The 57181-nt window shown below is 62.7% G+C and carries 51 protein-coding genes (1 of these 51 cut by a window edge); 28 read left to right on the plus strand and 23 right to left on the minus strand.

Annotation, left to right across the window (positions count from 1 at the left end):
- On the minus strand, positions 1 to 226 hold a 226-nt coding region (locus tag V6M87_RS16205; RefSeq protein WP_332877686.1), incomplete at its 3' end, for a hypothetical protein.
- A gap of 348 nt (positions 227 to 574) precedes the next feature.
- On the opposite strand from V6M87_RS16205, the gene V6M87_RS16210 reads away from it, so the two are divergent.
- Entirely contained in the window at positions 575 to 2419 is a 1845-nt protein-coding gene (locus tag V6M87_RS16210; RefSeq protein ID WP_332877687.1) for a M1 family metallopeptidase, read from the plus strand.
- A 10-nt stretch (positions 2420 to 2429) separates the two neighbouring features.
- On the plus strand, positions 2430 to 4055 hold the full coding sequence (locus V6M87_RS16215; RefSeq protein ID WP_332877688.1) for a serine hydrolase: 1626 nt from the start codon (positions 2430 to 2432) through the stop codon (positions 4053 to 4055).
- Between the two features lie 3 nt (positions 4056 to 4058).
- Here V6M87_RS16215 and V6M87_RS16220 read toward each other — a convergent pair whose 3' ends face one another.
- Positions 4059 to 4859 (minus strand): class I SAM-dependent methyltransferase, encoded by an 801-nt coding sequence (locus V6M87_RS16220; protein WP_332877689.1) that lies wholly within the window; start codon positions 4857 to 4859, stop codon positions 4059 to 4061.
- A gap of 253 nt (positions 4860 to 5112) precedes the next feature.
- On the opposite strand from V6M87_RS16220, the gene V6M87_RS16225 reads away from it, so the two are divergent.
- The 10 genes from V6M87_RS16225 to V6M87_RS16270 all read left to right on the plus strand — a co-directional run bounded on the left by V6M87_RS16225 (position 5113) and on the right by V6M87_RS16270 (position 17944).
- Positions 5113 to 6750 carry a TldD/PmbA family protein gene (locus tag V6M87_RS16225; RefSeq protein WP_332877690.1) on the plus strand — a complete coding sequence of 546 codons (1638 nt, stop codon included), beginning with the start codon at positions 5113 to 5115 and terminating at the stop codon, positions 6748 to 6750.
- 3 nt (positions 6751 to 6753) lie between these two features.
- Positions 6754 to 8091: a TldD/PmbA family protein gene (locus V6M87_RS16230; protein WP_332877691.1), complete on the plus strand. Its 1338-nt coding sequence runs from the start codon at positions 6754 to 6756 to the stop codon at positions 8089 to 8091.
- Positions 8092 to 8100: 9 nt separating this feature from the next.
- The gene (locus tag V6M87_RS16235; protein WP_332877692.1) at positions 8101 to 9750 is read left to right on the plus strand and encodes a TldD/PmbA family protein; all 1650 of its coding nucleotides are present in this window, start codon (positions 8101 to 8103) and stop codon (positions 9748 to 9750) included.
- A gap of 9 nt (positions 9751 to 9759) precedes the next feature.
- Complete coding sequence (locus tag V6M87_RS16240) at positions 9760 to 11097, plus strand: TldD/PmbA family protein (RefSeq protein WP_332877693.1); 1338 nt, start codon at positions 9760 to 9762, stop codon at positions 11095 to 11097.
- A gap of 110 nt (positions 11098 to 11207) precedes the next feature.
- Complete coding sequence (locus tag V6M87_RS16245; RefSeq protein ID WP_332877694.1) at positions 11208 to 11828, plus strand: DUF4159 domain-containing protein; 621 nt, start codon at positions 11208 to 11210, stop codon at positions 11826 to 11828.
- Between the two features lie 3 nt (positions 11829 to 11831).
- Positions 11832 to 12824 carry an AAA family ATPase gene (locus tag V6M87_RS16250; RefSeq protein WP_332877695.1) on the plus strand — a complete coding sequence of 331 codons (993 nt, stop codon included), beginning with the start codon at positions 11832 to 11834 and terminating at the stop codon, positions 12822 to 12824.
- A 3-nt stretch (positions 12825 to 12827) separates the two neighbouring features.
- On the plus strand, positions 12828 to 13703 hold the full coding sequence (locus tag V6M87_RS16255) for a DUF58 domain-containing protein (RefSeq protein ID WP_332877696.1): 876 nt from the start codon (positions 12828 to 12830) through the stop codon (positions 13701 to 13703).
- Positions 13700 to 14548 carry a BatA domain-containing protein gene (locus V6M87_RS16260; RefSeq protein WP_332877697.1) on the plus strand — a complete coding sequence of 283 codons (849 nt, stop codon included), beginning with the start codon at positions 13700 to 13702 and terminating at the stop codon, positions 14546 to 14548. Before V6M87_RS16255 ends, V6M87_RS16260 begins: the two co-directional genes overlap by 4 nt.
- On the plus strand, positions 14532 to 16487 hold the full coding sequence (locus tag V6M87_RS16265; protein WP_332877698.1) for a hypothetical protein: 1956 nt from the start codon (positions 14532 to 14534) through the stop codon (positions 16485 to 16487). The genes V6M87_RS16260 and V6M87_RS16265 overlap by 17 nt, the downstream gene beginning before the upstream one ends.
- The gene (locus V6M87_RS16270) at positions 16484 to 17944 is read left to right on the plus strand and encodes a hypothetical protein (RefSeq protein WP_332877699.1); all 1461 of its coding nucleotides are present in this window, start codon (positions 16484 to 16486) and stop codon (positions 17942 to 17944) included. The genes V6M87_RS16265 and V6M87_RS16270 overlap by 4 nt, the downstream gene beginning before the upstream one ends.
- On the opposite strand, the gene V6M87_RS16275 is transcribed toward V6M87_RS16270, so the two are convergent.
- Entirely contained in the window at positions 17921 to 18835 is a 915-nt protein-coding gene (locus V6M87_RS16275) for a LysR family transcriptional regulator (protein WP_332877700.1), read from the minus strand. The genes V6M87_RS16270 and V6M87_RS16275 overlap by 24 nt on opposite strands.
- A gap of 189 nt (positions 18836 to 19024) precedes the next feature.
- Between V6M87_RS16275 and V6M87_RS16280 the strand changes: the two genes are divergently transcribed.
- Entirely contained in the window at positions 19025 to 19960 is a 936-nt protein-coding gene (locus V6M87_RS16280; RefSeq protein WP_332877701.1) for an aromatic alcohol reductase, read from the plus strand.
- 9 nt (positions 19961 to 19969) lie between these two features.
- On the opposite strand, the gene V6M87_RS16285 is transcribed toward V6M87_RS16280, so the two are convergent.
- The 4 genes from V6M87_RS16285 to V6M87_RS16300 all read right to left on the minus strand — a co-directional run bounded on the left by V6M87_RS16285 (position 19970) and on the right by V6M87_RS16300 (position 25060).
- On the minus strand, positions 19970 to 22405 hold the full coding sequence (locus V6M87_RS16285) for a TonB-dependent receptor plug domain-containing protein (RefSeq protein WP_332877702.1): 2436 nt from the start codon (positions 22403 to 22405) through the stop codon (positions 19970 to 19972).
- Positions 22406 to 22569: 164 nt separating this feature from the next.
- The gene (locus V6M87_RS16290) at positions 22570 to 23346 is read right to left on the minus strand and encodes a spermidine synthase (protein ID WP_332877703.1); all 777 of its coding nucleotides are present in this window, start codon (positions 23344 to 23346) and stop codon (positions 22570 to 22572) included.
- Positions 23347 to 23399: 53 nt separating this feature from the next.
- Entirely contained in the window at positions 23400 to 23861 is a 462-nt protein-coding gene (locus V6M87_RS16295; RefSeq protein WP_332877704.1) for a hypothetical protein, read from the minus strand.
- Between the two features lie 44 nt (positions 23862 to 23905).
- Entirely contained in the window at positions 23906 to 25060 is a 1155-nt protein-coding gene (locus tag V6M87_RS16300) for an epoxide hydrolase family protein (RefSeq protein ID WP_332877705.1), read from the minus strand.
- A 142-nt stretch (positions 25061 to 25202) separates the two neighbouring features.
- On the opposite strand from V6M87_RS16300, the gene V6M87_RS16305 reads away from it, so the two are divergent.
- On the plus strand, positions 25203 to 25826 hold the full coding sequence (locus tag V6M87_RS16305) for a TetR/AcrR family transcriptional regulator (protein WP_332877706.1): 624 nt from the start codon (positions 25203 to 25205) through the stop codon (positions 25824 to 25826).
- Here the strand turns inward: V6M87_RS16305 and yghU are convergent, their stop codons facing one another.
- From yghU to V6M87_RS16340, 7 genes are all read right to left on the minus strand, one after another.
- Positions 25827 to 26672 (minus strand): glutathione-dependent disulfide-bond oxidoreductase, encoded by an 846-nt coding sequence (yghU, locus tag V6M87_RS16310; RefSeq protein WP_332877707.1) that lies wholly within the window; start codon positions 26670 to 26672, stop codon positions 25827 to 25829.
- Between the two features lie 375 nt (positions 26673 to 27047).
- Positions 27048 to 28370 (minus strand): sensor histidine kinase, encoded by a 1323-nt coding sequence (locus tag V6M87_RS16315; protein WP_332877708.1) that lies wholly within the window; start codon positions 28368 to 28370, stop codon positions 27048 to 27050.
- The gene (locus V6M87_RS16320) at positions 28367 to 29719 is read right to left on the minus strand and encodes a sigma-54-dependent transcriptional regulator (RefSeq protein ID WP_332877709.1); all 1353 of its coding nucleotides are present in this window, start codon (positions 29717 to 29719) and stop codon (positions 28367 to 28369) included. Before V6M87_RS16320 ends, V6M87_RS16315 begins: the two co-directional genes overlap by 4 nt.
- A 22-nt stretch (positions 29720 to 29741) precedes the next feature.
- On the minus strand, positions 29742 to 30986 hold the full coding sequence (locus V6M87_RS16325) for an ABC transporter permease (protein WP_332877710.1): 1245 nt from the start codon (positions 30984 to 30986) through the stop codon (positions 29742 to 29744).
- 9 nt (positions 30987 to 30995) lie between these two features.
- Positions 30996 to 32312 (minus strand): ABC transporter permease, encoded by a 1317-nt coding sequence (locus tag V6M87_RS16330; RefSeq protein ID WP_332877711.1) that lies wholly within the window; start codon positions 32310 to 32312, stop codon positions 30996 to 30998.
- A gap of 10 nt (positions 32313 to 32322) precedes the next feature.
- The gene (locus tag V6M87_RS16335) at positions 32323 to 33024 is read right to left on the minus strand and encodes an ABC transporter ATP-binding protein (RefSeq protein WP_332877712.1); all 702 of its coding nucleotides are present in this window, start codon (positions 33022 to 33024) and stop codon (positions 32323 to 32325) included.
- Positions 33025 to 33036: 12 nt separating this feature from the next.
- Complete coding sequence (locus tag V6M87_RS16340; protein ID WP_332877713.1) at positions 33037 to 34305, minus strand: efflux RND transporter periplasmic adaptor subunit; 1269 nt, start codon at positions 34303 to 34305, stop codon at positions 33037 to 33039.
- 123 nt (positions 34306 to 34428) lie between these two features.
- Here V6M87_RS16340 and V6M87_RS16345 point away from each other — a divergent pair, with 123 nt between their 5' ends.
- Together V6M87_RS16345 and V6M87_RS16350 are read left to right on the plus strand one after the other, a co-directional pair.
- The gene (locus V6M87_RS16345; protein WP_332877714.1) at positions 34429 to 35190 is read left to right on the plus strand and encodes a hypothetical protein; all 762 of its coding nucleotides are present in this window, start codon (positions 34429 to 34431) and stop codon (positions 35188 to 35190) included.
- Positions 35180 to 35821, plus strand: a complete 642-nt coding sequence (locus tag V6M87_RS16350) for a MutS-related protein (RefSeq protein ID WP_332877715.1) — start codon at positions 35180 to 35182, stop codon at positions 35819 to 35821. The genes V6M87_RS16345 and V6M87_RS16350 overlap by 11 nt, the downstream gene beginning before the upstream one ends.
- Positions 35822 to 35892: 71 nt before the next feature.
- Here the strand turns inward: V6M87_RS16350 and V6M87_RS16355 are convergent, their stop codons facing one another.
- Positions 35893 to 36543 (minus strand): DUF3800 domain-containing protein, encoded by a 651-nt coding sequence (locus V6M87_RS16355; protein WP_332877716.1) that lies wholly within the window; start codon positions 36541 to 36543, stop codon positions 35893 to 35895.
- Between the two features lie 227 nt (positions 36544 to 36770).
- Positions 36771 to 38468, minus strand: a complete 1698-nt coding sequence (locus V6M87_RS16360) for a phosphoethanolamine transferase (protein ID WP_442920606.1) — start codon at positions 38466 to 38468, stop codon at positions 36771 to 36773.
- A gap of 450 nt (positions 38469 to 38918) precedes the next feature.
- Here V6M87_RS16360 and rpsL point away from each other — a divergent pair, with 450 nt between their 5' ends.
- The 5 genes from rpsL (at position 38919) to rpsJ (ending at position 43843) form a co-directional block, all read left to right on the plus strand.
- Entirely contained in the window at positions 38919 to 39302 is a 384-nt protein-coding gene (gene rpsL, locus V6M87_RS16365; RefSeq protein ID WP_332877718.1) for a 30S ribosomal protein S12, read from the plus strand.
- A 123-nt stretch (positions 39303 to 39425) separates the two neighbouring features.
- A complete protein-coding gene (gene rpsG, locus V6M87_RS16370; RefSeq protein WP_332877719.1) occupies positions 39426 to 39896 on the plus strand; it encodes a 30S ribosomal protein S7 in 471 nt (156 codons plus the stop codon).
- Positions 39897 to 40011: 115 nt separating this feature from the next.
- Positions 40012 to 42117: an elongation factor G gene (gene fusA, locus V6M87_RS16375; RefSeq protein WP_332877720.1), complete on the plus strand. Its 2106-nt coding sequence runs from the start codon at positions 40012 to 40014 to the stop codon at positions 42115 to 42117.
- A gap of 62 nt (positions 42118 to 42179) precedes the next feature.
- Positions 42180 to 43379 (plus strand): elongation factor Tu, encoded by a 1200-nt coding sequence (tuf, locus tag V6M87_RS16380; RefSeq protein ID WP_332877721.1) that lies wholly within the window; start codon positions 42180 to 42182, stop codon positions 43377 to 43379.
- A gap of 152 nt (positions 43380 to 43531) precedes the next feature.
- Positions 43532 to 43843, plus strand: a complete 312-nt coding sequence (rpsJ, locus tag V6M87_RS16385) for a 30S ribosomal protein S10 (RefSeq protein WP_047826129.1) — start codon at positions 43532 to 43534, stop codon at positions 43841 to 43843.
- A 74-nt stretch (positions 43844 to 43917) separates the two neighbouring features.
- On the opposite strand, the gene V6M87_RS16390 is transcribed toward rpsJ, so the two are convergent.
- Positions 43918 to 45711 (minus strand): FAD-binding oxidoreductase, encoded by a 1794-nt coding sequence (locus V6M87_RS16390; RefSeq protein ID WP_332877722.1) that lies wholly within the window; start codon positions 45709 to 45711, stop codon positions 43918 to 43920.
- Between the two features lie 132 nt (positions 45712 to 45843).
- On the opposite strand from V6M87_RS16390, the gene V6M87_RS16395 reads away from it, so the two are divergent.
- From V6M87_RS16395 to rsgA, 3 genes are all read left to right on the plus strand, one after another.
- Positions 45844 to 46260 carry a DUF2784 domain-containing protein gene (locus tag V6M87_RS16395; protein ID WP_332877723.1) on the plus strand — a complete coding sequence of 139 codons (417 nt, stop codon included), beginning with the start codon at positions 45844 to 45846 and terminating at the stop codon, positions 46258 to 46260.
- A gap of 87 nt (positions 46261 to 46347) precedes the next feature.
- Positions 46348 to 47007, plus strand: a complete 660-nt coding sequence (locus V6M87_RS16400) for a DUF2987 domain-containing protein (protein ID WP_332877724.1) — start codon at positions 46348 to 46350, stop codon at positions 47005 to 47007.
- A 386-nt stretch (positions 47008 to 47393) separates the two neighbouring features.
- Entirely contained in the window at positions 47394 to 48461 is a 1068-nt protein-coding gene (gene rsgA, locus V6M87_RS16405; protein WP_332877725.1) for a ribosome small subunit-dependent GTPase A, read from the plus strand.
- 85 nt (positions 48462 to 48546) lie between these two features.
- Here rsgA and V6M87_RS16410 read toward each other — a convergent pair whose 3' ends face one another.
- Genes V6M87_RS16410 through V6M87_RS16435 form a run of 6 tightly spaced genes read right to left on the minus strand, consistent with a single transcriptional unit; the run spans position 48547 to position 54656 of the window.
- Positions 48547 to 49782: a TerD family protein gene (locus tag V6M87_RS16410; RefSeq protein WP_332877726.1), complete on the minus strand. Its 1236-nt coding sequence runs from the start codon at positions 49780 to 49782 to the stop codon at positions 48547 to 48549.
- Positions 49779 to 50699, minus strand: a complete 921-nt coding sequence (locus V6M87_RS16415) for an HpcH/HpaI aldolase/citrate lyase family protein (RefSeq protein ID WP_332877727.1) — start codon at positions 50697 to 50699, stop codon at positions 49779 to 49781. The genes V6M87_RS16410 and V6M87_RS16415 overlap by 4 nt, the downstream gene beginning before the upstream one ends.
- Positions 50692 to 51768 carry a cysteine protease StiP family protein gene (locus V6M87_RS16420; RefSeq protein WP_332877728.1) on the minus strand — a complete coding sequence of 359 codons (1077 nt, stop codon included), beginning with the start codon at positions 51766 to 51768 and terminating at the stop codon, positions 50692 to 50694. Before V6M87_RS16420 ends, V6M87_RS16415 begins: the two co-directional genes overlap by 8 nt.
- Positions 51765 to 52520 carry a hypothetical protein gene (locus V6M87_RS16425; protein ID WP_332877729.1) on the minus strand — a complete coding sequence of 252 codons (756 nt, stop codon included), beginning with the start codon at positions 52518 to 52520 and terminating at the stop codon, positions 51765 to 51767. Before V6M87_RS16425 ends, V6M87_RS16420 begins: the two co-directional genes overlap by 4 nt.
- A complete protein-coding gene (locus V6M87_RS16430) occupies positions 52495 to 53640 on the minus strand; it encodes a phosphoribosyltransferase domain-containing protein (protein ID WP_332877730.1) in 1146 nt (381 codons plus the stop codon). Before V6M87_RS16430 ends, V6M87_RS16425 begins: the two co-directional genes overlap by 26 nt.
- A complete protein-coding gene (locus V6M87_RS16435; RefSeq protein WP_332877731.1) occupies positions 53637 to 54656 on the minus strand; it encodes an ATP-grasp domain-containing protein in 1020 nt (339 codons plus the stop codon). The genes V6M87_RS16430 and V6M87_RS16435 overlap by 4 nt, the downstream gene beginning before the upstream one ends.
- 305 nt (positions 54657 to 54961) lie before the next feature.
- Here V6M87_RS16435 and rplC point away from each other — a divergent pair, with 305 nt between their 5' ends.
- The 4 genes in view from rplC to rplB are tightly spaced (at most 3 nt apart) and all read left to right on the plus strand, a layout consistent with a single transcriptional unit that may run on beyond the window.
- Positions 54962 to 55618 carry a 50S ribosomal protein L3 gene (gene rplC, locus V6M87_RS16440; protein ID WP_332877732.1) on the plus strand — a complete coding sequence of 219 codons (657 nt, stop codon included), beginning with the start codon at positions 54962 to 54964 and terminating at the stop codon, positions 55616 to 55618.
- Between the two features lie 3 nt (positions 55619 to 55621).
- On the plus strand, positions 55622 to 56242 hold the full coding sequence (gene rplD, locus V6M87_RS16445) for a 50S ribosomal protein L4 (protein ID WP_332877733.1): 621 nt from the start codon (positions 55622 to 55624) through the stop codon (positions 56240 to 56242).
- Positions 56239 to 56556 (plus strand): 50S ribosomal protein L23, encoded by a 318-nt coding sequence (gene rplW / locus V6M87_RS16450; protein ID WP_332877734.1) that lies wholly within the window; start codon positions 56239 to 56241, stop codon positions 56554 to 56556. The genes rplD and rplW overlap by 4 nt, the downstream gene beginning before the upstream one ends.
- A protein-coding gene (gene rplB, locus V6M87_RS16455) for a 50S ribosomal protein L2 (RefSeq protein ID WP_332877735.1) crosses the window boundary here: on the plus strand, positions 56556 to 57181 show its 5' portion. 202 nt of this gene lie beyond the right edge of the window; only the first 626 of its 828 coding nucleotides appear in the window; its start codon is at positions 56556 to 56558; the stop codon falls past the right edge of the window. Before rplW ends, rplB begins: the two co-directional genes overlap by 1 nt.

Raw genomic sequence — 57181 nt, forward strand, 5'->3', positions numbered from 1 at the left:
CCAGTCCAATAAAACTTTTCAGGGGCAGGTCGCTCGAGGCCGACACGCACAAGATCGTGTAGGCGATGCCGCCGCACTTAGCCTCGGCGCCGTGCACGCGCTGAGGCAGCAAGACGTGATCGGCAATACCGTCCGGGAAGGCGATCCGCAGGCGCAAGGCCCGGTGCAAGGTGTCAAACTGCTGGCCCGAGAACATCAGGTCGATCAGGTCGTTGACGTTTTCCATTCACACTCCACCGTAAATAACTAACTTGTGCGCAACTGGTAGCGCAAATGTCCTGGACCGAGAACGCTGTCGTTGCAAACTTCGAAGCGAAGCAGGCCACCACTGCGGAATCAAAACTCGAGTATTGAACTGTTGAGCCTGGGCAATTTGCGAATTCTCAATGATCCAACGTGATCTCCTGAAAACAACAGGTGCGTCATCGTGGTCGTTTTTAAAATTGAAAAGCTTCGGAAACTACCTGGTCGACGACATCGGCGCCACCATCAGCGCCAGCGCCAGCGACGTCCCGGAGCCTGTCAATACGGGGCCCCGTGCTATCCTGCGGCGCATCCGTTTTCGCGAGAGACCATGAAACCATCGATCCTGCTGTTCAGCCTTTTCGGCGCCCTCAGCACCAGCGCATACGCACTGGACCCCCTCAGTTACGCCCACTATGACCAGGTCAAAACCCGCGCCGTCCACCTCGACCTCGCGGCCGACTTCACCCATAAAACGCTGTCCGGCTATGCTGAACTGACGCTCGACTGGCTCGACCCTGCCGCGCGCACGCTCGACCTCGACACGCGCGGTCTGGCCATCGCGCGCGTGCAGGTGCAGGACGCACAGGGCAAGTGGACGCCGGCGCCGTTCACCCTCGGCAAGCTCGACCCGGAAAAGGGCCAGGCACTGCACATCGCGCTGACCAGCCAGCCGCCGAAGGTGCGCATCGATTACCGCACGGCGCCCGATGCCGCGGCGCTGCAATGGCTCACGCCCGCGCAGACCCTGTCGGGCAAGAGACCCTTCATGTTCAGCCAGTCCGAGACCATCAACGCGCGCTCATGGGTGCCGCTGCAGGACACCCCGGCCGTGCGCTTTACCTACACCGCGCGCATCGCCGCGCCGGCCGGCCTGCGCGTGGTGATGAGCGCCGACAACGACGCAAAAGCGACCGGCAAGGGCGGCTGGAAATTCACCATGCCGCAGCCAATTCCTTCCTACCTGCTGGCGATCGGCATCGGTGAACTGGAAGCGCGCTCGCTGGGTGGACGCACCGGCGTGTATGCCGAGCCGCTGCGCATCAAGGCGGCCGCATATGAACTGGCCGATACCGAGAAAATGGTCGCCGCCGCCGAGTCGCTGTATGGCCCGTATCGGTGGGGGCGTTACGACATGCTGGTGCTACCGCCGTCGTTTCCCATCGGCGGCATGGAAAACCCGCGCCTGACGTTTTTGACGCCGACCATGATCGCGGGCGACCGCAGCCTGGTCGACCTGATCGCGCATGAACTGGCACACAGCTGGTCCGGCAACCTGGTCACCAACGCCTCGTGGAAGCACTGGTGGCTCAACGAGGGTTTTACCACCTACGTTACGACCCGCATCCTGGAAAAACTCTACGGTGAAGAAGTGGCGACGATGAACCTGCAGCTGGAGCAGGAAGAAGCGCTCGAGCTGATTAAAACCATCGCGCCCGCAAAGCAGGCACTGTTGACCAAAGATGCGGATACCTCCTCCGCACAGTACACCGACGATTCGCTGGCTTACCCGAAAGGCGCCTGGTTCCTGCGCACCCTCGAGCAGCGTGCCGGCCGCGCCGTGTTCGACCCTTTCCTGCGCGGCTGGTTCGACCAGCACGCCTTCCAGAGCGTGACGACCGACCAGTTCGAGTCTTACCTGCGCAGCGCTTTGCTGAGCAAACACCCTGGCGTGATGAGCGACGCGGAGCTCGACGACTGGCTGCACGGCCCCGGCATTCCCGCCAGTGCGGTGCACGCCAGTTCGGCGCGCCTGGCCGCGCTCGACCTGAAACGGGTGCAGTGGCTGAAAGGCGATCTGCGCACAGAACAATTGGACAGCAAAGGCTGGAGCGCGCTCGAGTCGATGAAGTTCCTCAACGATATCGATGAACATGCCACCCTTGCCCAGTTGCGCGAGCTGGACGCCGCGGCCCATCTGACCGGTAGCCGCAACAATGAAATCGCCTTCCGTTTTTATCGTGCCTCCATCCACGCCGGCAACCGCGCAATACGCCCGCAACTGGAAGCCTTCCTGCTCAGCGTGGGACGCCAGAAATTCGTGATCCCGCTGTACACGGCATTGCGCAAGGACGCCGCCGACAAGGCCTGGGCCGAACAGGTCTACCAGCGCGCGCGAGCGCGCTACCACCCGGTCACGCAAGCGAGCGTCGACAAACTCATGAACACGAAATAAGGACCGTACTGTGCACGCTCTCACCCGCATCGCCGCCGCATTCATCATCGCATTTTCCGCCGTCGGCGCCAGCGCGCAAACGACGGTGCCGGTCGCCGCCAGCGCCGCCTATAACCTCGAGGCCGACGTCACCCGCGTCATGAAAGCGTTCGACGTGCCCGGCATCGCGATTGCCATCGTCAAGGACGGCAAAGTCGTCGCCACGCGCGGCTTCGGCGTGCGCAAGCTGGGCCAGCCGGCGCTGGTCGACGCAAACACGCTGTTCGAAGTCGCCTCGAACTCGAAAGCCTTTACGGCCGCCGCGCTGGCGATGCTGGTCGACGAGGGCAAGCTGGCCTGGGACGACCCGGTCACCAAACACCTGCCCGACTTCCAGATGTATGACGCGTATGTGACCCACGAAATGACGGTGCGTGATCTGCTGACCCACCGCAGTGGCCTGGGCCTGGGCGCCGGCGACTTGCTGTGGTGGCCGAAGACGACGTTCAGCACCGATGAAATCATCGAGAAGCTTCGCTACATCAAGCCGGCGACGAGCTTTCGCAGCGCGTACGCCTACGACAACCTGCTGTATATCGTGGCCGGCAAAATCATCGCCGCCAAATCCGGCAAGAGCTGGGGCGACACGGTGCGCGAAAAAATCCTGAACCCGGTCGGGATGACGGGCACGACCACCAGCCTGGCCGAAGGGGCGGCGATTGCCAACCAGTCCGGCCCGCACAGCAAAGTCAACGACCGTATCACGCTGGTCAAGCCATTCCCGGTACCGAATGCCGTCGGCGCGGTCGGCATCAACACCAATGCCGAAGATATCGCCAGGTGGATGCAGGTGCTGCTCGACGGCGGCAAGATTGCGGCCAAAGGGATGGATGCCAATGGCAAGCCGGTGCGCCTGTACAGCGACGCGCGGGCCAAGGATTTGTGGACGGCGCAGACGCCGATCATGATCGGCGAGCCGCCGGCGGCGTTGGCGGCAACCAGGCCTAATTTTTCGGCGTACGGCCTGGGCTTCAGACTGCGCGACTATCACGGCCAAAAGGTCGCCATGCATGGCGGCGCACTGATCGGATTCTATTCACGCCTGGTGCTCGTGCCGGAATCGAAACTGGGGATCGCGATTTTCACCAATGCGGAGAGCGACGAGGCGCTCGATGCGATGCAATACCGCTTGCTGGACCAGTATATGGGCATTGCGCCGACCGACTGGATCGGCATCATCGCCGACCAGGAAAAGAAGATACATGCGAAAGAGCTGGCGCGCGTAAAAGCGGCGGATACGAGCCGCGTGGCGGCATCAAAACCGTCGCTGGCGCTGGCCGACTACGACGGCGATTACCAGGATGCGTGGTACGGCAAGGCGACCATCGGCCACGTGGGCAAGAAGCAGATCCTGACGTTCACGCGCACGCCAGATCTGACGGGAGAGCTGGAGCACTTCCAGCACGATACCTTCATCGTGCGCTGGAAGCAGCGTAGTTTACATGCGGACGCGTACGTGACCTTCGCGCTCAACCCGGACGGCTCGATCGACCGCATGCGCATGGCGCCGGTGTCGACCGAGACGGATTTCAGTTATGACTTCCAGGATTTGAATTTTGTGCCGGTTGCGGCGGGGAACCAGGCCGCTTCACAATAGCGTTTACTTCGCCGGCTTCACAAACTTCAGCGTCATCCGATCACTCTCCCCAATCGCCTGGAGCGCGGCGCGGTCTTCATCCTTGTTCGCGTACGTCGGCGGCAGCGCCCACACGCCGTTTTTATGTTCGGCGTTGTCCTTCGGGTTGGCGTTGATCTCCGACTTCGCCACCAGCTTGAAGCCGGCTTTCTCGGCGATGCCAATCACATACGACTCCTTCACGTAGCCGGTCGACGCGGTCGCATCCTGCGTCGCGCTCGCCGGCAGGCGGTGGTCGACCACACCCAGCACGCCGCCTGGTTTGAGCACCGCGTACATCTGCTTGAACACATCGACCACGGCGGCGTCGCCACCCCCGACCCAGTTATGCACGTTGCGGAAGGTGAGCACCATGTCGACGCTGCCGGCCGGGGCGATGTTGTAGCTCGACGGTGGGTTGAACACGCTGACGACGGCCTTGTCGTAGATGGCCGGATTCGAATCGAGCTTCTTCTGGAACGCCATGCCGGTACGCTTGACCGGATCGGGCACGGAACCCGCGCCGATGTATTTGCCGTTCTCGCGCAGGTAAGGCGCCAGGATCTCCGCGTACCAGCCACCGCTCGGCACCAGTTCCACCACCGTCATGGTCGGCTTGATGCCGAAAAAGCTCAAGGTTTCGTAAGGGTGGCGATACACGTCGCGGGCGACGTTGGCAGGCGTGCGCGTGGTCGCGCCGACGGCGGCTTTCAGTGCATCGTCGGCGGCGTGGGCGGCGCTCATCGCGCTGGCGCCCAGCAGGGCGGCCATGATCAGTCGTTTCATTTTTTGTCGGTCTCCGGGTCATCGCGCGGACGGCGCCGCGCACGAAGGGATCATCGGGGATGGGTGTGAGCGAGTCAACAAGATTGTGCCCAATCGGCGTGCTGGCTGTACATACGCCGGTAACCAACACGTGGTAGATATGTATAAAGATTGCCTATTCAAAACCTTGTAGTGCTGTTATCGTTTATCCGATTTGTCGTCCGATCCCGGTGGCATATGGGTTCGGTCCTTGTGGGTGATATCAGGAGATCGCATGGAACGTCGCACTTTTCTCAACATCAGCGGACTGGCCCTCGGGACGATGATGCTGCCAATCGCCGGGAACGTCATTGCAGCCGAAGAGCTGCTCACACCCCTGGCCACGAAATTCAAGAAGACCCTCGCCGACACTGCGTTGACCGCCGCAACCCAGGCCGGCGCGAGCTACTGCGACGTGCGCATCGGGCGTTACCTGAACCAGTTCATCACCACGCGCGACCTGAACGTCGAGAACGTCGCCAATACCGAATCGGCCGGCGTCGGCGTGCGCGTCATCTGCAACGGCGCCTACGGCTTTGCCGCCACCAGCGACATGTCGCCGGACGCCGTGGCCAACGCCGCCCGCCAGGCGGTCGCCATTGCCAAGGCCAATTCGCGCCTGCAAACCGAGCCGGTGCAACTGGCCCCCGTCAAAGGCGTGGGCGAAGTGGCCTGGGCTACGCCGTTCAAGAAGGACTGGCGCGCGGTGCCGATCAAGGAAAAGGCTGAACTGCTGATCGCCGCGAACAAGGCCGGCATGGACGGTGGCGCCAGTTTCATGCAGTCGGTGCTGTTTCAGGTGAACCAGCAAAAGTACTTCGCGTCCACCGACGGCTCCTACATCGATCAGGACGTGCACCGCATCTGGGCCCCGGTGTTCGCGACTGCCGTCGACAAAGCCAGCGGCAAATTCCGCTCGCGCTCGGGTCTGTCCGCGCCGGTCGGCATGGGTTACGAATACCTCGACGCGCGCCCGCAGGACAAGATCCGTGCCGCCGGCGGCGTCGCCACCCTGTACAAGAATTCGTATGACCTGATCGAAGACGCGCGCGCCGCCGGGCGCGATGCGAAAGCCAAGCTGACCGCCAAATCGGTCACACCGGGCAAATACGACCTGGTTTTGTCGCCAGAACACCTGTGGCTGACGATTCACGAGTCGGTGGGGCACCCCACCGAACTTGATCGCGTGCTCGGTTATGAAGCCAATTACGCCGGCACCAGCTTTGCCACGCTCGACAAATGGGAATCGAAAAAATTCAAGTACGGTTCGCCGAACGTGAACATCGTCGCGGATAAAACCACGCCGGGTTCCCTGGGCTGCATCGGTTACGACGACGAAGGCGTGCGCGGCAAACGCTGGGACATCATCCGCGACGGCATCCTGGTCAACTACCAGGCCACGCGCGACCAGGCCCACATCATTGGCGAGAAGGAATCGCAGGGCTGCTCATACGCCGACAGCTGGAGCAGCGTGCAGTTCCAGCGCATGCCCAACGTGTCGCTGGAGGCGGGCAAGAAAAAGCTGACGCCGGACGAGATGGTCAAGGACATCAAAAAGGGCATTTATATCGTCGGTGACGGTTCGTTCTCGATCGACCAGCAGCGCTACAACTTCCAGTTCGGCGGCCAGCTGTACTACGAAATCAACAACGGCAAGATCGGCGCGATGCTCGAAGACGTGGCTTACCAGTCGAACACCCAGGAATTCTGGAACGCCTGCAGCGCCACCTGCGACGACCGCGACTGGCGCATGGGCGGCTCGTTTTTTGATGGCAAAGGCCAGCCGCCGCAGATCAGCATCGTCTCGCACGGCGCTTCGACGACGCGCTTCAACGGCATCAATGTGATCAACACCGCACGCAAGATTGGTTAATCCATGACTATCCTGACCGCAGAACAAACCAAAGCGCTGACCGAGCGCCTGATGAAGTTTTCCAAGGCGGACGAATGCATCGTCACCGTCAACGGCGCGCGTACCGGCAACATTCGCTTCGCCCGCAATACCGTCTCGACCGCCGGCCTGTCCGACGACACCAGCATCGCCGTGCAGGTTGCCTTCGGTAAACGCCAGGGCACTGCCACCATCAACGAGTTCGATGACAAGTCGCTGGAAAAAGTCGTGCGTCGCGCCGAAGACCTGGCACGCCTGGCGCCGGAAAACCCGGAGTTCATGCCAGCCGTGGCCAAGCAGGTTTTTAAGTCGACCGATACCTTCAGCGCCCGCACCGCCGCCATCGACCCGGAGTTTCGCGCCCAGGCCGCGGCCTACGCCCTTGAGGCCTGCCGCAAGCAGAACCTGGTGGCAGCGGGCTTTTTTACCGACCGCACGTCGTTTTCCACCATCGCCAATTCGAACGGCGTGTTCGGCCACCAGGCCGTGACTGGCCTCGACTTCACGTGCACCGTGCGCACGGCCGACGGCCGCGGCTCGGGCTGGGTCACGCGTTCGGCGCGCGATGCCGGCCGCTTCGACGCGCGTGAAGCGGTCGACGTGGCCATCGAAAAAGCCCTGCGCTCGGTCGAAGCCAAGGCCATCGAACCGGGCCGCTACACGGTCATCCTGGAGCCGGCCGCCACCTCGGACCTGCTCGGCTACATGCTGGGCGGCTTCGATGCACGCCAGGCCGACGAAGGCCGCAGCTTCCTGTCCAAGAAGGGCGGCGCCAGCCGCCTGGGCGACAAATTGTTCGACAGCCAGGTCAATATCTGGGCCGACCCGTGGGACAAAGACGTGCCTGTGCTGCCGTGGGATAACCAGAACATGCTGGCGCGCGAACGCACGGCGCTGATCAAGGATGGCCGCGTGAATGCGCTCGACTATTCGCTGTTCTGGGCCGCCAAGAAGGGCGTGCGCCCGACCGCCAGTGCCGGCAACATCATCATGGCGGGGACAAGCAAGTCGACCGCGGAACTGATCGCCAACACCAAGAAAGGTGTGCTGGTCACGCGTACCTGGTACATCCGCATGGTCGATCCGCAATCGGTGGCGCTGACGGGCCTGACGCGCGATGGCACCTTCTACATCGAGAACGGCAAGATCAAGCACCCGATCAAGAACTTCCGCTTCAACGAAAGCCCGGTCACGATGCTCAACAATATCGAGGAAATCGGCAAGCCGGTCATCATCTCCGGCGACGAATCGCAGTACGCGATGCTGATCCCGCCGATGAAAGTGCGCGACTTTAATTTCACGTCGCTGTCCGACGCGGTGTAAGGAACACAGATGGAACGTCGTACATTTCTGAAGATCGGCGGCGGCGCCGCTGGTTCGTACCTCAGCCCTATTTTCGTTCCGGTCTTCGGCAACGCGATTGCCGCCGAAGACCTGATGGCCCCCATGGCCGTGGCGGCGAAGAAGGCGCTGGCCGATGTGGCCATGAACGCGGCCACCAAAGCCGGCGCCAGCTACTGCGACGTGCGGATCGGGCGCTACTTAAATCAGTTCATCACCACGCGCGACCTGAACGTCGACAACGTCGTCAACACCGAGTCGAGCGGCATCGGCGTGCGCGTGATTGCCGGCGGCGCCTATGGTTTCGCGTCGACCAACAGCATGGCGCCGGACGCGGTGGCCACTGCCGCGCGCCAGGCCGTGGCAATTGCCCGCGCCAATGCCAGGCTGCAGACGGAGCCGGTGCAACTGGCGCCGGTGAAGGGCGTGGGCGAAGTGCGCTGGGCCACGCCGTTTACGCGCGACTGGAGAGCCGTGCCGGTCAAGGACAAGGCGGAGATGCTCATAGCCGCCAATATGGCCGGCCTGGACGCCGGCGCCAGCTTCATGACGGCGAACCTGTTCCAGGTGAACCAGCAAAAGTATTTTGCGTCCACCGATGGTTCCTACATCGACCAGGACATCCACCGCCTGTGGGCGCCGATCAATGCGACCGCGGTCGACAAGGCCAGCGGCAAATTCCGCTCGCGCGCCGGCCTCGCTTCGCCGGTCGGCATGGGCTATGAATATTTCGATGCCCGCGCCGCCGACAAGGTAAAAGCCGCCGGTGGCGTCGCGACGCTCTACACGCGTTCCTACGACATCGTGGAAGAAGCCCGCATCGCCGGGCGCCAGGCGCGCGAAAAGATCGGGGCAAAATCGGTCGAGCCGGGTAAATATGACCTGGTGCTCTCGCCCGAAAACCTGTTCCTGACGATCCACGAGTCGGTCGGCCACCCGACTGAGCTCGACCGCGTGCTGGGCTACGAAGCCAATTACGCCGGGACCAGCTTTTGCACGCTCGATAAATGGGAGTCGAAGAAATTCAAATTCGGTTCCGAACGCGTGAACATCATCGCCGACAAGACCACGCCGGGTTCGCTCGGCGCGGTGGGCTACGACGATGAAGGCGTGGCGTCGAAACGCTGGGACATCATCCGTGACGGCATCCTGGTCAACTACCAGGCCACGCGCGACCAGGCCCACATCATCGGCGAAAAAGAATCGCACGGCTGCTCGTATGCCGACAGCTGGAGCAGCGTGCAGTTTCAGCGCATGCCGAACGTGTCGCTCGCCGCCGGCAAAACCCCGCTCACGCCCGACGACATGGTGAAGGACGTCAAGAAGGGCATTTATGTGCTCGGACGCGGCTCGTACTCGATCGACCAGCAGCGCTACAACTTCCAGTTCGGCGGCCAGCTGTACTTTGAAATCAAGGATGGCAAGATCGGCCAGATGCTGGAAGACGTGGCCTATCAGTCGAACACGCAGGAATTCTGGAATGCCTGCAGCGCCATTTGCGACCAGCGCGACTGGCGCATGGGCGGCTCCTTCTTCGACGGCAAGGGCCAGCCGAGCCAGGTCAGCGCGGTGTCGCACGGTTCATCGACGACCCGTTTCAACGGTATCAATGTGATCAACACCGCCCGCAAGGTCGGCTAAGGAGCTGTCGTGAAACTACTCAATCAGGAAGAAGCGAAGCGCCTCACCGACCGCGTGATCGGTTTGTCGAAAGCCGATGAATGCAGCGTCTCTATCGACGGCGCGCGCAAGGGCAATATCCGCTTCGCGCGCAACAGCGTGTCGACCGCGGGCCTGAACGAAGACATCAGCCTGTCGATCACGGTCGCTTTCGGCAAGCGCGTCGGCACCGTGCAGATCAACCAGTTCGACGACAAGGCGCTGCAGGCGGCCGTCGCGCGCGCCGAGGAAGTGGCGCGACTGGCGCCGGAGAACCCGGAATTCGTGCCGGCGCCGGGCAAACAGGTATTCCGCCCGAGCGCCGAATTCGTCGCGGCCACCGCGGCCATCGACCCGGAATTTCGCGCCCAGGTGGCGGCGTACGCCATTGAAGCGGGCCGCAAGGACAAGATCGTCACCGCCGGCTTTTTCACCGACGTAACCGGCTTTGAAACCATCGCCAATTCGAACGGCCTGTTCGGTCACCGTGAATTTACCAATCTCGATTACACGTGTACTGCGCGCACCGAAGACGGGCGCGGTTCGGGCTGGGTGGCGCGTTCCGCCGTCGATGCGCGCCGTTTTGATGCGCGCGAAGCGTCCGCTATCGCCATCGAAAAAGCGCTGCGCTCGGTCGATGCCAAGGCCATGGAACCGGGCCGCTACACGGTGATCCTGGAGCCGGCGGCAACGTCGGAAGTCATCGGCCGCATGTTCGGCGCACTGGGTGCGAGGAATGCCGACGAAGGCCGCAGCTTCATGTCGAAGAAGGGCGGGGGCAACCGCCTCGGCGACAAACTGGTCGACGAGCAGATCCAGGTGTATTCGGACCCGTGGAACACGGACGTGCCGGTCAGCCCGTGGGACAGCCGCTCGCAGCTGGCGCGCCAGCGAACCGACATCATCAAGGATGGCCGCGTGGTCAACCTGGAATACTCGCGCTTCTGGGCGCAAAAGCAGGGCAAGGTGGCCAGCGGCCGCAGCGGCAATATGATCATGGCGGGCGGCACCAAGTCGCTGGAAGAGCTGATCGCGTCGACCAAAAAGGGTGTGGTCGTCACGCGCACCTGGTATATCCGCATGGTCGATCCGCAGTCGCTGGCGCTGACTGGCCTCACGCGCGACGGCACCTTCTACGTTGAAAACGGCAAGATCAAGCACCCGATCAAGAACTTCCGCTTTAATGAAAGCCCGGTGTCGATGCTCAATAACGTCGAAGAGCTGGGGAAACCGGTGATCATCGCCGGCGATGAAGTGCCGTACTCGATGCTGATTCCGCCGATGAAGGTGCGTGATTTTAATTTCACGTCCTTGTCGGACGCGGTGTAAAAAGGTCGCGATGCCCGCTTTCCCCTTCGCCCCCAAGACCGTCATTCCGGCCATTGGCCGAAATGACTCCCGGCCTGCGCGGGGATGACGTGTTCGCAGGTACCGATTAAATGGCCCGCAGCGATTTTTACTTCACCCGTCTGACCTACGAGTCGGGCGACTGGGACGTGGATATCCGCATGCCCAGCAATGTGCTCAACTCGCTCGTGGAGTACACCACCCTGCGCATCGACCCGGTTGAGCGCATGGTGGCGCTGTCCGATAAAAAAATGCTGGAAGCGCCGTTCTGCTACCTGGCCGGTCACAAGCTGGTGCAGTTCACACCCGCCGAGCGGCGCAACTTCGAACAATACGTGCGCGGCGGCGGGTTTGTGCTGGTCGACGACTGCAACCACGATATTGACGGGCTGTTCGCCAAATCGTTCGAAGCCGAGATGGCGAAAATCTTCGGGCCGAAGGCGCTCGCCAAAATCCCGAACAACCATCCGATCTACTCGAGCTTTTTTAAATTCGACGGCCCGCCGAACACGGGCGCCGAACTCAATGGCTGGGGCGACGACCTGGTGCACGATTATTTAAAAGCCATCGTGTTCAATGGCCGCATCCGGGTGCTGTATTCGAACAAGGATTACGGCTGCGAGTGGGATTACGACTTCCGTAACAAACGCTTCCTCGCCGTCGACAATACGAGATTTGCCGTGAATATCATTCAATATGCGTTGGGAGCTTGAACAGTGTCAGAACAATGGAGTGAACCCGAAGTCGCCAGCCTGACCGCCAAGGTCAAGGATCTGAAACTGAGCATGGGCCGCGTCATCATCGGCCAGGATCAAGTTGTCGAGCACCTCATCATCTGCCTGCTGGCCGGCGGCCACGCGCTGGTCGAAGGCGTGCCGGGCCTCGGTAAAACCCTGCTGGTCAAATCGCTGGCGCAGGCCACCGACATGCAATTCCGGCGCGTGCAGTTCACGCCCGACTTGATGCCGTCCGATATCGTCGGCACCGAAATCCTGGAAGAAGACGCGGCCACGCACCAGCGCGTGTTCCGCTTCCAGCAGGGACCCGTGTTTACCCAGGTGCTGCTGGCCGACGAGATCAATCGCGCGCCCCCGAAAACCCAGTCGGCGCTGCTCGAAGCCATGCAGGAACGCTCGGTGACCTTCGCCGGCCACACCTACCAGTTGCCGAAACCGTTCTTTGTGCTGGCCACACAAAACCCGATCGAGCAGTCCGGCACCTATCCGCTGCCGGAGGCGCAGCTCGACCGCTTCCTGCTGCGCATCGACGTCGGCTACCCGACCGAAGACGAAGAAGTCGCGATGGTGGCGGCCACCACCCACGCCGGCCTGCGCGATGCGACGCAGGCGATGGACCTGGCCACGCTGCTGCGTTTGCAGTTGCTGGTGCGCGACATCGAGATTGGCGAGCACCTGCTGCGCTACGCCACGCGCCTGGTGCGCGCGACCCGGCCCGGCGACAGTACTGTGGCGGCGATCCGCAAGCATGTTGGCTGGGGCGCCGGACCGCGCGCGGGCCAGGCGCTGGTGCTGGCCTCCAAGGCACGCGCATTGATGCAGGGCCGGCTGGCGGTCACGCGCGAAGACATCGGCGCCATGCTGCTGCCGGTGCTGGCGCACCGCGTGCTGCGCAATTTTGAAGCGGAAGCCGATGGCGTGGCCATTGCCGACATCCTGGCGTCATTGCGCAGCGAGATCAAGGTCGACTAATTGGTGTCGTCCTCATTGCTGGCGCAGTCCGCCAATCTCGACCTGGTCATCCGCCACGTGCTGGCGGGGCTTGGCCACGGCATTCACGTGGGCGTCGAGCGCGGCGCAGGGGTTGAATTCTCCGAGTACCGGGCCTATGTGCCGGGCGACGAGTGGCGCCGCGTCGACTGGAAACTGCTGGCGCGCGCCGACCGATACTATGTGCGCGAAGCGGAGCGCGACAGCCACGTCGCGGTGTGGCTGGTGCTCGACGCCACCGCATCGATGGCGGAACCGAGCCGCAGCATCGAAGGCCTCGACAAGATCGCGTATGCCCGTTCCATCCTGGCCTGTATCGCGGCGATCGCGCAGCGCCAGGGCGATGCGTTCGGACTGGTGGTGCTACAAGACGGCAAGACGCAATTTACGCCGGCGTCACGCGGCCCGCGCCAGTTACACCGCATCCTGGCACAGCTGCAGAAGGCTGAGCCGGCGGGGCAGCTGCCCGATGCGGCAGCGTTGAAATCGGCACTGCACTTTGCCCGTTCACCCAGCCTGATTGTCGCTGCCAGCGATTTCCTTGACTGGCCGTCGCCCTTGTCCGAAGCGCTGCTGCGCCTTCGCCACATGCGCCACGACGTGCGCGCGCTGCTGCTGCAGACGCAGGCCGAGGTGGACGCCGATTTCAAGCACGGCGCGTATCGCGACCCCGAAGCCGGCGAGGGCATGTTCGGCTTCGACAAATCGATGCAGGGTGCGTATGCCACGGCGCGCGACGCCCACTTCGGCGCCGTGAAAGCGCACAGCCGCCAGCATGATGTGCCGATGCTGGCGGCCCGCATCGAGCAACTGCCCGGCGAAGTGCTGCGCGCGCTGCTCAAGCAGGCGGGGCGCCGATGACGAGCCTGTGGTGGTGGGCGCTGCCCGTCCTGTTGCTGCCCGTCTGGTGGCATCGCCAGCGCCGCCGGCAGGTACAAGCGACGCCGCTGGCCACTGCGCGCTTCCTGCCGAAGTCGGCGCCACGCCAGCTGCGTGCCTGGCGCTGGGTCGATCTCATGCTGTTGGTGCTGCGTTGCCTGCTGCTGGCAACCCTGATTGCCTGGCTGGCCGATCCCGTCGTCGCCTGGCGCGCCGACACGGTGCTGGTGCTGCCGGGTGGCGTGAGCAAGGACCCGCGTGCGGTCGCGCTGCCGACACAGGATGCCATCGGCTGGTTCCGTGCGCGCGAGGCAGAGTGGAAGCCGGATGCAAAGATCACCATCGTCGGGCCGCAAACCATGGCCGCCACGCAGCCGCGCCTGCGCCACCTGATCACCCTGCAGACCGTCACGCCGCCAGTCGCGCTGGCCAAGCGCCACGTGGCCATCTTCAGCGCCACAACGGCGCCCTGGCGCGCCTTGCTCTCTGCCGTGGATGGGCCGGTGCGCTACGTCGTCGATGCGGCGCCGGACGCGCAGACCGAATGGATCGTCTGGGACGAAACCGACGTGGCGCCGCCAGCGGGGCCGTGGCGCGTGGTTCGCACGGCGCTGCCGCTTGACGCTGCGGCTGCGCGTGCGCTGCTCGAAACGTGGCAGCACCAGTATGTCGCACCGGTGCCGTATGTGGCGCCGCCACAGGTGCTGGCGGCCGATCCGTCCGTGCCTGTAAAGAGCCAGGGCGGCGCGTTGCGTGACAAATTGCTCATCGCTCTGATCGCGCTGTTTGCGCTGGAAAGGGGACTGGCGCATGTCCGCAAGCGTTGATCTGAACCAGCGCCTGTGGCGTACCGTGCTGCTGCAGCGCCTGTCGGCATGGTCGCTTGGCGCCGTTCCGTGGCTGCTGATGTCGTGCTGGCCCGGTGCGCTGGTGTGGCTTGCCTGGGTCGGGTGGGACGTCTGGCGCCTGCGCGCACGCGTTGCGCGCGAAGCCAACGCCTGGCTTAACGAAGGTATTCCGGCACTGGAAGACAGCGCCGGCTTGATCGCCGGCGCCGTGTCGCCACTGGCGCAGTTGCAGCGCGCGCGTTTGCTGGCGCGGCTGGACGTCCCTGGCGCCACCTTGCGCGGCATTGTCGCGCGGCGCGTGGCGACGGGCCTGGGCTGGAGCGCGCTCAGCGCCGCTGGCGCGGCAGTGCTGTGGCAGTGGAGCGCCCAGCCTGGCGCCGCACTGTTGCCTGCGGCTGCTGGAAAAACCGCGCCGCCAGCGGTGCCGGAACTGATCATGCAGGTCACGCCCCCGCGCTATACCGGCATCGCGCCCGCCACCGGCCCGGGTCGCGAGGTGCAGGTGCCGGAACAGAGCACAGTCAGCTGGTGCCTGCGCGCCCCTGTCGCGGACGCGCCGCCGATCGAATTGGGTGACGGTCGCCGGCTCAAGGTAGCTACTGCCTGCGCCAGCCTGGTCGCCACCGAATCGCTGACCTGGCGCTGGCGCGGCAGCCGTTTCAATTTGCGCGTACTGGCGGACGAAGCGCCGCACATCTCGATCGCTGCGCCGAAGGAAATGGTGCAGGAACTCAAACCTGGCGCGAGCGGCACCAGCATTGCCGTCGCAGTGCGCGACGACTACCGCGTCGCGCGCGCGACGCTGCACCTGACGCTGGCGCGCGGCAGCGGCGAGAGCATCAAGTTTACCGACCGCGAACTGCCGCTGCCGGCGTCGAACGACCCGAAAACCCGCAACTGGACGAAGCAGTGGACGCTGGCCGAACTCGGCATGGCGCCTGGCGACGAACTGTATTTCTTTGCGCGCGCGGTGGACAACGCGCCCCAGCCGCATACGACCCAGTCGGCCACGTACACGCTGCGCCTGCCCGGTCCCGTGCAGGAAGCGAGCGACGACGTCACGTCCGCGCTGCCGACGCTGGTGAAACCGGAAAACCTGCGCAGCCAGCGTCAGATCATCATCGACACGGAGCAGCTGGTGGCGGATCAACGCATGAAAAAAATGGATGCCGCTACCGTGCGCGAACGCAGCGAATCAATCGCCGACGACCAGGCGCAACTGCGCCGTCGCTACGGCCAGTTCCTGGGCGAAGAGTCGAGTTTGTTTGGCGGCGACGAGCATCACGAAAAGGAAGGCGAGAAACATGACATGGTGGCCGAATTCGGCCACGTTCACGACCAGCCCGAAAGTGCGACTTTGTTCGACGACGCCACCAAAGCCATCCTGCGCCGCGCGCTGGCCGCGATGTGGGACGCCGAAAAATCGCTGCGCGCGATTGCACCGAATGCTGCGCTGCCGCCCGAACATAAAGCGCTGGAGGCAGTCAAAGCGCTGCAGCAGGCTGACCGCATTTACCTGCACAAGACCGCCTTCACGCCGCCGCCCATCAAGGAAGAAATCCGCATGAGCGGCGACATGGCGGGCGCCGCCAGTGTCAGGCGTGCGCCCGGTGACGCGCCGGAGACCGTGCCGGCGGCAATCCGCACGCTGCTGCAGGCGCTCGATGGCGAACAGCCACTGCCGGCCCTGTGGACGCGCAGCGCGTACGACTGGGTAGTTGAACGCGTGCCTGGCGATGAAAGCAAGTTCGCGGCCCAGCGAGCGATCCAGGATGTGGCGGACGGCTGCGTGGCTTGTCGCCCGGTGTTACGTGCCTGGCTGCGCAGCGGCATCGTCAAACCGCCACTGCTGCTGCAGGCCACACCGACGGCCACCACGCCTTTTACGCGTGCCTGGCAAAAAGGAGCGCAGCCATGATCCTGTTGATCGCCCTGATTGGCGCGGCCAGCATGTTGGCGTATGCGTGGCGCCGGCGCTGGCTGGATGCTGTGCTGGCGCTGGTCGCAACCGGCGCCCTGGCCGGCCTGGCGGCCGATGTGCACATGCCGTCGCTGGCGCCGAAGACGGTCGAAACGATCGCGGGCGATGGCCTGCGCGCCAGCCAGTGGGACGATTTGCCGGCGCGTCCGATGGCGTGGGTCGCGCCGACAACCGATACGCTGCGCCTGGTCTTCCCGCGTGCGCTGGCGCTGGGCCGCATGTTCACGTTGACTGTCCAGCGCAGCAATCCGGCGCCGGCGCGCCTGCAACTGCTGGCGGAGAATGGCCAGGTTCTGGCTGACACCGCCGGCAGCGGCGACCTGACCGTGCAATGGCTGCCGCCGGTGGCGGAAAAACTCGTCCTGCAGGCGCGCCTGCTCGACCAGGCGGGCAAGCTGATCGACCAGGGCCCGGTGCCGGTCATCGTGCAGGACAACGTCCCCTTGCAGGTGCGCGGCCGCTTCAATGCGCCGTCGTTCGATGTGCGCGCGCTGGAAGCGCAACTGGTGGCCAGCCACGCCGCCATCGACTGGCAAGTCACGCTCGGCAAAGCCGTCACGCGCAGCGCCGTGGCAACCAAGGAATTTGCTGCGGACCTGGAAATCGTCGACGCCGCGTGGTTCGAACAGGCGGCGCCGGCCAGCCGTGCAGCCTTGCTGGCGCGTGTTGCTGCCGGTACGCCGCTGCTGATCCTGGCGGGGAACGCGAACAACGCCGGCGCCTGGTCGCAGGCGCTGCAACTGGCGCTGCTGGCGCAGCCGGAAGGACAGATGAGCGCTGGCCCGATGACACTGGCAGCGCCGCCCTTCAATCCGGCGTCCGCCAATGCCGGACCGTGGCGCTCGGACGACAGCATTGTCTGGACCCGCACCTGGCAGCAAGGCCGCATCACGTGGCTGGGCGCCGCCGACTGGCACAAATATGCAATCACCCAGCCGCACCAGCTGGCCGCCTGGTGGCAAAGCGTGATCGATCGCGCCGGCGTGCAGCGCGCGCAGGATGTCACCTGGCTGGAGCCGGACGAGATGCCGCTGCCCGGCCAGCGCCTGGCCGTCTGCGCGCAGGGTGTGAAAGGCGACATCACGTTCCCGCAGCTGGGGCAGACGCTGGCATTGCAGCAGCGCGCCGACCATATCGATGCGGCGTGCGTGGCGGTGTGGCCGCGACAAGCGGGCTGGCTGACGGTTGGTGCGGCACATGCGCTGTATGTCCATGATCCGAAGGACTGGCCGTTATGGCAGCGCGCCCAGCGTCGTGACGCCACCAGGCGCTATCTGGCGCGCACGCCGGGCAAAGACAGCGCCACGGCACCGGCATCGGCGCCGTTTGCGACGATGTTTGCCTTGCTGTTCGGGCTGGCGCTGCTTCTTTTATGGTGGCGCGAGCGGCGCTGAACGCGCCGTTTCCAGCGTGCGCAAACGGGACGCGATCCAGTCGACGAAGGTCCGCACGGTCGATGGCAAGTGGCGGTTTTGCGGATAGATGACCGACAGCGGCACCACCGGGCTGGCCAGTTGCGGCAGGACGGCGACCAGGCGCCCGCTGGCTATGTGCGGTTCTGCCAGATAGTCGGCAATGCGAATCAGGCCGAGTCCCTCCAGGGCGCAATTGACGTAAGCGTCGGTGTCGTTCACGGCCAGGCTGCCGCGCGCCGGTACGGCGTATTCTTTGCCATCGACGATCATGTGCCAGTCGGTCGCGCGGCCGGTGCGCCCCGAATGAAACTCGATGATGCTGTGCTCTGCCAGAGCGGCGAGGACGAGCGGCGTCCCATGGCGCGCAAGGTAGCCGGGAGACGCACAACTGATCCACTTGAAGCTGCCGACAGGCCGCGCCACCAGTAGCGCGGAGGGGGCCGGTATGCCGGCGCGCACCACGCAGTCGACGCCTTCTTCCAGCAGGTCGATCGTGCGGTCGCCCAGCGTCAATACCAGCGACAGGGCCGGATGGCGCGCCTGGAAGTCGCGCATGGCTGGCAGCACGATGGTGCGCGCAAAGGAGGCGGTCATGTCGACGCGCAGCGTGCCACGGACATGCTGCGCTGTCTCTGCCAGTTCAAATTCGACGTTGTCGATCTCGCTCAGGATCAGCTGGCAATGGTCGTAATAAAGACTGCCGTTCGGCGTTACCTGCAAAGTGCGCGTCGTGCGTTGTAGCAGGCGCACGTTGAGCCGCGATTCCAGGTCCTGGATGGCGCGGCTGACCGTCGAACGCGGTAGCGACAGTCCCTTGGCGGCACCCGCAAAACTCTGCGCTTCGACCACGCGGGTAAAAATTTGCATCATGCGGATGCGGTCCATGGGGGCCTTTGGCGAGCGATTTACCTGACAGTATCCCATTTTTTGCAATTCTGAAAGCCGTTGATTCCAGCTTATGCACGTAAATGCAAACCAATAGACTGTATTCACAGCCTGCCGATCGCGCAATTATTGCGATTCCGCGAACAACGGCGAGCTAGTCTATAAGAGGAATCCATGGAAAACAATGTTCACGATGTCGATGTAGAAAACATCCTGGTGCTGGGCGCGGGCGAACTCGGCATGGCGGTGTTGCGCCAGCTCGCGCCCCGCACGGCGCATGCGCGCAGCCGGCTGGTGGTGCTGGTGTCGCCGCAGTCAATCAGCGATCCCGATCCGGCCCAACTGCAAAGCGCTGGCGTCCTGCGCGACCTGGGCGTGGACATGGTCGCGTTCGACCTGGCCGCTTGTACCGAAGCGGAGCTGGCCGCGCAGCTGCGGCCCTTTCACACCGTGATCAGCTGTACTGGTTTCGTCGCGGGTCCGGGCACGCAATTGAAGATCACGCGCGCCGTGCTCGGCGCCGGGGTGCGCCGCTATTTTCCGTGGCAGTTCGGCGTCGATTACGACGTCGTCGGCCAGGGCAGCGGCCAGCCAGTCTTCGACGAGCAGTATGCCGTACGCGCACTGCTGCGCGCACAAACGGGGACGGAATGGGTGATCGTTTCAACCGGCATGTTCACGAGCTTCCTGTTCGAACCTGGCTTTGGCCTGGTCGACATGGACGCTGGCATCGTACGCGGCCTGGGTAGCTGGTCGACACAAGTTACCGTGACGGCGCCTGAGGACATCGGCAAGCTGACCACCGCCATCCTGCTGGAGACGCCGCGCATTGCCAACCAGGTGGTGTATGTCGCCAGCGATACGGTCTCGTACGGTCAGCTGGCCGATATCGTCGATGCCGCCACCGGCCGGCATTTTCGGCGCGATTTGCTCACTGCAGGCATGCTGGCCGCGGCCTGTGCCGAGCATCCCGGCGATGGCATGGCACGCTACCGCCTGGCGTTTGGCCGTGGCGATGGCATGTGGTGGGACAAGGGCGTGACCTACAACGCTCAGCGCGGCATTCCCACTACCGACGTCAGGACCTGGCTGGCGTCGCAGCAGCGTTGAGCGTCGTGATCAAAACCGCATGTCAACCCGCGCATACAGCGTCCGTCCGTTGATGCCGAACGGGCAGGTCTCCCAGCAGTGCGTGAAGCCCATCTGAGGGAATGGCGCGGCGCCCACCTTGTCCCACTCGGTGGGGTACGTGTCGAACAGGTTGTCGACGCCGGCGGCCACGCTGACAGTCTTGTTGAACTTGTAGCGCAGGCCCAGGTCGGTTAGCCATTTTCCCTCCCAGGTCTGGATGAAGGGTGCGGTAAAGCCCTGGCCCTGCACGGGGCCATAGTAATTTTCGCGCAGGTTCAGGCCCCAGGCGCCGATGCTGTAGTCGGCCGACAGCACGTGGTGCTGGCGCGGCTGGCCGCGTTCGATCAGCGTGACCTGGGCGTCGTCGAACAGCTGCGCGCCGCTCAAGAGGCTTGATGACGAATTGCGTTCGGTGACTTTGGTCTGGTTGTAGCCCAGCTGGCCGCTCAGCACCAGCGTCGACCCGGCGCGGCGCGTGGTGTGTTCGACGGCGATGTCGAGGCCGCGCGTGCGCGTACCCACCGCATTCGTGAAGAACTGGACCTGGCCCACGCGCAGCGGATCGAGGATGGCGCGGATCGGGCAGGCGGCTACGCTGGGGCAGGGGCCCGTTTCCGGCGCGATGTTACTGGAGAAGACGATGCGGTCGGAAATGCTGGTCTGGTAGACGTCCGCCGTGACCGATAAATTCGTCGCCGGGCGCAGCACCAGGCCGATGCTGCCACTCCTCGAAGTCTCCTGCTTCAGCGGCGCGATGCCGAAGGCTTGCGTGACAGCGCTGCCTTCGCGCGCAGTGAGGGTGTCGGTCAGCACGCCGTCGCCATTGAGGTTGGTGGACACGGAGCTGTAGAACTTCTGCTGCACGCTGGGCGCCCGAAAACCGGTCGAGGCACTGGCGCGGATCCCGACCATTTTACTGGGGTCGTAGCGCGCGGTCAGTTTGCCGGTGGTGGTGGAGCCGAAATCGGAATAGCGCTCATGGCGGATAGCGGCGCCAAGCAGCAACTGGCTGGTGAGATGGTGTTCGGCGTCGAGGTAGAACGCGATGTTGTGGCGGCCGTCGTTAACTTCCGTGGCCGGGGTGTAGCCGGGAAATCCCTGGATGCCGGCCGCCGCGATGCCGCCGTTCTGGTCGAGAATGCGGATGGCGCGGTTGTTGGTGCGCCCGTAATAGTAGGACAGCGGCTCGCCCGCGCTGATGCGGTAGGCGTCGCGGCGCCATTCGAAGCCGCCGGCGAGGAAGGTGTTGGGCGTGAGCGGGCCTTTCAGGTCGGCGTTGAAGGTGGTTTGCGTGAACTGCAGCTTGCCGGTATCGGCTTCGCGCGGGGAGGCGTTGAAATTGCTGCACGAGCAGCTCGGCTCGTACCAGTAGCTGACGTTGATCGAGTTCCGTTCATGGAAATCGAGTTCGCTCTGGCCGTGGTTGATGCTGACGTCGAATTTCCAGTCACCCGGCAAATCGCGCCGGTAGCCGAGCGCCAGCGAGGCGTCCCGCACGACGGTGACGATATTCGGCAGGAAGCCGTTTGGGTACACGGCCGGCACGTTGCGGCCGTCTTCGCGTGGGCGGAAAAAACCGTAGGCGCTGCCGGTGCGGCGCGAGACGCCGCCGAAGGCATACAGTTCGCTCTCGCGCGAGAGCGGCAACCCGGCATTCGCCCACAGGTAGGCGTCGCGCGCGAGGCTATCGCCCAGTTGCTGCGTCACGCGCGGGGGCGAGACGCGCGCCGAGTCCGCACCGGCGCGGTTGGTGGCATTGCGGCGGCGCGCCTCCGCGGACAGTTGCAGGAAGCCGCCGTCGGTACCGAGCGCGATGCCGGTCGAGGCGCTCCCGGAGACCATGTCGCCATCGCCTTCGCTGGTGGTGCCGGCGCCGCCGGTCAGCTGCGTTTTACCTGGGGCTTGTTTCAGCACGATGTTGATCACGCCGGCGATGGCATCCGACCCGTACTGCGCCGCGGCGCCATCGCGCAGCACTTCGATGTGGTCGATGGCCGACAGGGGAATGGCGTTCATGTCGGTACCGGCGGAGCCGCGTCCGATCGATTGCTGGACATTGACCAGCGCCTGCTGGTGGCGGCGCTTGCCGTTGATGAGCACCAGCAGCTGGTCGGGCCCGAGGCCGCGCAGCGTGGCGGGGCGGATGATGTCGGTGCCGTCGCTGACGAAGGTGGTGGTGAAATTGACCGATGGGTCGAGTTCCTGCAGCACCTTGCCCAGTTCCAGGGTGCCGGTGGAGGCGATGTCGGCCTGGCCGATATAGGCGACGGGCACGGCGGTGTCGAGCGCGCTTTTGGCGGCGGCGCGCGAGCCGATCACGACGACGGACGGGGTGGTGTCATCCGTCTGCGCGGCGGCAGGTAGGCAGGCTGCGATGACGCTGGCAGCAAGCAGGGAAGGGGTGATGCGTCGTGCATAGATCATGCTGTCTCCTGTTTTAACCACATTGCCGGACTTGGCGTAAAACAATGGTGGTCTATCAACAAGTACGAACCTTGATCTAGCGCAAAGCTTTTCTTAAGGAAAGGGAAAGTTTGCGTCGTTACAACGGCGATGGCGCTCTGGATGGCATTGGGGCAGGTCGGGGGTCAGTTTTCCTGCTGGTCGCGCATCCAGTCTTTCAAGCCATTGACCCAGCTGCGCGCCGGTAAATTCAGGCTGCGCTTGATTTCGCCGGCGCGTTCGTACAGGATCGAGAAATCGATCTCGGGCGCACGCTTGAACGCGAGCACGACGATGTTCGCATCGTGTACCTCCGGCAGCCACACCACCGCATCGAACACGTCGCGCATATTGTCCAGGTTGACGTCGTAGTTGGCGTAGTCGCCGAAGACATTGGTGGTCATGATGCCGTCGTCCGACAGGCAGTCGAAACACGCCTGATAGAACGCGGGCGAATCGAGCACCGGCCCGCGCGCCTCTTCATCGTACAAATCGACCTGCAGGATATCGACGCGGCCGTGGTTGGCCGGATCGAGCACGAAGTCCATGGCATTCATTTCGCGCACATCGAGGCGCGCGTCGTTGGGCGGCAGCTCGAACTGGTCGTGGCAAATGGCGATGACGTTCGGATTGAGTTCGGCCGCGCTTACCTGCGCATCCGGGAAGCGGCGGTAGCAGAACTTGGTGAGCGCTGCGCTGCCCAGGCCCAGCTGGACAATGTGCTTTGGCGCCGCATTGAACAGCGTCCAGAGCATCATCATCTGCACGTATTCGAGTTCGATGGCATCGGGTTTGTCGATGCGCATGGCGCCTTGCACCCATGAGGTACCGAGGTGCAGGAAGCGCACGCCGCGAAATTCGGTGATGGTGGCGGGAGGATGGCCGGGATCGGCGAAACGGCTGGTGGCGAGAGAGGACGACATGGAAGAAGAATAGGCTGCGAAGGCCGATCTTAACAGACCATGGCGTCGCCGGTTCAGGTGGCGGGTAGCAGCGGCGGGTGCGCCGCATCGACGCAGTGCGCATTCCAGTAGCGCGCTTCAAACGTGCTCAGTACATGCTGGCTGTCGGCCACGACCTTTTGCGCAGGGTCTTCGATGAGAACGGCGTAGGTGTCGAAGGTGCCGGCGGCATTGTCGTCGATGCTGCGCGAGACGAAGCGCAACCCGCCCGTGTAGGCGTCGGCGGCGTCTTTCGCATCGACCACGCCGCACAGTTCGATGACGGTGGCGTCCTTGCCCGGATCGGCAGTTTTGACGATGTAGGACGAGCGGATCACCATCGAGCCGGGATTGCGCAGATTGGCTTTGAGCTGTTTCAGCGTGTTGTCCCTGGCCCAGCCGGCCGGCCCCACGGCCTTGTTACGGACGAACACCCCGGCGACGATCAACAGGGCCAGGCCCACCAGCACTACCACAGCCCATTTCAGGATTTTCATCGCGCACTTCAAGAGTCGAAAGAAGTATGCAGTATGAGGCCTGGCTAGCGCGCGAGCCGGAAAGTCTTGCGCACTTCATCGACAAACACCTCGGGCTGCTCCATGGCGGCGAAGTGGCCGCCCTGTTTCAGCTCGTTGAAGTGGACCAGGTTCGTAAAACGCCGCTCGGCCCAGCGCCGTGACAGGCGCACCTGCTCGCCGGGGAACATGCTGATGCCGGCCGGCGTGGTCATTGGCGCTGACGGCATGCCGCCGTGCCGCATCGACTGCATCGTTTCCCAGTACAGGCGCGCGGAACTTGCGCCCGTATTCGGCAGCCAGTACAGCATGATGTCGTCGAGGATGGCGTCGAGTGCGAACACGCTTTCGACATCGCCGGCGCTGTCGGACACGTCCTGGAACAGGGCGTAGATCCAGGCCGCCAGGCCCACCGGCGAATCGGCCAGGCTGAAGCCGACCGCTTGCGGGCGGGTCGCCTGTACCTTGAAATAGCCGGAGAATTGCTGGTCGTAGCGCTGGGCGTCGTCGAGCATGGCTTGTTCATGCGGCGTGGCGTCGGCGCGTTCCTGTTCGGTGGGCTGGAACATCAGCATGTTCAGGTGAATCCCGGTCAAGCCCGGCGGCGCCTTGTAGCCGAGCGTCGTGGTGACGGCGCCACCCCAGTCGCCGCCCTGGGCCGCCCACCTTTCGTAGCCGAGGCGTGCCATCAGCACGATCCAGGCGTCGGCGATGCGATTCACATTCCAGCCGCTGGCAGTAGGCTGGCCCGAAAACCCGAAGCCGGGCAGCGATGGAATCACAAGGTGGAAGGCGTCGCTGGCCTGGCCGCCATGCGCGACGGGGTCGGTCAGCGGGCCAATCACGGCGCGGAACTCCAGCACCGAGCCCGGCCAGCCATGCGTCATCAGGAGCGGCGTGGCGTCCGGATGGGGCGAGCGAATGTGCAGGAAGTGGATATCCACGCCATCGATTTCGGTGCGGTACTGGCCCCAGGCGTTGAGCATGGCCTCGCAGCGGCGCCAGTCGTAGCCGCCCTGCCAGCGCGCGACCAGGGCGCGCAGCTTGGCCAGTTGCGGGCCCTGGCTGGTGTCGGCGACCGTTTCGGCGTCGGGCCAGCGTGTGTTTGCCAGGCGGCGCTGCAGGTCGGCCAGGTCGGCATCGGGAATTTCGAGGTGAAACGGGTGGATGGTGGTGGACATGCGGCTTCCTTGACGTGCTACGCTGCTGGCCGGCGGTTGCCGGAAGGATTAAACTGAACTGACAAGTCTAGTTTAGCGCCCGTGATCGCCTGCTGTAAAGTTAATTCAAGTGAAAAGGGTGGGCATGGAAGGAGCGGTACAGGTGAAGCGCGCACGCGGCGGACGTCCGGCGGCGGGGCAGGGCGATGTCGAAACCCGCCTGCTGGTGGCCGCCACGCGCCTGTTTTTGGCGCGCGGTTACGACGGCACCAGCTGTGACCAGGTCGCGCTGGACGCCGGCGCCGGCAAGGCCAGTATCTACGCGCGCTATGCGAACAAGGCGGCGCTGTTTGCCGCCGTCATCGACCACATGCTGGCGCGCTCGGTCGGTCAGGATAAGGTGCCGGCCGAAACGCCGCTGCGGGAGCGGCTGGCGGCGGTGGGCATGCGCGTGCTGGCCGATGCGCTGTATCCGGATGCGCTGGCATTATTGCGCCTGCTGGTGGCCGAGCTGCCACGCATTGCCGACGCCAATGTGCGGGCCGACCAGTTGTTCTGGCAAGCGGGCGTGCGGCGCATCGCGCGTGCCATCGCACTGCGCGACCCTGAGGCGGCCGGCAAGGCCATCGGCCCGGCCGAACAGTTCAGCGAACTGGTGCTCGCGCCGGCCCTGATGCGCGCCTTGCTGGGCGAACCGGTGGCGCCGTTGCTCGCTGCCGCGCCGCCCCGGATCGAGGCCGCCATCGCGATGCTGACGGCGTCCGGGGCGCTGGACGGCTGGTCGTAATCAGTCCAGGTCGGCCGCGCTGTGGCGCTCTGCCACGCACGCTTCCGGCGCGCCGCGCACGCGGTTGACCTTCAGTCCGCGCCTGACGGCCGGACGCGCTTTCACTTCATCGGCCCAGCGCCGCAGCTGCTGGTAATTGTGCACCGACAGGAATTCGCCGGCGCCATACAGCTCACCCAACACTAAGCCGCCGTACCACGGGAAAATCGCCATGTCGGCAATGGTGTACTCGTCGCCGGCGATGAATTGACGGTCGGCCAGCAGGCGGTCGAGTACGTCGAGCTGGCGCTTGGTTTCCATCGCATAGCGGTTGATCGGGTATTCCAGCTTTTCTGGCGCGTAGGCATAAAAGTGGCCGAAACCGCCGCCGACGAACGGCGCCGAACCCATTTGCCACATCAGCCAGTTCATCGTCTCGGCGCGTGCCGGCTGCTCGGTCGGGAGGAAAGCGCCGAATTTTTCGGCCAGGTAGACCAGCATCGAACCGGATTCGAACAGGTGCACCGGCTGCTCACCACTGACATCTAACAGGGCCGGGATTTTCGAGTTCGGGTTGATGCCGACGAAGCCGCTGCCGAACTGCTGGCCCTCACCGATGTTGATCAGCCAGGCATCGTATTCGGCGCCCGCGTGGCCGGCCGCCAGCAGTTCCTCGAACATGATCGTCACCTTCTGCCCGTTCGGCGTGCCGAGCGAATACAGTTGGAACGGATGCTTGCCTACCGGCAGTTCCTTTTCATGGGTGGCGCCGGCGATCGGGCGGTTGATGTTGGCAAAGGCGCCGCCGGATTGGGTGGCGGGGGACCACACGCGCGGTGGGGTGTAGGGGGTAAATGGGTCGGTCATCAGGTTCTCCATGGTGAATGCTGTCGTGTGATGGATGATGCCGGAAAACCGACGGGCTTGCCGAACCAGGCTGTGTGGATGTGGCAGCCGAGCGGCGGCGCGAAGAAGCAGCGCTGCCCATACTGGCTAGAATTTTCTTGGGTGCTATTGCCAATTAATTTGACACTGACCCTAATTTTTGGGTTTGAGCTTGACGGCAACTTGTAGGGAATCCAAATGAGGGTCAGTGTCGAATTATTGAGCAATTGATCCACCAATCCAGGCGCCGGCATGCGCGCCTGGCGCGGCTTTCGGAGGATCAATTGGTAAATAATTTGACTCTGACCCTAATTTTTGGGTTTGAGCTTCGCGGCAATATTTCAGGTGGACTGTTGATCAGGTCGAAGGGAGGAAGAGGGTGACGGCCAGGCCGCCACCGTCGCGGTTGGCCAGGGTGATGCGGCCACCGTGGGCCTCGGCGATTTCGCGCGCCAGGGCGAGGCCGAGGCCGGTTCCGGCGCGCTTGGTCGAATAGAAGGGGACCAGGGCATTGGTCAGGACCGCGTCGTTCATGCCGGTGCCGCGGTCCAGCACGTCGATGCGCACGTGGTCTTGCACACGGCGCACCGACAGCGTGACGTCGTCGGGCGCGGAGCCCGATTCGTGGGCGTTTTTGAGCAGGTTGATCAGCGCCTGCTCCAGTTGGGCCGCGTCGATCTGGGCCGGCTCGGCCGGCACCTCGCCAGCCATCGCAAACGTCACATGCGACGACAGGCGCACGACAAACGCCTGCCAGTCGAGCGGCGCCAGGCGCGGCGTCGGCAGCTTGGCGAAGCGCGCGTAGCCAAGGATGAAGGTCTCCAGGTGGCGCGTGCGCTCGCCGATGGTCTCGAGGATTTGCGGCAGGCGCTCGACCTGGCCGCGCCGCACCAGCTCCGCACCCGAGTGGGCCAGCGACGCCAGCGGCGCCAGCGAGTTGTTCAGTTCGTGGCTGATCACGCGGATGACTTTTTTCCAGGTCTGCACTTCCTGGCGCCGTAGTTCGCTGGTGAGCTGGCGCAGCAGCAGCAGTTCGTGCTTGCGGCCATTGAGCGTGAAGCTGCGCCGCGCCAGGTGGAACACGTCTTCGTCTTCGCCGGCATTCACCGTGAACAGGCCATCGCCGCCGCGCGCGAGCGCATCGCGCAGCGCCGGTGTCGACCGGTCGAGCAGCTCGGGCAGCAGGTGACCCTCGAGCTTGCGGCCGGCGTCAAACAGCTGGCGCGCAGCCAGGTTGGCGAAGACGATCGGGCCGGCATCCTGCACCAGCAGCATCGCCACCGGCGTGTTTTGCACCATGGTGTCGAGCAGCAGCTCGCGCTGGACCAGCCCGAGGCGCTGTTCGCGCAGCACCGCGCCGAGCGCATTGTGGGCGTCGATCAGATCGGCCAGTTCATCGTTTTGCGGCCAGTGCAGGCTGAATGCAAAATCGCCGTCGCGGTAACTGGCAACCGTCCCTTCCAGCGCGCGGAAAAGCGACAGGATCGGCTGGATCTGCGCGCGGATCGTGATGATCGCAATCGGCACCACGCACGCCAGGCAGATGGCCAGTACCAGCGCGGGTCGACCGGGTAGCAGGGCATCGAGAACCAGCGCCAGGATCACGCCCAGCGCCAGCAAGGTGCCGACCAGCGCCGACCAGCGCGTCGTCAAGGACAGGCGGACGGCCTTGCGGTTCATGCGCCCCGGCCGATGCCCAGCCGCTCCATGCGCCGGTACAGCGCCTGGCGCGACAAGCCGAGATCCGCCGCGGCCTGCGCGACAATGTGATTGGCGCGCGCCAGGGCCTGCACGATGGTGTCGCGGTCCGGCTCCGCATCCGGTGCAGCGACAGGAGGCGGTGCCGCCGGCAAGCCCAGATCGGCCACCTTGATCATGCTGCCGCTGGCCAGCAGCGACGCGCGCGTGATGACGTTTTTCAGTTCGCGCACATTGCCCGGCCATGGATGCGCCAGCAGCGCAGCCTCAGCGCCCGCATCGAGCTGACGGGGGCCCTGTAAAAAGCTGTGCGCCAGCGCCAGGATGTCGCCTGGCCGCGCAGCCAAAGGCGGCAGGCGCAGTTCGATGACGTTGAGACGATAGAACAGATCTTCGCGGAAGGTGCCGGCGCGGATCATCGCGGCCAAATCCGCATTGGTCGCGCTGATCACCCGCACGTTCACCTGCCGCTCACGGTTCGAGCCAAGCCGCTCGAAGCGGCCGGTCTCGAGCACGCGCAGCAGTTTCATCTGCCCGGCCAGCGGCAAATTGCCGATCTCGTCGAGAAACAGCGTGCCGCCATCGGCCGCTTCGAATTTTCCCTCGCGCGCGCGCGCCGCGCCCGTGTAAGCGCCCGCCTCCGCGCCGAACAATTCGGCTTCGATCAGTTCGGCCGGCAAGGCGCCGCAATTGAGCACGACGAATGGGCCGGATGCGACTTGCGAATTGGCTTGAATGATCTCGGCGATGCGCTCTTTGCCGGTGCCGTTCGGGCCCGTGATCAGCACCGGTACGTCGGCCCGGGCCACCTGGCAGGCCAGACTGAGCACGCGTTCTGTGGCCGGGTCGCGCCAGACCAGTCCGCGCAGGTCGAATTGCTCTTCCAGTTCTTTGCGCGCGCGCCGCTCGCGCTGGGCCGATTGATGCAAGGCCTTGTTGGCCTGGCCCAGTTCGACCAGGTTCGACACCGTCGCCAGCAGTCTCTGGTCATTCCACGGCTTCGACAGGTAATCGGCCGCGCCGGCTTTGATCAGGTCGACGGCGGCGTCGAGGTGGGTCCAGGCGGTCAGCAAAATCACCGGCAGGTCCGGGTACTGGCGCCGGATGGCGCGAAACAGCGCCACGCCTTCTTCTCCGGACGTGGTGTCGTGGCTAAAATTCATATCCTGGATGACCAGGTCGACTGGCTCGCGCGCCAGCAGCGCCAGGCCCTCTTCCGGCGAGGCGGCGCGCAGCGCGGCAATGTCGTGCAGGGAGAACAGCACGTCGAGCGCCATCGCCACGGCGGCATTGTCGTCGATGATGAGTACAGTGGATGGCTTGGTGGACATGCGCGCTAGGATAGCATTGGCGTCACGTGCTGCGGGTGGCCAGCGCCGGCGATGTCGATGCGGCGCGCCACGCCGGGCCGTACACCGCTGCCACGCCGAGCGCCCAGAACACCGCCGCGCCGGACACCAGGTAGCCCAGCGGCAGGCGCGCCATGTGCAGCTGCGCCACCAGCAGCTGGTTCAGGCCGGCCGCCAGCATCACGCCCGCCACCACGCCCACGGTGGTGATCATGATGTTCTCGGTGATGAAGTAGCGCAGGATATCGACCTTGCGCGCACCGAGCGCACGGCGCACGCCGATCTGCTTGCGGCGCTGGATCACCCACAGGCTGGCCATGCCGACGATGCCGCTGGCGGTGATGATGAGCAGCAGTACGCTGACGGTGATCAGCATCCACGACAGCGCCATATCGGCGCGGTAGCGGTTCTTGCGCGTCTGCTCGAATGCGGTGGTGTCCAGGATGACCGGGTTGCCTGCGCCGTTGGCAGCGCGCAGCGCGGCCTGTGCCTCGCGCGTGACGCGCTCGCGTTGGCCCGCTTCGGCTCTGATCGCGTAAATCGTGCCGAAGCCGTTGGTCATTCGTATCGGCAGGATCATGGACAGCTCGCCCTTGTCACCGCGTCCGCCGCCGATGGTTTGCAGGCGTTCGACGACGCCGACCACGCGCAGGGCTTTGGCATCGCTGCCGGTGCCGTTGTAGAAGGTCTTGCCGACCACGCCAGATGCATTGGGCCAGAGCTTCGACGCCAGCGTGCGCGTGATCAGGGCGAAGGCTGGAAACGCGTCACCCTCGGCGTCGTTGTCGATGTCCATGATTTCTTCAGGGCGGAAATCGCGCCCCTCGACCAGTTGCATTTGCCAGGTCTGGATCAGTGAATCGGGGCTGTAATACAAGGCGACATGGCCGGTTTCGCGCTCCTGCTTTGGGTCTGCGGCAACGCTGCTCATATGGCCCGACTGCGACAGCGGAAACTGGTTGGTGAAGGCGGCCGAGCGCACCCCGGCCACTGCGCGAAGGGCGGCCGTCTCACGCTTTTGCAGCGCGGCCTGCTCGTTGGCGCTGGACTTGACCAGGTGGCGCACGCCGATGTGGACGACCTGCTCTTCCTGCGCGATGCCGCTCGGGCGGGCTGCGACAGCCTGGCGCAGGTTCACGATATGGAGCGCATTGGCCAGGATGGCCAGGCTGATTGCCACTTGCAAGGCAACCAGGACCGCGCCGGTTTTACTGCGCAGCAGCGCCGACAGGATGGGACGGATTTCCATGGTTTGCCCTTATTGCGATTTGAGTTGGATGGCAGGCGTGACCTGACAGGCGCGCCAGGTCGGCAGCAAGCCGGCCAGCAGGCTGGCGGCGAGCGACAGCAGGACCGTCATGACCAGCATTTGCCAGTCGAGGTGGGCGACGGTCTTGATTTCTTTTGACTGCATGCCGATCAGCGCCAGTGCCGCGAACGACAGCAGCAGGCCAAGGGCGGCGCCGGCCAGGCCGACGACCGCGGTCTCGATCAAAAATTGCTGGAAGATGGCGCGGCGCGAGGCACCCAGAGCGCGCCGGATGCCCACTTCGGCGGCCCGCACCGAGAACTTCGCCAGCAGCAGGCCGACCGTGTTGACCAGGCAAAGCAGCAGGAAGCCGAATGCGAGGTAGACCGCCAGGCGGCTGTCGTTCTCGACCACCTTCTTATACTCCAGCCATTGTTCGACGTCGAACAGCTGGTTGTTCGCCTTGCGCATCAGGCGGCCCAGCTTGCGTTGCTGCGTCGCATAGCTGTCGAGCCAGTCCTGCAGGCCAATGCGCTCGCCGCTGGTGCGCGTTTCCAACCATACTTGCATCCAGGTGCATTCTGATTTGAGCAGTCCCTGAAAGCCGGCCTCGCGGTTGCTGCTGCAGCTCATGCTGTCCTGCCCGGGCAATTCGTGGCGCACCGCGTTTGACAACGGCACCATGATCTCTTCTTCCTCGCCGAAGGCGCCCGGGCCGCCGACCAGCCGGTAGAATTTCGGCAGCAGCTTGAAGTTGTTCGTCACGCCCGTAATCTGGTAATTGAAACCATTCATGCGCATGCGCTGGCCGACCGGGCTGGCCGTCCCAAACAGCTTTTCGGACAGGGCGCGGCTGATCACGACAACGTCGGTACCGGCCTTGTCGTCAGCCTCGCTCCAGGCCTGGCCGTACAGGAACGGCACGTCGAGCATGCCGAAAAAATCGCGCGACGTCCCGATACCTCCGACGGACATGACCGCCATGTCACGGCGCGCCGGCTCGATCGCCCCGCTGATGCCGTACAGCGCCGCCTTGCGCTCGGCCGGTGCGCTGGCCAGCAGGTTCATGGCATCGATATAACTGATCAGGTCGTTGCCGTTGCGCGGGTCGTTCGGGTTGTAGCCTTCGAGCGGGCCATTGTCGATCAGGGGCGCGAACAGGCGCGTGCTTTTTTGCGGGATCGGATTGCTCGACATCGCGTGCAGGATCGTCAGCGTCGCGATACTGGCGGCCACGCCGACGGCCAGCGTCAAGATCATCAGCGTTGTCAGTGCCGGGTTGCGGCGCAGGCTGCGCACGCCAAGCTTGAAGTAGTAAGCGAACATGGCCTTGTCCTTAAGCGAATTGGCCGGCCAGCGTCGGCGCCGCGCGCACGATGTCCGTGGCCTGGCCGTCGATGATGTGCACATTGCGCTGCGCGCGCACGGCCAGTTCAGGGTCGTGCGTGACCATCACGATGGTGGTGCCCTGCGCATTGATTTCTTCCAGCAGTTCCATCACGCCGCGCGCCATTTGCGTGTCGAGGTTACCGGTCGGTTCATCGGCCAGCAGCAGCTTCGGGCTGCCGGCCAGCGCACGCGCAATGGCCACGCGCTGTTGCTGGCCGCCGGACAATTCGGCCGGATAGTGCTTCATGCGCGAGGCCAGGCCAACCTTCTGCAAGGCGTCCTCGATGCGTTCGCGGCGCTCGGCCGCATTGAAGCCGCGGTAGCGCAGCGGCACGTCGACGTTGTCGAACAGGGACAAATCAGGTATCAGGTTAAAGCCCTGGAAGATGAAGCCGAGCTTTTCGTTGCGCAGGCGCGAACGGGCATTGTCGTCCATGCCTTTCACGTTCACGCCGTCGAGGATGTAGTCGCCAGCCGTAAATTCTTCCAGCAGGCCGGCGATGTTCAAAAAACTCGTTTTGCCGGAGCCGGACGGGCCGGTGACGGTGACGAATTCACCCTGGTTGACGTGGATGTCGAAGCCGCGCAACGCGTGGGTTTCGATCATGTGGGTGCGGTACACCTTCGACAGATTGGTCATGCGCAGCATGGTGATGTCCTTTTATTGGGAAATGGAGACGGTGGGGGCGTTGTCGAACGCATCGGTGCCGGAGATGACTACCTTGTCGCCGATTTTTAAGCCCGAGATAATTTCGACGGCCGACACGCTGGTCGCACCGAGCTTGACGGGGGTGCGTATGGCGACGCCGTCGCGCACCACATAGGCATAGCGGCCACCTTCGCTTTCGACGAAGGGACCGCGCGGCAGCATCACGACGTTCGGCTTTTCTTCGATCAGCAGGCGGGCACTCAGGCGCTGGCTCTGGCGCAGGCCTTTCGGTTGCTGGCCATCGAAACGGACACGCGCCAGCACCTGGTTTTTCACCACTTCCGGCGACAGCGCGGACAAGGTGCCCATCGCAGTCCCGGCCGGCAGGGCAATTTCCGCGTGCATGCCCAGGCCCATGTCGGCGACATACGTTTCCGGCACTTCCAGTTCGACTTCGAGTTTGGACAGGTCGACCAATGTCATCAACGGCGCATTGGTGATGACGACCATGCGGTTCTGGACGTTCAGGGTGCCGATGAAACCGTCGACCGGCGCCCGTACCGTCAGTTCGTCAACGCGGCGCTGCGCGTTGGCCATCGACAGGCGCTGGCGTTCCAGTTCGTTGATTTTGGTTGTCAAGGCCAGTGCGACGTCGTCGCCTTCCAGCACCGCTGCTTGCGATGCGTGGCGCGCGCGGATCTGCGACGATGCCACCGCATCTTTCGCCTTCTGGTAATCGATCTTGGCGATGATTCCGACCGTGCCCACGCTGTCGTAGCGCTCGAGCGTGGTCTGGGCCGATTTGCGGTCGATCTCGGCGGTGTCGGCTTCCTTTTGCGCCAGCAGCTTCTGCTTGCGCGACAGGATGCCCTGGCGCGCCACTTCGGCTTTCAGCTGCTCGTAGCTGGACACTTCGCGTTTCAATGCGTCGGTGAGATCGGGCGACTCCAGCGTGGCGAGAACGTCGCCCTTTTTGACGGTGTCGCCGGCCGATACTTTCAGATTGACGGTGGCCGGCGCGGTGGCATACAGCGTCGGGCTGACGGCAGCGACTACGCGGCCATTGACGGAGGCGTCGCGCACCAGCGTGCCGCGCGTGACCTCGGCGATGCGCAGGCGCGCCGCGCTGACGGTGTGCACATCGGCGCGCCAGCCGGACAGCAGGTAGGCAGCGGCGCCGATCACGCTTGCCACCACGACGGCGATCACAAGAAAGCGGCGCGTGCGGCCAGCGGCGGGCGGGGCGAGGACGGCGTCCTGGAGGGAAGTGTCGCGAATCATGATCGAGTGGATGCTGTAAATAACTTGGCTAATGCAGGAACCGTGCCATAGCGTTAAGTGCTTGATTTGTAAGTAAGGCATGCGCTGGCGTCCGCTGTCCGGCGCTGTCCGCTGTGTCCGGGCTTGGCGCCGATCGATGCGCAGACGTGGGGCGATCTGCTGCTCGAACCGTATTCGGACACGCTGTCCGACGGGGTCAGCATCGCTGGCCGCCAGGTGCTGCACCAGCGTCTGGCCAGCGGCGTGGAAGATATCGATGCGCGCACTGCGTCGCTGCGCAGCTTGATGGCCGAGCGGTCTGCATTGGCCGCACTGCACACCAGTCTGCGCCCGCTGCGGCGCGCCGAGGTGGAGGTCGCGACGACGCTGTATGACGCCACGTCGCCGACGCCGCCAGGCTGGATCAAGTGGGCGGCATTGCTGCCGCTCGCGCTGCTGGCAGCAATCGTGGCAGTGGTGTGGTCACCGGCGGCCTGGTTGGCGGCTGGCGCGGTCCTGTTCTTTCTGATGGCCCAGCAGATGCGCTATTCGCAGCAGGTGGACGAGTGGAAGCGTCGCCTGGACGCGCTGCGCCTGGTACTGGCCACCAGCGCGCTGCTGGGAGACGCCGGGCGCGCTGAATTTGCCGAACTGGCTGCGCCCGCGCGGCGACTCTACCAACAGCTGGGACGGTCCAGCATGACGCGCCTGCCGGGCGCCGCCGGCTACGCCGACTGGTTCGCGCTGGCCAACGTGAAGCATTACTTCCGCAGCGCGGCGCTGGTATTTGCCGAGCGGGCGTTCCTGCAGCGCTGCTATCTGGCGTGCGGCAACCTGGAAGCGGATGTCGCGCTGGCGCGCCATCTGCTTGGGGCGCGACGACCGGTGCTGGTCCTTGCGCAGTGACGGCCTGGCGCTGGGCGGCGCGATCCATCCGCTGATGCAGCAGGCCAGCCCCTTGTCGCTGGCGCTGGCTGACAAGGGCGCCTTCCTGTCCGGTCGCAACGGGGTCGGCAAGAGCACCTTCCTGCGCACGGTTGGCATCAACCTGGTCGCCGCGCGCGCGTTCGGCTTTTGCTACGCCACCAGCGCTGCGCTGCCCGCCTTGCCGGTCCACGCCAGCATGCGCAGCGAAGACTCGCTGCTGGGTGGCGAAAGTTTGTATCTGGCCGAACTGCGGCGCGCCAAGGAACTGTTGGCCGCGTCCACGGCCGACGTGCCGGGCATCTTTCTGGTTGACGAAATTTTTCGTGGCACGAACCACCTCGAATCGGTGTCGGCGGCAGCGGCCGTGCTGGACGAACTGGCGTCACGTGCGCTGGTGCTGGTGTCGTCGCACAACCTGGTGCTGGCGCCCTTGCTGGCGCACCGGCTCGATCCGTATTTCATTGCGCGCGCCAGCGACGGCGCTTTGTCCCTGAGCGCCGGCGTGCTGGCGCATACGAATGGCATCAGCCTGCTGGCCGACCACGGTTTCGGCGCGGGTATCGAAAGCAATGCCGCGCGCGTCTGCGCATGGCTCGGGAACGGGAGGTAGCGGCAGGTGATGGCGAAAGCGTGCTTGGCTCATCCTGTACTGATGCAAGCCGTGGCGTGACGCCAGTTTGATCAAGCGCCAAAAAACAGCTGCTTGACCGGGCAGTTCGGGCGTAGTGCCGACAGGTGGACTGACTTGCGAAATTCATAGTGGGTGCCGACCACACCGGCAAGCATGTCGACAAACTGCAAGTTCAGGCAGGACTTGCTGTCGCGGTTGAGCGTTTCGAGTTGCGTCACCGCGCCTTCTTCGTACAAGCTCATTTCCAGATAGTGCTGCAGGCAATTGCCGCTTTCTACCTTGATCGAGCGCGGATCGGGGATCAGGGTGATGCGCGCGTGTTTCTTCATCTCGTCGAGCAGAAGAAGTTTCAGCATGTAGTTGTAGAGTTTGTTACTGTCCGATCGCAGGTGCGCCGCAACATTTTTCTTGTAGACGACAATTGCTTTGTACAAGATGATCGGATACGTGGTGCGCAAGTTCGTGGCGTTGCGCACGAAGGTGGACCTGGCAGCTTCCGGCATATCGACCCACTTTTTCTCTTGCCTGTAGTCCCACTTGCCTGAAGTGTAGAGCTGCTTCACCTTGCGCGTGGGGAGGTGGTCCAGCGTTTCGGGGAGCACCATCGCAGCGATTGTCAGGTAACGGCTGGAACCACCCCGGCCATAGGGCTGGGCGAATGACCAGCCCAAGTCGCCGCTCTCATCGACGTAGATCAGCATGACATGATCGACATGACGGGTTCGCTCCATGAAAAATGGCTCCGCAAAAGCGGAGCCATTAAAATAGGGTGGCAGCCCCTGAGATCGACGCGTTTACAACGCGCTTACGACGCCTTTTCGGTATCGCGGTTGCCTCAGGATTTACCTGCACAAGGCGATTGGAACAAATTTTTGGTCGCCTGTCAATCGAACGAGCGTACTGCTGTGTGACCTTCCAACGTTCACGATTAATGCGGCAAGGTCAGCACCTTCCCCTTGGCCAGCATCTCGCGGCAATCGCCGGTCGGCGTCGCCGTGTCGTAATTTGTCCACCCATAACTGTCGACATAGCGCGGATGGCGGCGCAGGGCTGGACTGGCGATGCTCCAGTCCAGGCGTTCGTCGGGATAGCGGATCGCGCCCAAATCGACCATCGTATGAAACATGTTTTCGGTCGACAGGCGTGCCTTGCGATGCGCCTTTAGTTGCGCCACCTTGTCCGGGTACAGATCCGCGTAGCTATCCGAATACCAGAACAACGCCGGCACGTGGAATTCATACTGCGAATTGTGGCCGTGGAAGGCGACGCGGCAGCTGCCGTCGTACAAGGTCTGACCATGGTCGGCGACGTAGGCCAGGGCGCTTGGCTGGGTCAGCGTTTTGAGCTGCTTGAGCACCTGCGCCAAAAACCAGTCGGTGTACAGGATCGCGTTGTCATAGCTGTTGTTCAGCTGGGGCTTGATGTCCAGGTCGGTGTAGACCGGCTTGGCCACGCCAGTCAGGCTCGGCTTCCATTGGTCGAACTGCTTTGGATAGCGGTGCGCGTAATTCCAGTGGCTGCCCATCGAATGGAGCACCACCAGTTTATACGGCGCCGGATCGCGCAAGGCGCGCGCAAGCGGCGCCAACAGCACGTCGTCCAGGTTGGAACGGTCGGAAAAGCCGCCCGGGTTCAGGAATTCGACCACGTTCGCTTCCCGGGCCAGCACCGAAACGGGGGTGTCGAACTTGCCGAACGAGATCTGGTTCGACAGCCACCAGGTTTTGTAGCCAGCCTCGCGAAACGCCGTCAAGAACGATTTCTCGGCAAAGCCGGCTTTGAGACTTTGCGTGGCCGGCTTGCGCGAGACGATCACCGGTACCGACAGGCGCGTGGCCGACACCGCCGTGATCAGGTCGCGCATGGTGACGATGTTCGGCTCCTGTTCGAGCAGCGGATTGGTCTTGCGCGCGTAACCGTTCAGGCTCCAGCGGTCGTAGCGCGACGATTCGCCCAGCACCACGACGATGGTCTGCTCGCGTATTTCACCACCCTTTTCGCCATCCTGCATGGGGGCAGCGAGGCGTGCACCGAAGTTGAAATGCGCACTGCGCTGGGCCAGTTCGGCCAGGTAGCGCCGCTCCATATAGAAGTCATATCCGCGCGCCGCCAGCCCGAACGGCCACGACGCGGCAAAGGCGTCGGCGTCGAGCGGCACCCGCGCCCATTCGGGCAGCGGTGTCGGTTTGCCGGCATCGACCTCGTGGTGCGCCCACCAGCCCGCGCCCAGTGCCCCGATCAATACCGCCAGCGTGACGAAGCGCGACGGATCGTTCCAGTCCAGCGCGCGGGTTTTAACGGCCGCGGCCCAGCTCCCGCCCCACCAGGCGAGCATCGCGACAATTACCCCGAGCAGCAGCCAGACCTTGGCGCCGAGGAAGTCGAGTGCTTCGGCCGGGCTGGTCTCGAACAGGATGCCCAGGTGGTGCGTGGAAATGCCCTGGCCGTAGTAGGTATACAGATACAGGTTGACTGGCAGGGCAAGAAAGGCGGGCAGCAGCAGCCAGTGAAACCAGGCCGGGCGTTTAAAGACGCTCCACAAGACCAGCCAGCCGATGAAGGCGATCGCCAGCAGCTGGGCCGGGCGCTCCAGCGGCAAGCCCAGCGCCCACGGCAAAAACGCCATGGCTGACAGCACGGCATAGGTGGCCAGCACGAACAGGGGCAGGGGGCGCAGCAGGGGGGATGGCAAGAAACGCATGGCACAGGCGGAGACGAAGCGAAGTGCGCATTATCGCGATGTTTCGCACGCAACAGGCTCACTATTTGCACAGTCAAGCGATGAGGCGTACACTGATTGTCTCAGCAGGGCAACGTTGGAAGTCTCTAAAATGTGTGCATCTGCTGGTAAATAAGCAAATTCGTCGGTAAACTTCCTGCTTGCAGGTTGACCGATGTCCATATCGCGTTTATACTCGCGAGTTCTCGAATTTATTCTGCCCCATCGCATTTTTCTTCGCAGCCGCTCCTTCGGTGAGTGGCTATCGTCGCCGGCTTTGTGGCCAGTTCGGGAAAAAGGTTTCAGTCCCCGGTTAAACCCGGGTCATCAACGTAGCATTTTGTTGGATTTAGAACGATGCCAACCATCAATCAATTGATTCGCAAACCACGCGTCGCTGCGATCGTGAAGAGCAAATCGCCGGCGCTGGAAAACAGCCCGCAAAAGCGCGGTGTCTGCACCCGTGTGTACACGACGACTCCAAAGAAGCCAAACTCGGCTCTGCGTAAAGTCGCCAAAGTGCGTCTGACCAACGGTTTCGAAGTTATTTCGTACATCGGCGGTGAAGGCCACAACCTGCAAGAACACAGTGTCGTGCTGCTGCGCGGCGGTCGTGTTAAAGACTTGCCAGGTGTTCGTTACCACATGGTTCGCGGTGCACTGGATACCCAGGGCGTTAAAGACCGTAAGCAGTCGCGTTCGAAATACGGTACCAAGCGCGCCAAACCAGGCAAGAAGTAAGCTCACGCTTCTTTTTTGCAATTAACTAATGAGTTGAACCGGTTGTAAAACCGAGTAAGTGAAGGGCCATGATGGCCGTTCGCGAGTGCGCCAGTCGCGCTCAACTGAAGACAGGAGAATGAAATGCCACGTCGTCGCGAAGTCCCCAAACGGGAAATCTTGCCAGATCCAAAGTTCGGTAACACTGATGTTGCCAAGTTCGTTAACGTGCTGATGCTGTCGGGTAAAAAATCCGTTGCAGAAAACATCATCTACGGCGCCTTCGAGCACATCAAGCAGAAGTCGGGCAAAGATCCGTTGGAAGTGTTCGCTACCGCGATCAACAACGCCAAGCCTATGGTTGAAGTAAAATCGCGTCGCGTCGGCGGCGCCAACTATCAGGTGCCAGTCGAAGTGCGTCCAGTGCGTCGTATGGCTCTGTCCATGCGCTGGCTGCGTGAAGCTGCCAACAAGCGCAGCGAAAAGTCGATGCCACAGCGCCTTGGTGGCGAACTGATGGAAGCGGCTGAAATGCGTGGCGGCGCCATGAAGCGTCGTGACGAAGTTCACCGCATGGCAGAAGCGAACAAGGCGTTCTCGCACTTCCGCTTCTAAATAATCGGCCAAGTCCTGAAAGGGGTGCGGCCAAGGTATCTGTTGTTCGAGGCCGGGCTCATTTTGCAAAACAAATGGGGCTCGGTTTTGTCCATTCAAAGATTTAGGAATAATTATGGCACGCAAGACCCCCATTGAGCGCTACCGCAATATCGGTATCTCGGCTCACATCGACGCTGGTAAAACCACGACGACCGAGCGCGTCCTGTTCTACACGGGCGTGAACCACAAGATCGGCGAAGTGCATGATGGCGCGGCCACCATGGACTGGATGGAGCAGGAGCAGGAACGCGGTATCACGATTACCTCGGCTGCAACGACTTGCTTCTGGAAAGGGATGGCTAACAATTTCCCTGAGCACCACATCAACATCATCGACACCCCGGGCCACGTTGACTTCACCATTGAAGTTGAACGCTCGATGCGCGTGCTCGACGGCGCCTGCATGGTTTACTGCGCAGTCGGCGGCGTGCAGCCACAGTCGGAAACCGTATGGCGTCAGGCCAACAAGTACAAAGTGCCACGTCTGGCCTTCGTGAACAAGATGGACCGTACCGGCGCCAACTTCTTCAAGGTCTACGAGCAGATGCGTGCGCGCCTGAAGGCAAACCCGATTCCCCTGCAGATTCCTATCGGCGCGGAAGAGAACTTCCTGGGCGTGGTCGATCTGGTCAAGATGAAAGCCGTGTACTGGGACGATGCGTCGCAGGGCATGAAATTCGACTACCGCGAAATCCCTGCAGAGCTGGCTGAGCAAGCCGCCGAGTGGCGCGAGAAAATGGTCGAAGCCGCTGCTGAAGCGACCGAAGAGCTGATGAACAAGTACTTGGAAGAAGGCGATCTGACGGAAGAAGAGATCAAGAAAGCCTTGCGTCAGCGTACTTTGGCATCGGAAATCGTGCCGATGATGTGCGGTACCGCCTTCAAAAACAAGGGCGTACAAGCCATGCTGGACGGCGTGATTGAATACCTGCCGTCGCCAGTCGACATCAAGCCAGTTCAAGGCATGGATGAAGACGACCAGCCGGTCACGCGTAAAGCCGACGACAACGAGAAATTCGCTGCGCTGGCATTCAAGATCATGACCGACCCATTCGTGGGCCAGCTGATCTTCTTCCGCGTGTATTCGGGCACGATCAAGTCGGGCGACACTGTCTACAATCCGATCAAGAACAAGAAAGAACGTCTTGGCCGTATTCTGCAGATGCACGCTAACCAGCGCGAAGAAATCAAGGAAGTGCACGCTGGCGATATCGCCGCTGCAGTGGGCCTGAAAGACGCGACCACGGGCGAAACCCTGTGCGATCCATCGTCGATCATCACCCTGGAAAAAATGGTATTCCCTGAGCCGGTGATTCAGCAGGCAGTTGAGCCGAAAACCAAGGCTGACCAGGAAAAAATGGGCCTGGCGCTGAACCGCCTGGCACAGGAAGATCCTTCGTTCCGCGTGAAAACCGATGAAGAATCGGGCCAGACCATCATCGGTGGTATGGGCGAGCTGCACCTGGAAATTATCGTTGACCGCATGAAGCGCGAATTCGGCGTGGAAGCCACCGTGGGTAAACCACAGGTTGCTTATCGCGAAACGATTCGCAAAGTGTGCGAAGAGTCCGAAGGTAAATTCGTCAAGCAGTCGGGTGGTCGTGGTCAGTACGGTCACGTGGTTCTGAAGATCGAGCCGCAAGAGCCGGGCAAGGGCTTCGAATTCGTTGACGCCATCAAAGGCGGTACGGTTCCACGCGAATACATCCCTGCAGTTGAAAAGGGTGTGCGCGGTACCTTGAACAGCGGTGTGATGGCTGGTTACCCAGTCGTCGACGTCAAAGTCACGCTGTTCTTCGGTTCGTACCACGATGTTGACTCGAACGAAAACGCGTTCCAGATGGCCGCTTCGATGGCTTTCAAAGATGGTTGCCGCAAAGCATCGCCAGTCATCCTCGAGCCAATGATGGCCGTGGAAGTGGAAACGCCGGAAGACTACGCCGGTACCGTGATGGGCGACTTGTCGTCCCGCCGCGGTATGGTGCAGGGCATGGACGAAATCCCAGGCGGCGGTGGCAAGATCATCAAAGCTGAAGTGCCTCTGTCGGAAATGTTCGGTTACTCGACCTCGCTGCGTTCCGCAACGCAAGGCCGTGCGACCTACACGATGGAATTCAAGCACTATTCGGAAGCGCCTAAGCACGTGACCGACGCGATCATCACTGCAAAAGCCAAGTAATTTAAATTCGGATCGGGGCTGGTCCCCGATCTGCATCACATAGCAATTAAAGGAAGAGCAAAATGGCAAAAGGTAAATTCGAACGGACCAAGCCGCACGTCAACGTCGGCACCATTGGTCACGTCGACCACGGCAAAACGACCCTGACGGCTGCAATCGCTACCGTTCTGTCGAAGAAATTCGGCGGCGAAGCTAAAGCATACGACCAGATCGATGCTGCACCAGAAGAAAAAGCGCGCGGTATCACCATCAACACCGCCCACGTCGAGTACGAAACGGCTGCCCGTCACTACGCGCACGTTGACTGCCCAGGCCACGCCGACTACATCAAAAACATGATTACCGGTGCTGCCCAGATGGACGGCGCGATCCTGGTTTGCTCCGCAGCTGACGGCCCAATGCCACAGACCCGCGAGCACATCCTGCTGGCCCGTCAAGTTGGCGTTCCATACATCATCGTGTTCCTGAACAAGTGCGACCTCGTCGATGACGAAGAGCTGCTGGAACTGGTTGAAATGGAAGTGCGTGAGTTGCTGTCGAAGTATGAATTCCCAGGCGACGACCTGCCAATCATCAAAGGTTCGGCGCGTATGGCACTGGAAGGCGACACTGGCCCAATGGGCGAGCAAGCCATCATGCAACTGGCCGATGCCCTGGACACCTACATCCCTGAACCAGAGCGCGCAATCGACGGCGCCTTCCTGATGCCAGTGGAAGACGTGTTCTCGATCTCGGGTCGCGGTACCGTGGTAACCGGTCGTGTTGAGCGCGGCGTCATCAAAGTCGGCGAAGAAATCGAAATCGTCGGCATCAAAGACACCGTCAAAACCATTTGCACCGGCGTGGAAATGTTCCGCAAGCTGCTGGACCAGGGTCAAGCTGGCGACAACGTTGGTCTGCTGCTGCGCGGCACCAAGCGTGAAGATGTGGAGCGGGGTCAAGTTCTGGCCAAGCCAGGTTCGATCAAGCCACACAACCATTTCACCGGCGAGATCTATGTGCTGTCGAAAGATGAGGGCGGTCGTCACACCCCATTCTTCAACAACTATCGCCCACAGTTCTACTTCCGTACGACTGACGTGACCGGTTCGATCGAATTGCCAGCAGACAAAGAAATGGTCATGCCAGGCGATAACGTGTCGATCACCGTCAAGCTGATCAACCCGATCGCAATGGAAGAAGGTCTGCGCTTCGCTATCCGTGAAGGCGGTCGTACCGTCGGCGCCGGCGTCGTTGCCAAGATCCTGAGCGACGGCAAGTAATTACCAAGGGCTGGTCCGCCAGCCTCAGGTAGTTCTGCTCTAGCAAAAAAGCTGGGGACCTGCGGGTCCCCAACTTGCAATTCCATAGTACAATCTCGATCCCCATATATTGCCGTGTGAAATTGCGCGGTTCGTTCTTTAGAGGAAATACCATGTCTAACCAGAAAATCCGCATCCGCCTGAAGGCGTTCGATTACAAACTGATCGACCAGTCCGCACTGGAAATCGTTGACACCGCGAAGCGCACCGGCGCCGTTGTCAAGGGCCCAGTACCACTGCCAACGCGCATTCAGCGTTTTGACGTCCTGCGTTCCCCGCACGTCAACAAAACCTCGCGCGACCAGTTCGAGATCCGCACCCACCAGCGCCTGATGGACATTGTCGACCCAACCGACAAAACCGTTGACGCACTGATGAAGCTGGACCTGCCAGCTGGCGTTGACGTCGAAATCAAGCTGCAATAAATATCAACCGGCGGAGAACTCTCCGCTGTTGAGTCACGGGCGGTACCGATCAATCGGTCCCGCCCGTGATGCGTTTACGTGCGTGTAAATCCGTCGTCGATCCAGTGCTCGCTGCCGACGCCGTGATGCACGAAAAACAGCCCGTCCGGATCATACTGTTGCTTGGCGCGCGCCAGCCGCGCGTAATTGCTGCCCCAGAACGCTTGCTGCCAATTCTTCAGGAAATAATCGCTTTCGGAAACATACGAGCCTGGGCTGGGCACGACCTGTCGGAGTGCGTCCGTGGCCCGTGCGATGGCTGCGGCGCGCTGCTGCATTTTATCGGCGCGCTCAGCCTGGCCTGGCATACCGGAGAACTGCGCTCTGCTGCCACCGGCAATGATCGCCAGCGCGAATGCATCGAGCACCGCCGGGTTCATCGCCGTGTCGCGTGCGGCGTCGATCTCGGGCTGCGCCGCGCCAGCCAATCCTTTGTTGAAATGCAAACCGACCGTCCAGTGACGCGTGCTTTCGAACAAAGCGTCGACCAGCGCGGCTTGCCTGTCGTCGGCCAGCAGTGTTGCGGGCAGCCAGGTGGAGTGGTAGCCGTGGACAAACCAGCCTGTATCGGTGACGTCGCCCGCCCACGAGAAATGATGCGGCGGCGCGTCGGCGCGTGGGTCGGCGCTGATCACGGCGGGCGCGTATTTTTTGAAAAACGCGGCGCTCCAGGTGTAGCGCGCCGGCATCGGCTGGGCGCTGAATGGCTTGGCGACGGTGTACTCCGGCTGCGTGTTCAGCCACGCAAGAAACGGTTCCCACGTCTGCTGTACCTGCTCTTTGTTCAGCCCCTGGAACACCATCGACACCTTCATCGTGTTGTCCGCATCAAAGCCGATTTGTTCGCCCCAATGCGGGTTGGCCAGCGCGGTGGCATAGAACGCCATCACCTTTGCGATCAGCGCCTTGAATGCCATGTCGGTCGCCGCTTGCACCTGCAAGCTTGCGCTTCCGATTGTTTCCGGCAAGTCGCGTGTGCGCAGTGTCAGCCGTGTGACGACGCCCATGCTGCCACCACCGCCGCCCTTCAGTGCCCAGAACAATTCCGGATTGGTGCACGCATTCGCAATGCAGACACTGCCGTCAGCGGTGACCACTTCCGCCTCGATCAGCCCGGCCGCTGCGGTGCCGTAGGCTTTCGAAAAGGAGCCGAAGCCGCCGCTCTGGACGAGGCCGGCCACGCCGACGGTGGTGCAGCCGCCGCCCTGCACATAGCGCCCCGCGCGCGTCGTGACGGCGTCATACGCATCGATCCACATCGCGCCGGCACCGATGCTCACCGCCGCTTGCGCCGTCTTGCAGCCCTGGGCAACAAACGCGTCGTGCAGCTGGATATCTTTCATCTGGCGCGTCCACACCAGCAGCGCGTCGGGCGCATTCGACGTGCCCTGGTAACTGTGGCCGCCGCCTTTGACGACCAGGCGCAGATTGTGGGTGCGTGCAAAATTGACAGCAGCGACGACATCCGCCGTGCTGCTGGCGGCCACGGCGTACGCGCTCGGCTGAGAAGTCCAGGCGCCGGCCCAGCCGCTGGTTTGCGTGAGGGCGGGCTGGTCGCCCACGGCAAACGGATTCTTCAGCGCGGCCAGGGCCTCGCTGCATGCAGGTGAGTCGGGCGCGGGTGCGCAGGCGGCAAAGGGCGCCGCGAGGTGCTGCAGGCGCCCACCCACGGCGCGCTTGAGTTGATCCCATGCCGCGCTCGACGGCCAGCCGGGCTGGCCCGGGCGAACGCGCGTGCGTGCACGGCGCGCGGCGCGGGCAAAGCTGGCGGGGTGTGCCAGCGAGATGATGGATAAACCTGCCGCCTTCAAAACAAATCGTCTTTGCACCCGACTGCTCCTGATATTTTTACATGATTGGAACACCAAATCACTTTGCCAAAGTGCTTACTGATCGTCTATTCTTGCATATTAGAAATGCAAGTCGCGAGATTATTTCGATATCATCGATTGGATATATGCATGCCGGTTTTTTCACCAGATAACTATCAGCTGATGGCCAATGCGGTGCTCGTCCTGCACGCGGCGATCGTCATCTTTGTCGTCGGTGGCTTGCTGGCCACCCTGTTGGGCGGCCTGTTGCACTGGACCTGGACGCGCAAGGTGTGGTTCCGGGCGGCGCACCTGGGCGCCATCGTCTTCGTCGTGTTCGAGTCGTGGCTGGGCATCGTCTGTCCGCTGACCACGCTGGAACAGTGGCTGCGCGTGCGCGCCGGGCAGGTGGTCTACGAAGGTGATTTCATCGCTTACTGGCTCACCAAAGGCATGTTTTTTACAGCGCCGGCATGGGTGTTCATTGCCGCGTATTCCGTGTTTGGCCTGCTGGTCGTGGTCAGCTGGATCTGGCTGCCGCCGCGGCGCCGCGCTGCCCCCACTTAAAGCAGAAGCCCCGATTTTTTTGTACCTCGACCGGCCTGAATTGCTCAGCGCCGAACTCAGCCAGCTCAGTACCATCTTGGAGTCGTCATGAAACTGTCGATCTGTTTGACCGCCTTTGCCATGAACCTGGCCAGCGCCGCGCCGGTGGACCGGCCCTGGACGCATTACAACAAGCTGCTGGAACTGGTCAGGATGGACAAGTTCTACGCGGCGCCGCTGGCCCAGCGTGACAAAGTCGTGATGCTGGGCGTGGTGCATCCGGACGATCCGGCCATGGCCGAAAAGGATGTCGTGTTCACCATCGTCAACGGCGCAGACCGAGTCCGCATCCAGGTGAGTGCGAACGGCGAATTCGAGGTACCGTTCAATCCGGCGTGGGTGAAGTCGGATCCGGAAGTGCTGACGACCGTCCCGGCCGGGCAGAAGGCAAAATTCACCTTCAATGCGGTGCCCGTCATGCCGCAGCGTACCCAGTTCGACTATGCCAGCCTGATGGGTGGCGTGGCGCAGGTGAATGCGCTGATCAAGGCGCAGGCCGGCATGCTGCGCTTCCTGATGCCGGACCTGGTCGGCGTGAAGCTGCAGTTTCGCAAAGAGTCGCACGCCACGGTGGTGCTGGGCGCCACCCGGATTGCGGCCGACGCCAACGGTCTCGTCAAGCTGCGTCTGGACAAGTCACTGCTTGCCGCGAATGTTCCCGTCACGCTGTCGGAGATTCCGGCAAGCACCGATTTTCTGCAAGACTGATTACCAGTCAAGCGTCAGCTTCCATGCTGCGCCGGTCGCGCTAACTGCAAATACAGGGGAGCGATGTATGGCGTCTCGTTGGGGGCCCTCGATCGCTCACGCGCGTGCTGTCGGCGTTGGCGCTTGACTCTGCGGGGTGCGCCCGTCAGACTGCATTGTCTATTCATATCCACGGGAGAAAACACCATGCAACGTATTGATATTGCCCTCCTGTCGGCCGCCTGATCGCGCCATTCCACACTGCGCAGTAGCCTTGTTTTAAGCCAGGTGGGTTGAGTCGCGCTTGATCGTGCGCCGGCTTCCGCTATGTCGTACCGCCGCGTTTTGCGCGGAGGCTGTGCTCGCCCACGTCGCGAGCTTTACGAACACGCCCATACACCCACCTCATGATCGACATCAATTTCGCATCTCTACGTCTTATCGGACTGACCCACACCATCACCAATGAACTCGTCACGTTTGCCGACGCCGCACCCGACGCGCGCCTGATGCGTGTTGCGGAAGTGCATCGCGACGCCATCGTGCTGCACGATGGCGCGCAAACCTGCCAGGCGCGCCAGCGTTCGCGCCTGCTGCAATCGCTGGACGCACAACAGACCAGCCTGGCCGTCGGCGACTGGGTCCTGGTCGACTGCGTCGCCGTTGGAACGCACTGGATCGGCGCGCGCATACCGCCGCAGACGCAGCTGGCCCGCCGCAGCGCCGACGGCAGCCGCCAGCCGCTCGCCAGCAACGTCGACACTGCCCTGCTGGTGATGGGGCTGGACCGCGACTTCAACCCGCGCCGGCTCGAGCGCTACATCGCGCTGGCGCATGCTGCCCTGGTTGACGCCGTGGTGGTGCTGACCAAAGCCGACATCGGCATTGCGGTTGATGAGCGGATGGCGCAGTTGCGCCAGCGCTTGCCGGCCAGCGTGCCGCTGATGGCGCTCAATGCGCTCGATGCGCAGCAGACCAGGTCGATGCTTGCGCCGTGGCTGGACGCGGGCCAGACCCTGGTGCTGCTCGGCTCATCCGGCGCGGGCAAGTCGACGCTGACCAACACGCTGTGCGCCAGCGCGCAGCCGACCGGTGGCGTGCGCAAAGGCGACGGGCGCGGGCGCCACACGACGACGGCGCGCTCGCTGCACCAATTCGCCGGCGGCGCTTGCATCATCGATACGCCCGGTTTGCGCAGCTGGCGTCTGGACGCCGAAGAGGATGCGCTGACGGCGGCCTTCGACGACATCGACGCGCTCGCGCGCAATTGTCAGTTCCGCGACTGCCACCATCAAGCCGAACCGGGCTGCGCGGTGCGCGACGCGGTCGATGCCGACCGGCTGTTCAACTATCACAAGCTTTTGCGGGAGGTGAGGCGCAGCCAGCAAACGCCGCTGGACCGGATCGCCGAGCGTGCCAAGTGGAAAGTGCTGCTGAAGACGGTCGGCCCGCGCAGCCGTAGCAAGCGCGCGTAATGCGAGCGCCGGTTCACGCCACCGCTCGTGTGCCTGTTCCGGCTAGAAGAAATAAAGGGGACGTCGGAGCGTTGCGCCGCAACCCCTAGTCTTTGGTGCCAGTCTTCCAGCGCATGCCGAAGCCGAAGCGGCGGTCCATCAGCTCGTGGGCGCTGGTACGGCCTTCCTGCTGGAAGTACTCGACCAGCTTGGTCACTTGCAGCTTGCCTGCCTGGTTGTCGATCATGGCGATCGCGCACATCATCTGCGAGCCGCCCTGATCGAGCCGCACTTCGATCGGCGCCTGGTTCGGTACCGCCATCGTCACGACGGCGTCCGTGGCGGACCAGTTCGGCACGCCCTCGTAGATGAAAGTGAAAATAATGGCGCGCTTGAACTGGTCGAAACGGTCGCCGTTGATGTAGAGATTTTCACCACCGGTGGCCGCACCCGTGCGGTCATCGGCTTCAAGCTGGATGAACGGCATGTTCTGAAAATCACCGAACGAGTTGCCCAGCGCCTGCACAATGCCCTTGCGGCCATCCATCATTTCGTACATGCAGCCGAGATCGAGGTCGATGCCGTTGCGGCCCTTGCGCGCGTTACTGACAGCGCCTGTGATGCGGGCCAGGAAGCCGGTCTTTTCCGGCGCTGGCGCGGCAGTAATCGACTGGTTCCAGTTCAAATTGACGTGGATGCGGCCGTACCCTTGCGCGCCGCGCTTGTCGAGCGACACCTTGTCGCCGCGCTTTTCCAGCGTGACTTTTGACAGCGAGATTTTAGAGGGCGCGGGTGCAGCCGGGGCCGGTGCCGCGGCCGGTGCCGTCGTCGCTCCGGCTTCACTGCCGCCGAAGTGCGCCAGCAATGCCGACAGGCCGCCATTGAATCCCTGGCCGACAGCACCGAAGCGCCATACGCCTTCCTTGCGATAGATGTTTGCCACGATGACAGCCTTTTCGTCGCCGAAGACAGCGGCGCTCAAAGGAAATTCGACCGCGCTGCCCAGCGTCAAACGGCTGGGGCCAATCGAACGCATGGTCGGCGCGCCGTCGATGGCAGCCACGAACACCAGTTGCGTGATCGCATCCGGCAGCGCATCGAGGTTGACGGCAAAGCGCGCCTTGCCCGACGCCAGGTCGAGTTTCACGGCGTCGCCGGGTGCGGCCAGCTGGTTATAAAACACCATGAAGCGTTCGTCGGACAGTTTTTCATTGGCGTCCAGGCCGAAGCAGGACACATCGACCGACGTGCCCGGGAGGGTGATATCCACCTCGACCGGGAATTGCGTGCCGCAGCCGAGGTCACTTAACTTGCCTTTTTGCCCGCGTGCGTATGTATTCACCAAGATTCCTTTTCGGTTTGACGTTGTTGCGTTGCGCTCGTTTCCGGATGGGCGCCGAACACGCGCGATTGTGCCACGGTACGTTCGGCCCAGGCGCGGTGCGTGGCCACTTCGCACATCGAATTATGCATGCGGAAGACGGCCGGCGCGTTCTCGTCGAGGATCGCGTGCGCGGCCTCCAGGTCTTGCGGTTTCACGCGGTAGTGCTGCTCGATCGGCGAGATTTGGGTCGGATGGATCGCGGTCTTCCCGACCATGCCATAGGCAATGTCTTCCAACACCTCTTCATCGAGCAGACCGGGCAGGTCGAGGTGTTCGAACACCGGCGCCGTCAAGGCAAAACCGTAGGGGCGGAAGGTGGTCACCAGGCGCGCAATGACCGGGCCCAGCGGCGTGCGATACAGCGTCATGGTGCGCGGACGGCGCAGGCCCAGCAGGGCGAGCAGATCGTTGCCGCCGATGCGCAGCGCCAGGATGCGGTTGCGCACGCCAGGCGCTTCCAGCACAGCGCGGAACTGCGTCATTTCCTCGTCGCTGAACACTTCCGCGGTTTCCAGCGTGGGCATCAGCAAATGCTCGGTGTCGCGCACCTGGCGGAAATAACTGTCGAAGTTGTGGCGCGTGGACTTGGGCAGCACGAAGCCGCGCAGCTTTTCAACGCCGGGCATGGCGAGTACGCGCGCCATCACCTCGGGGTTGCGCACGCGCACGAAGCGGTCGGCCGGTATGTCGTCGCGCATGTTTTCCAGCACCACAGACAGGTTGAACAGCGCCCAGCTCAGCTCGGCGTCGGACACAGAATCTTCGGTACAGAAAATCAGTGAACGCGCCTCGGTGACGCGTTCCCCGTTGGCGACCGCCAGCAGGTATTGATGGTTGGCTGGCACGTACAGCGACGCGCCCATTGACTTAAGCATCTATTGCACTCCGGATCAGGGAAACCGCGAAATAAGGAAGAGCAGCGTCAACTTGTACAGGGACGCCCTTTTCTTCCGCCAACAATATCAGATGTGCCACTTCCGGCGCGTCACAGTCGCGCACCACCAGCAGGCGGGGCGTACGGCGCAGCAGGACCCGGGTGGCTTCGCCGATGCCCGGCTTAACCAAATTGACATCCAGAATGCCATATTTTATTAGTGCATTGGCAATAAATTCGCGCGACACCCGGCCGGCGGCTTCCTTGTCGATCGGGGCCGCCGTTGCCAGGGCCATACCGCTGGCCTGCTGCACCAGCTGGTCGGCGAAATCTTGCGACTGATCGTGCGGCAAGAACTGGTCGTAGTAGACGCAGCCGTGGAAATCATCCGGGCCGATCGCGTCGTTCAAGATCGAACGGCTCACCAGGCCCGATACTGTCGCGTTCAGGATACTCGACGGAATCAGATAATCGTCACACGATGCGGCGCAAGCGGCCACGCCTGCCAGGTCGGACAGCACGTACAGGCCGTCGTCGATGGCGCTGCCGTGTTCGAGGTTGTAGTCGTTGATCGTGCTGGCCAGCTCGCGCGCGATGACGCCCTTGCCGGTCCAGCCGTCGACGAAGACGATCGATTCGGCGCTATGGCGCGCCAGGATGTGTTTCAGCGCGTTCCGGTCGATGCCGCGGTCGCGGATGATCGAGACCGAATAGTGGTTGCAAGATCGCCCCAGCACCTCGTTCAACAGGCGGCTGACGACCACGCCGACCGGCGTGCCGGCGCGCGCCAGCGAGACCAGCGTAATTTCGTCAGGACGACGGGCGGCGATCAGGCTGGCCAGGTGCAGGCAGTCGTGCGCCATGCGCGCGCCGTTGATGGCGCAGGCGGTGCGGAAGACGTCCAGGTAGCGCGGCGACGGCAGCGATTCCGGCGACAGCATCTCGCTGTAGTGGCGCTGGCCGGACTGGATCAGGCGCTCTTTCTCAGGGATATCGGTGAAGTCCTGCAGCGGCAGGGGCGTCAGCAGGAATTCCACGTCGCCTGGGCGGTAGCTGCCACTGAATGTCATAGGGCCTCCAGGGTCAGGCTGGCCAGTTGCGTGCGGCTCGGCACGATAGCGTAATCGCAGGCAGACATGAAGGCGGCATCGGCGCGGCTGTCGCCCATGCCGAAGCTCATGATGGCACCATGTTCCTTGCGCAATTGATCCATCACGTAGCGCACGGCGTGGGCTTTGTTCAGCGCCTTGGGCAAGACGGCGAAGTTGTTGCCGTTGCGGTGCAAATAGTAGGGTTTGTCGCCATCGTCCAGCCACGCTTGCGCCACCTCGCGCTCGAACGGGGCGAGCACGTCGGAGCGCTTCTGCGGATCCTTCAATACCAAATAGAAGGGCGTACCGCTGTCTTCGATCAGACGCGTGCGGCCACCGAAGCCGGTGGACACCGCGTAATCGTCGAGCAGCTTGGACAGTTCCTGCAGGCCGGGCAGGGCGACATGCATGGCGTCGTGCATCTGGTCGCGCCAGGCCGTGTCGACTGCGCCGCCGGGAGACAGGACCATGCCACCGTAGTTCAGTACGGCGTAGCTGGTGAACGGCAGCGCAACGCGGCTGAAGGCGTCGCGGTTGCGCGCGGTGGACGGGATCACCGTCATGCCATCCTGCACGAATGCGAAAAAGGCGCGCTGCAGCGCCGTCGTGTACGAGATCGGCAAGCCGTCCTTGAGAAAGGCGGCAGGCTCGAGGCCGTCGCTGGTGCGGCATTTTTCGAGTGACTGGAACAGCGTGTCGTCCAGGTCAGCAAACAGGAATTTCGGATACATAGGTTTCGTTCACAAAATGGAGGAGGCGGCCGTCGAGCAGGCGCGCGAGGTGCAGCAAAGCAGCGTTGGGGGCGGTCTCGTGGCAAATCAAAACATGGTCGTATTGCCCAGGCCTGACGTTGTAGAGGAAATTGCCCACGCCTTCGCCGTAGTTGTCAGGAAAGGCGAGGGCGCTGGCCACCGCGCCCCAGACCAGCACCGGCGAGCGTGTCGTCGATTGCACGACCACATCGAAGCCGCCTTGCTCCAGGCCCGCGGCCAGCAGTGCCGGCGCATGCATGAACTCGCCTGTGCCGAGCACGAGGACGGACGCGCCAGGGTTCAGGCTGGCGGCAACGTCGTCGGCCGGCGCCGGCGCCAGCGGGCGATTGATGCCGAGGCGGCCGAACGCCGTGCTGGCGCCGCGGTCGGCGCTCGGATCGAATAATTGCGCCGGCAGTGGCGTGGCGACCGCTGCGCCCGCTTCAAAGCGGTATTCGCCGCTGACCAGCGCGCCCAGCGTGACCGGCAAGCCAAAGCGCGCGGTCAATTGTTCGGTGGCCTGTTCACCCATGAAATTGATGATGGTCGACAGGTGCACTTGTGACAGGTGCGGGTTGATACGGCGACATGCGTTCGACAGGTTCAGGAACGTGTTACCGGTGCTGGCTTCATCGTCCACCAGGACCAGCGTGCCGGCCGTTTCCAGCAGCGCGCGCTGGGCAGCGTCCTGCGGCATATGTAAAAACTGGCGCGGCGCGTGGCTGTGCGCTTCTTCGAATTCGATGATGGGCGTGGTGCCGACCCGATAACGCGAGGTATGGATGAACAGCGCGTCGCGGCCCGGGTTGGCGCGCAGCCAGGCTTCGAACACGCCCTGGCCGAGGCCGATTGCCGTTTCGGCCATGGCGATGAACACCACCGGTCCTATGCTGGCCGGCACGTTCGCAGCCATGCGCGCGTGAATCGATTGCATCACGGATGGTTTTACGGGCCAATGTTTTCCCAGCACCTTGCTGAGGAACAGGAAGCCGCGCTTGGCATTCGCGCGCGCGGCAAAGCCGAGCAGCGTGTCGAGCTCAGCTTCTCCCTGCGTCAGCCGGATTTCCAGCGCGCCGGTCGGTAAGGAAATCTGCCTCACGCCAGCTCCACTGCGCTGGTCAGCTCGGTGACGCGGATGCCGTCGCGCACGGGCGGGATGGTCACGCTGTCAAAGCCGTCGGCAAAGCCGCACAGGGCGATCCATGGCAAGTTGGGGCCGGCCACGCAGGCCATGCCGATGCCGCCCGACATGCGCGGATTGATTTCGAGCAGGCGCAAGCTACCCGCACCTTCGCGGAACTGGGCATTGAACATGCCACTCAAACCATAGATGCGACACAGTTCGGCGGTGGCGGCCAGGATGTCTTCGCGCATGTCGATCAGTTGGCCGCGCCCGGCCTGCATTGGCTTCTTGCGGGCAATCGCGGTGACCAGGCGGCCGTTGTCGCCGACGCTGTCGACGCTGTATTCGTGGCCGTCGAGGTATTCCATCAGCAGCATGGTGCGCACGGACCCGAGCTCACCCAGGCCGCGGCGGAAATCCTGCAGGCCGGTGTGATACTCGACGCCTTCTATTAGTAGTGCGGCGCTGCTGCGCTCTTCGTCGAGGATGGCAAAGCCCAGGCCGAACACCGAGTTCGACGGTTTGACGCACAGTTTGGCGTGGCGCGGGCGCAGTTCGGCGTAGATGGCGTCGAACTGCTCCAGGGTTTCGAATGGGGCGAATTCGGCGACCGGCGCGCCATCGAGCACGGTTTCCGCGTAGAAGCGGGCCTTGTCGTGGATCGTGGTCAACGCTGCATGCGAGCCGACTGAATAAATGCGCGTGCCGATGGCAGCAAAGCGGTCCAGTTCCAGGGCCAGGCGCGTGGCGCCCTTGCCAGGGATAAAGATGTCGATGCGGTGTTCGACGCAGAACGCCAGGCACCAGTCGATGTACGCATCGGTATCAAGGCCGGTCGGTTCGACCATGAACTGATGGGCGACGCGCCCGGCGGGGGAGTGCGGATTCGGGTTGCTGTGAATGACGTGGAAACGATTTGCCGTGTCCGCTTCACGGATCAGTTTGATCGCGGTGTAGACGGAAGAGAAGGTCCTGTTGAACCAGACGCGCATGGGATAGCCTTGTGACAATAATGATGGACGTTTGGCAGCATACAGGAAGACAGATGGAAAAACGCTAACTACGGTATGGGTAAAACGGGGTCCTGGCGCGCCTGATATGGCAGTGAATGGTTGGCTTGTGGTTTGTCGTCAATTGCGCCGTACAAACAACGACATACCCCCAACTTATGTGTTGCGTCAACCCCTTTAGCGGGATATACTAGCCGGCTTCGGTATGGATTCGTCCGTTTTGAATCCGTCCTTTACTTGGTAGTTAAACAAAGCCCCGCCCAATCGCAGGTGGGAATGGAGAAAAAATGAGCCTAGGCCTTCTCGGTCGCAAGGTTGGTATGATGCGCATCTTCACGGATGAAGGGGACTCGATCCCAGTTACCGTGCTCGACGTATCGAACAATCGTGTTGCGCAAGTCAAAACTCCTGAAACAGACGGTTACTCCGCTGTTCAGGTCGCATTCGGTCAACGTCGCGCTTCCCGCGTGACCAAGGCAGTTGCGGGTCACCACGCTAAAGCAGGCGTGGAAGCCGGTACGATGCTGAAAGAATTCCGCGTCGACGCCGCCAAAGCCGCAGAACTGAAAACCGGTGACATCGTCGCCGCGTCGCTGTTCGAAGTCGGTCAAAAAATCGACGTGCAAGGTACCTCGATCGGTAAGGGTTACGCTGGTACCATCAAGCGTCACAACTTCGCCTCGGGTCGTGCATCGCACGGTAACTCGCGTTCGCACAACGTACCAGGTTCGATCGGTATGGCGCAGGATCCAGGTCGCGTGTTCCCTGGTAAGCGCATGACCGGTCACATGGGTGATGTCACTGTTACCACCCAAAACCTCGAGATCGCCCGTATCGATGCCGACCGTCAGTTGCTGATGGTTAAAGGCGCCGTACCCGGCGCGAAAAATGGCCAGGTGGTGGTATCGCCAGCGGTCAAAGTTAAAGCACAGAAGGGAGCTTAAACGATGGAACTCAAGCTTCTGAATGAGCAAGGACAAGCAGGCTCGAACGTTGCCGCCGCCGATGAAGTTTTCGGTCGTGATTACAACGAAGCCCTGATTCACCAGATCGTGGTTGCCTATGCAGCGAACGCCCGTAGCGGCAATCGCAAGCAGAAGGACCGCGAAGAAGTCCACCACACGACGAAAAAGCCATGGCGCCAAAAAGGTACCGGCCGCGCTCGTGCTGGTATGTCGTCGTCGCCTCTGTGGCGTGGCGGTGGACGCATCTTCCCGAACTCGCCTGACGAGAACTTCACCCACAAAGTGAACAAGAAGATGTATCGCGCCGGTATCTGCTCGATCCTGTCGCAACTGGCCCGCGAAGAGCGCCTGGTTGTGGTTGAGTCGATCACGCTGGAAGCCCCAAAAACCAAGCTGCTGTCGCAGAAACTGGTTGGCATGGGCCTCGAGTCGGTCATGATCATCACCGATACGCTGGAAGAAAACCTGCTGCTGGCATCGCGCAACCTGCCTAACGTGCTGGTTGTTGAGCCGAAGCACGCCGATCCAATGTCGCTGGTGTTCTACAAAAAAATCGTGGTCACCAAAGCAGCACTGGCCATGATCGAGGAGATGTTCGCATGAGCGCCGTCATGAAATTCAGCGAAGAGCGCCTGATGAAGGTGCTCCAGGCTCCGGTCATTTCCGAAAAAGCGACCATGGTCGCGGAAAAGAACGAACAGATCGTGTTCCGTGTATTGCCGGACGCGACCAAGCCTGAAATCAAGGCAGCCGTTGAACTCCTGTTCAAGGTTGAAGTCCTGTCGGTTCAGACAGCCAATCGCGAAGGTAAGGCAAAGCGTTCGGGCCGTTTCAACGGTCGTCGCAACCATACCAAGCGTGCTTTCGTGTGCCTGAAGCCTGGCCAGGAAATCAATTTTGTCGAGGAGGCTAAATAATGGCACTCGTTAAGATGAAACCAACCTCACCAGGCCGTCGTGGCATGGTGAAAGTTGTGAACCCAGACCTGTACAAAGGTCGTCCGTTCGCAGCCCTGGTTGAAAAGAAATCGAAAACTGCCGGCCGTAACAACAACGGCCACATCACTACCCGTCACATCGGTGGTGGTCACAAGCAGCACTACCGTCTGATCGATTTTAAACGTCAGAAGGATGGCATCCCTGCCAAGGTCGAGCGTATTGAATACGATCCGAACCGCACCGCGAACATTGCACTGCTGTGCTACGCGGACGGTGAGCGTCAGTACATCATCGCCACCAAAAACATGGCTGTCGGCGATAGCGTCATGAACGGTTCGGAAGCGCCGATCAAGTCGGGTAACTGCCTGCCAATCCGTAACATCCCGGTCGGTACCGTGATGCATTGCGTCGAAATGCTGCCAGGTAAGGGTGCCCAGATGGCCCGTACCGCCGGCGCCGGCGTTGTGCTGATGGCCCGTGAAGGCACCTACGCTCAGGTTCGCCTGCGTTCGGGTGAAGTGCGTCGCGTGCACATTGAGTGCCGCGCCACCGTAGGCGAAGTCGGCAATGCCGAACACAGCCTGCGCAAGATCGGTAAAGCAGG

Source organism: Massilia sp. S19_KUP03_FR1 (genome assembly GCF_036688685.1).
In the GTDB taxonomy this organism is placed as follows: Bacteria; Pseudomonadota; Gammaproteobacteria; order Burkholderiales; family Burkholderiaceae_D; genus JALYUM01.

What these genes read in the sequence shown, in the direction of transcription:
- V6M87_RS16210 (WP_332877687.1), top strand. Translation starts at nt 575, where the DNA reads ATGAAACCATCGATCCTGCTGTTCAGCCTTTTCGGCGCCCTCAGCACC.
- V6M87_RS16220 (WP_332877689.1), bottom strand. Translation starts at nt 4,859, where the DNA reads ATGAAACGACTGATCATGGCCGCCCTGCTGGGCGCCAGCGCGATGAGC.
- V6M87_RS16225 (WP_332877690.1), top strand. Translation starts at nt 5,113, where the DNA reads ATGGAACGTCGCACTTTTCTCAACATCAGCGGACTGGCCCTCGGGACG.
- V6M87_RS16230 (WP_332877691.1), top strand. Translation starts at nt 6,754, where the DNA reads ATGACTATCCTGACCGCAGAACAAACCAAAGCGCTGACCGAGCGCCTG.
- V6M87_RS16235 (WP_332877692.1), top strand. Translation starts at nt 8,101, where the DNA reads ATGGAACGTCGTACATTTCTGAAGATCGGCGGCGGCGCCGCTGGTTCG.
- V6M87_RS16245 (WP_332877694.1), top strand. Translation starts at nt 11,208, where the DNA reads ATGGCCCGCAGCGATTTTTACTTCACCCGTCTGACCTACGAGTCGGGC.
- V6M87_RS16260 (WP_332877697.1), top strand. Translation starts at nt 13,700, where the DNA reads ATGACGAGCCTGTGGTGGTGGGCGCTGCCCGTCCTGTTGCTGCCCGTC.
- V6M87_RS16265 (WP_332877698.1), top strand. Translation starts at nt 14,532, where the DNA reads ATGTCCGCAAGCGTTGATCTGAACCAGCGCCTGTGGCGTACCGTGCTG.
- V6M87_RS16270 (WP_332877699.1), top strand. Translation starts at nt 16,484, where the DNA reads ATGATCCTGTTGATCGCCCTGATTGGCGCGGCCAGCATGTTGGCGTAT.
- V6M87_RS16275 (WP_332877700.1), bottom strand. Translation starts at nt 18,835, where the DNA reads ATGATGCAAATTTTTACCCGCGTGGTCGAAGCGCAGAGTTTTGCGGGT.
- V6M87_RS16280 (WP_332877701.1), top strand. Translation starts at nt 19,025, where the DNA reads ATGGAAAACAATGTTCACGATGTCGATGTAGAAAACATCCTGGTGCTG.
- V6M87_RS16285 (WP_332877702.1), bottom strand. Translation starts at nt 22,405, where the DNA reads ATGATCTATGCACGACGCATCACCCCTTCCCTGCTTGCTGCCAGCGTC.
- V6M87_RS16290 (WP_332877703.1), bottom strand. Translation starts at nt 23,346, where the DNA reads ATGTCGTCCTCTCTCGCCACCAGCCGTTTCGCCGATCCCGGCCATCCT.
- V6M87_RS16295 (WP_332877704.1), bottom strand. Translation starts at nt 23,861, where the DNA reads ATGAAAATCCTGAAATGGGCTGTGGTAGTGCTGGTGGGCCTGGCCCTG.
- V6M87_RS16300 (WP_332877705.1), bottom strand. Translation starts at nt 25,060, where the DNA reads ATGTCCACCACCATCCACCCGTTTCACCTCGAAATTCCCGATGCCGAC.
- yghU (WP_332877707.1), bottom strand. Translation starts at nt 26,672, where the DNA reads ATGACCGACCCATTTACCCCCTACACCCCACCGCGCGTGTGGTCCCCC.
- V6M87_RS16315 (WP_332877708.1), bottom strand. Translation starts at nt 28,370, where the DNA reads ATGAACCGCAAGGCCGTCCGCCTGTCCTTGACGACGCGCTGGTCGGCG.
- V6M87_RS16320 (WP_332877709.1), bottom strand. Translation starts at nt 29,719, where the DNA reads ATGTCCACCAAGCCATCCACTGTACTCATCATCGACGACAATGCCGCC.
- V6M87_RS16325 (WP_332877710.1), bottom strand. Translation starts at nt 30,986, where the DNA reads ATGGAAATCCGTCCCATCCTGTCGGCGCTGCTGCGCAGTAAAACCGGC.
- V6M87_RS16330 (WP_332877711.1), bottom strand. Translation starts at nt 32,312, where the DNA reads ATGTTCGCTTACTACTTCAAGCTTGGCGTGCGCAGCCTGCGCCGCAAC.
- V6M87_RS16335 (WP_332877712.1), bottom strand. Translation starts at nt 33,024, where the DNA reads ATGCTGCGCATGACCAATCTGTCGAAGGTGTACCGCACCCACATGATC.
- V6M87_RS16340 (WP_332877713.1), bottom strand. Translation starts at nt 34,305, where the DNA reads ATGATTCGCGACACTTCCCTCCAGGACGCCGTCCTCGCCCCGCCCGCC.
- V6M87_RS16355 (WP_332877716.1), bottom strand. Translation starts at nt 36,543, where the DNA reads ATGCTGATCTACGTCGATGAGAGCGGCGACTTGGGCTGGTCATTCGCC.
- V6M87_RS16360 (WP_442920606.1), bottom strand. Translation starts at nt 38,468, where the DNA reads ATGGCGTTTTTGCCGTGGGCGCTGGGCTTGCCGCTGGAGCGCCCGGCC.
- rpsL (WP_332877718.1), top strand. Translation starts at nt 38,919, where the DNA reads ATGCCAACCATCAATCAATTGATTCGCAAACCACGCGTCGCTGCGATC.
- rpsG (WP_332877719.1), top strand. Translation starts at nt 39,426, where the DNA reads ATGCCACGTCGTCGCGAAGTCCCCAAACGGGAAATCTTGCCAGATCCA.
- fusA (WP_332877720.1), top strand. Translation starts at nt 40,012, where the DNA reads ATGGCACGCAAGACCCCCATTGAGCGCTACCGCAATATCGGTATCTCG.
- tuf (WP_332877721.1), top strand. Translation starts at nt 42,180, where the DNA reads ATGGCAAAAGGTAAATTCGAACGGACCAAGCCGCACGTCAACGTCGGC.
- rpsJ (WP_047826129.1), top strand. Translation starts at nt 43,532, where the DNA reads ATGTCTAACCAGAAAATCCGCATCCGCCTGAAGGCGTTCGATTACAAA.
- V6M87_RS16395 (WP_332877723.1), top strand. Translation starts at nt 45,844, where the DNA reads ATGCCGGTTTTTTCACCAGATAACTATCAGCTGATGGCCAATGCGGTG.
- V6M87_RS16400 (WP_332877724.1), top strand. Translation starts at nt 46,348, where the DNA reads ATGAAACTGTCGATCTGTTTGACCGCCTTTGCCATGAACCTGGCCAGC.
- rsgA (WP_332877725.1), top strand. Translation starts at nt 47,394, where the DNA reads ATGATCGACATCAATTTCGCATCTCTACGTCTTATCGGACTGACCCAC.
- V6M87_RS16415 (WP_332877727.1), bottom strand. Translation starts at nt 50,699, where the DNA reads ATGCTTAAGTCAATGGGCGCGTCGCTGTACGTGCCAGCCAACCATCAA.
- V6M87_RS16420 (WP_332877728.1), bottom strand. Translation starts at nt 51,768, where the DNA reads ATGACATTCAGTGGCAGCTACCGCCCAGGCGACGTGGAATTCCTGCTG.
- V6M87_RS16425 (WP_332877729.1), bottom strand. Translation starts at nt 52,520, where the DNA reads ATGTATCCGAAATTCCTGTTTGCTGACCTGGACGACACGCTGTTCCAG.
- V6M87_RS16435 (WP_332877731.1), bottom strand. Translation starts at nt 54,656, where the DNA reads ATGCGCGTCTGGTTCAACAGGACCTTCTCTTCCGTCTACACCGCGATC.
- rplC (WP_332877732.1), top strand. Translation starts at nt 54,962, where the DNA reads ATGAGCCTAGGCCTTCTCGGTCGCAAGGTTGGTATGATGCGCATCTTC.
- rplD (WP_332877733.1), top strand. Translation starts at nt 55,622, where the DNA reads ATGGAACTCAAGCTTCTGAATGAGCAAGGACAAGCAGGCTCGAACGTT.
- rplW (WP_332877734.1), top strand. Translation starts at nt 56,239, where the DNA reads ATGAGCGCCGTCATGAAATTCAGCGAAGAGCGCCTGATGAAGGTGCTC.